The organism is Mycolicibacterium komossense, assembly GCF_025822605.1.
In the GTDB taxonomy this organism is placed as follows: Bacteria; Actinomycetota; Actinomycetes; order Mycobacteriales; family Mycobacteriaceae; genus Mycobacterium; species Mycobacterium komossense.
The window spans coordinates 115,344-161,097 of sequence record NZ_JACKTY010000041.1; the positions used below are offsets into that span (position 1 = coordinate 115,344).

46 protein-coding genes and 1 pseudogene (1 of these 47 running past the window's edge) are annotated in these 45,754 nt (G+C 64.7%); 19 read left to right on the forward strand and 28 right to left on the reverse strand.

The features are described from left to right. A protein-coding gene (locus tag H7J73_RS25870) for a nitroreductase/quinone reductase family protein (RefSeq protein WP_264070617.1) crosses the window boundary here: on the forward strand, positions 1-320 show its 3' portion. It extends 205 nt beyond the left edge of the window; the window shows 320 of its 525 coding nt (coding positions 206-525); its start codon lies off the left edge, out of view; it ends in the stop codon at positions 318-320. Here H7J73_RS25870 and H7J73_RS25875 read toward each other — a convergent pair. Both H7J73_RS25875 and H7J73_RS25880 read right to left on the reverse strand, forming a co-directional pair. Next, positions 274-1,002, reverse strand: coding sequence for a polyprenol monophosphomannose synthase (locus H7J73_RS25875; RefSeq protein ID WP_264070618.1), 729 nt, complete (start codon positions 1,000-1,002; stop codon positions 274-276). The genes H7J73_RS25870 and H7J73_RS25875 overlap by 47 nt on opposite strands. A 3-nt stretch (positions 1,003-1,005) precedes the next feature. Then, the gene (locus tag H7J73_RS25880; protein WP_264070619.1) at positions 1,006-3,258 is read right to left on the reverse strand and encodes a PEP-utilizing enzyme; all 2,253 of its coding nucleotides are present in this window, start codon (positions 3,256-3,258) and stop codon (positions 1,006-1,008) included. 114 nt (positions 3,259-3,372) lie between these two features. Between H7J73_RS25880 and H7J73_RS33750 the strand changes: the two genes are divergently transcribed. The 4 genes from H7J73_RS33750 (at position 3,373) to H7J73_RS25900 (ending at position 7,268) form a co-directional block, all read left to right on the forward strand. Next, positions 3,373-3,543, forward strand: a complete 171-nt coding sequence (locus H7J73_RS33750) for a hypothetical protein (protein WP_264070620.1) — start codon at positions 3,373-3,375, stop codon at positions 3,541-3,543. Beyond that, positions 3,540-5,861 (forward strand): MMPL family transporter, encoded by a 2,322-nt coding sequence (locus H7J73_RS25890; protein ID WP_264070621.1) that lies wholly within the window; start codon positions 3,540-3,542, stop codon positions 5,859-5,861. Before H7J73_RS33750 ends, H7J73_RS25890 begins: the two co-directional genes overlap by 4 nt. 1 nt (position 5,862) lies before the next feature. Beyond that, positions 5,863-6,531 carry a VldE C-terminal domain-containing protein gene (locus tag H7J73_RS25895; protein WP_264070622.1) on the forward strand — a complete coding sequence of 223 codons (669 nt, stop codon included), beginning with the start codon at positions 5,863-5,865 and terminating at the stop codon, positions 6,529-6,531. Between the two features lie 161 nt (positions 6,532-6,692). After that, positions 6,693-7,268, forward strand: coding sequence for a rhomboid-like protein (locus H7J73_RS25900; RefSeq protein WP_264070623.1), 576 nt, complete (start codon positions 6,693-6,695; stop codon positions 7,266-7,268). Here H7J73_RS25900 and H7J73_RS25905 read toward each other — a convergent pair. The 6 genes from H7J73_RS25905 to crtI are packed head-to-tail and all read right to left on the reverse strand — an operon-like array spanning position 7,241 to position 12,944. Continuing rightward, positions 7,241-8,257 (reverse strand): Rieske (2Fe-2S) protein, encoded by a 1,017-nt coding sequence (locus H7J73_RS25905; protein ID WP_264070624.1) that lies wholly within the window; start codon positions 8,255-8,257, stop codon positions 7,241-7,243. The two genes, H7J73_RS25900 and H7J73_RS25905, sit on opposite strands and share 28 nt — an antisense overlap. Then, entirely contained in the window at positions 8,254-9,798 is a 1,545-nt protein-coding gene (locus tag H7J73_RS25910) for an FAD-dependent oxidoreductase (protein WP_264070625.1), read from the reverse strand. The genes H7J73_RS25905 and H7J73_RS25910 overlap by 4 nt, the downstream gene beginning before the upstream one ends. Then, positions 9,795-10,118 (reverse strand): lycopene cyclase domain-containing protein, encoded by a 324-nt coding sequence (locus H7J73_RS25915; RefSeq protein WP_264070626.1) that lies wholly within the window; start codon positions 10,116-10,118, stop codon positions 9,795-9,797. The genes H7J73_RS25910 and H7J73_RS25915 overlap by 4 nt, the downstream gene beginning before the upstream one ends. Next, positions 10,115-10,471 (reverse strand): lycopene cyclase domain-containing protein, encoded by a 357-nt coding sequence (locus H7J73_RS25920; RefSeq protein ID WP_264070627.1) that lies wholly within the window; start codon positions 10,469-10,471, stop codon positions 10,115-10,117. Before H7J73_RS25920 ends, H7J73_RS25915 begins: the two co-directional genes overlap by 4 nt. Beyond that, positions 10,468-11,421, reverse strand: coding sequence for a phytoene/squalene synthase family protein (locus H7J73_RS25925; RefSeq protein WP_264070628.1), 954 nt, complete (start codon positions 11,419-11,421; stop codon positions 10,468-10,470). The genes H7J73_RS25920 and H7J73_RS25925 overlap by 4 nt, the downstream gene beginning before the upstream one ends. Further along, positions 11,418-12,944 (reverse strand): phytoene desaturase family protein, encoded by a 1,527-nt coding sequence (gene crtI / locus H7J73_RS25930; protein ID WP_264070629.1) that lies wholly within the window; start codon positions 12,942-12,944, stop codon positions 11,418-11,420. The genes H7J73_RS25925 and crtI overlap by 4 nt, the downstream gene beginning before the upstream one ends. Before the next feature lie 209 nt (positions 12,945-13,153). Here crtI and H7J73_RS25935 point away from each other — a divergent pair, with 209 nt between their 5' ends. Further along, positions 13,154-14,218, forward strand: a complete 1,065-nt coding sequence (locus tag H7J73_RS25935) for an aldo/keto reductase (RefSeq protein ID WP_264070630.1) — start codon at positions 13,154-13,156, stop codon at positions 14,216-14,218. 59 nt (positions 14,219-14,277) lie between these two features. On the opposite strand, the gene H7J73_RS25940 is transcribed toward H7J73_RS25935, so the two are convergent. Next, complete coding sequence (locus H7J73_RS25940; RefSeq protein ID WP_264070631.1) at positions 14,278-14,820, reverse strand: hypothetical protein; 543 nt, start codon at positions 14,818-14,820, stop codon at positions 14,278-14,280. Positions 14,821-14,873: 53 nt separating this feature from the next. Here H7J73_RS25940 and H7J73_RS25945 point away from each other — a divergent pair, with 53 nt between their 5' ends. The 4 genes from H7J73_RS25945 (at position 14,874) to H7J73_RS25960 (ending at position 18,098) form a co-directional block, all read left to right on the forward strand. Continuing rightward, positions 14,874-15,848, forward strand: a complete 975-nt coding sequence (locus H7J73_RS25945; protein ID WP_264070632.1) for a D-2-hydroxyacid dehydrogenase — start codon at positions 14,874-14,876, stop codon at positions 15,846-15,848. A 187-nt stretch (positions 15,849-16,035) separates the two neighbouring features. Continuing rightward, on the forward strand, positions 16,036-16,737 hold the full coding sequence (locus H7J73_RS25950) for a TetR/AcrR family transcriptional regulator (protein ID WP_264070633.1): 702 nt from the start codon (positions 16,036-16,038) through the stop codon (positions 16,735-16,737). A gap of 78 nt (positions 16,738-16,815) precedes the next feature. Beyond that, positions 16,816-17,316 (forward strand): Rv2253 family sensor-like surface protein, encoded by a 501-nt coding sequence (locus tag H7J73_RS25955; protein ID WP_264070634.1) that lies wholly within the window; start codon positions 16,816-16,818, stop codon positions 17,314-17,316. Positions 17,317-17,411: 95 nt separating this feature from the next. Next, the gene (locus H7J73_RS25960; RefSeq protein ID WP_264070635.1) at positions 17,412-18,098 is read left to right on the forward strand and encodes a GAF and ANTAR domain-containing protein; all 687 of its coding nucleotides are present in this window, start codon (positions 17,412-17,414) and stop codon (positions 18,096-18,098) included. 197 nt (positions 18,099-18,295) lie between these two features. Here H7J73_RS25960 and groL read toward each other — a convergent pair whose 3' ends face one another. From groL to H7J73_RS25995, 7 genes are all read right to left on the reverse strand, one after another. After that, the gene (gene groL, locus H7J73_RS25965) at positions 18,296-19,942 is read right to left on the reverse strand and encodes a chaperonin GroEL (RefSeq protein WP_264070636.1); all 1,647 of its coding nucleotides are present in this window, start codon (positions 19,940-19,942) and stop codon (positions 18,296-18,298) included. 35 nt (positions 19,943-19,977) lie between these two features. Continuing rightward, the gene (locus H7J73_RS25970; RefSeq protein WP_264070637.1) at positions 19,978-20,232 is read right to left on the reverse strand and encodes a hypothetical protein; all 255 of its coding nucleotides are present in this window, start codon (positions 20,230-20,232) and stop codon (positions 19,978-19,980) included. Beyond that, positions 20,229-21,275, reverse strand: coding sequence for an alcohol dehydrogenase catalytic domain-containing protein (locus H7J73_RS25975; protein WP_264070639.1), 1,047 nt, complete (start codon positions 21,273-21,275; stop codon positions 20,229-20,231). The genes H7J73_RS25970 and H7J73_RS25975 overlap by 4 nt, the downstream gene beginning before the upstream one ends. An 11-nt stretch (positions 21,276-21,286) precedes the next feature. Next, entirely contained in the window at positions 21,287-21,628 is a 342-nt protein-coding gene (gene mimD / locus H7J73_RS25980; RefSeq protein ID WP_264070640.1) for a propane 2-monooxygenase effector subunit MimD, read from the reverse strand. Next, positions 21,625-22,731 carry an aromatic/alkene monooxygenase hydroxylase subunit beta gene (locus tag H7J73_RS25985; RefSeq protein ID WP_264070641.1) on the reverse strand — a complete coding sequence of 369 codons (1,107 nt, stop codon included), beginning with the start codon at positions 22,729-22,731 and terminating at the stop codon, positions 21,625-21,627. The genes mimD and H7J73_RS25985 overlap by 4 nt, the downstream gene beginning before the upstream one ends. A gap of 28 nt (positions 22,732-22,759) precedes the next feature. After that, a complete protein-coding gene (locus H7J73_RS25990; protein WP_264070642.1) occupies positions 22,760-23,803 on the reverse strand; it encodes a 2Fe-2S iron-sulfur cluster-binding protein in 1,044 nt (347 codons plus the stop codon). Positions 23,804-23,879: 76 nt separating this feature from the next. Continuing rightward, positions 23,880-25,496, reverse strand: a complete 1,617-nt coding sequence (locus H7J73_RS25995; protein WP_264070643.1) for a ferritin family protein — start codon at positions 25,494-25,496, stop codon at positions 23,880-23,882. Positions 25,497-25,719: 223 nt separating this feature from the next. On the opposite strand from H7J73_RS25995, the gene H7J73_RS26000 reads away from it, so the two are divergent. Next, positions 25,720-27,471, forward strand: a complete 1,752-nt coding sequence (locus tag H7J73_RS26000) for a sigma-54-dependent Fis family transcriptional regulator (RefSeq protein WP_264070644.1) — start codon at positions 25,720-25,722, stop codon at positions 27,469-27,471. Positions 27,472-27,479: 8 nt separating this feature from the next. Here the strand turns inward: H7J73_RS26000 and H7J73_RS26005 are convergent, their stop codons facing one another. The 4 genes from H7J73_RS26005 to H7J73_RS26020 all read right to left on the reverse strand — a co-directional run bounded on the left by H7J73_RS26005 (position 27,480) and on the right by H7J73_RS26020 (position 31,120). Beyond that, on the reverse strand, positions 27,480-28,697 hold the full coding sequence (locus H7J73_RS26005) for a cytochrome P450 (protein WP_264070645.1): 1,218 nt from the start codon (positions 28,695-28,697) through the stop codon (positions 27,480-27,482). A 283-nt stretch (positions 28,698-28,980) separates the two neighbouring features. After that, entirely contained in the window at positions 28,981-29,178 is a 198-nt protein-coding gene (locus tag H7J73_RS26010) for a ferredoxin (protein ID WP_264070647.1), read from the reverse strand. A gap of 149 nt (positions 29,179-29,327) precedes the next feature. Beyond that, a complete protein-coding gene (locus H7J73_RS26015; protein ID WP_264070648.1) occupies positions 29,328-30,500 on the reverse strand; it encodes a M20 metallopeptidase family protein in 1,173 nt (390 codons plus the stop codon). Then, positions 30,497-31,120: a VOC family protein gene (locus H7J73_RS26020; RefSeq protein ID WP_264070649.1), complete on the reverse strand. Its 624-nt coding sequence runs from the start codon at positions 31,118-31,120 to the stop codon at positions 30,497-30,499. Before H7J73_RS26020 ends, H7J73_RS26015 begins: the two co-directional genes overlap by 4 nt. A 44-nt stretch (positions 31,121-31,164) precedes the next feature. Between H7J73_RS26020 and H7J73_RS26025 the strand changes: the two genes are divergently transcribed. After that, on the forward strand, positions 31,165-32,007 hold the full coding sequence (locus H7J73_RS26025; protein WP_264070650.1) for a MerR family transcriptional regulator: 843 nt from the start codon (positions 31,165-31,167) through the stop codon (positions 32,005-32,007). Positions 32,008-32,058: 51 nt separating this feature from the next. Here H7J73_RS26025 and H7J73_RS26030 read toward each other — a convergent pair whose 3' ends face one another. The 5 genes from H7J73_RS26030 to H7J73_RS26050 are packed head-to-tail and all read right to left on the reverse strand — an operon-like array spanning position 32,059 to position 36,892. Further along, positions 32,059-32,838, reverse strand: coding sequence for a cyclase family protein (locus H7J73_RS26030; RefSeq protein WP_264070651.1), 780 nt, complete (start codon positions 32,836-32,838; stop codon positions 32,059-32,061). Next, positions 32,835-33,410, reverse strand: coding sequence for a flavin reductase family protein (locus tag H7J73_RS26035; RefSeq protein ID WP_264070652.1), 576 nt, complete (start codon positions 33,408-33,410; stop codon positions 32,835-32,837). Before H7J73_RS26035 ends, H7J73_RS26030 begins: the two co-directional genes overlap by 4 nt. Next, on the reverse strand, positions 33,410-34,918 hold the full coding sequence (locus tag H7J73_RS26040) for a 4-hydroxyphenylacetate 3-hydroxylase N-terminal domain-containing protein (protein WP_264070653.1): 1,509 nt from the start codon (positions 34,916-34,918) through the stop codon (positions 33,410-33,412). The genes H7J73_RS26035 and H7J73_RS26040 overlap by 1 nt, the downstream gene beginning before the upstream one ends. 31 nt (positions 34,919-34,949) lie before the next feature. After that, on the reverse strand, positions 34,950-35,402 hold the full coding sequence (locus H7J73_RS26045; RefSeq protein WP_264070654.1) for a RidA family protein: 453 nt from the start codon (positions 35,400-35,402) through the stop codon (positions 34,950-34,952). 53 nt (positions 35,403-35,455) lie between these two features. Then, positions 35,456-36,892 (reverse strand): purine-cytosine permease family protein, encoded by a 1,437-nt coding sequence (locus H7J73_RS26050; protein ID WP_264070655.1) that lies wholly within the window; start codon positions 36,890-36,892, stop codon positions 35,456-35,458. 234 nt (positions 36,893-37,126) lie between these two features. On the opposite strand from H7J73_RS26050, the gene H7J73_RS26055 reads away from it, so the two are divergent. From H7J73_RS26055 to H7J73_RS26075, 5 genes and pseudogenes are all read left to right on the forward strand, one after another. After that, positions 37,127-38,482, forward strand: coding sequence for an L-serine ammonia-lyase (locus H7J73_RS26055; RefSeq protein ID WP_264070656.1), 1,356 nt, complete (start codon positions 37,127-37,129; stop codon positions 38,480-38,482). Between the two features lie 43 nt (positions 38,483-38,525). Further along, positions 38,526-38,933, forward strand: coding sequence for an NUDIX hydrolase (locus H7J73_RS26060; RefSeq protein WP_264070677.1), 408 nt, complete (start codon positions 38,526-38,528; stop codon positions 38,931-38,933). Between the two features lie 26 nt (positions 38,934-38,959). After that, positions 38,960-39,158: pseudogene (locus H7J73_RS26065) on the forward strand (NAD(P)-dependent oxidoreductase); the annotation flags it as partial. A gap of 79 nt (positions 39,159-39,237) precedes the next feature. Then, positions 39,238-39,690 (forward strand): cyanase, encoded by a 453-nt coding sequence (gene cynS, locus H7J73_RS26070; RefSeq protein WP_264070657.1) that lies wholly within the window; start codon positions 39,238-39,240, stop codon positions 39,688-39,690. A 128-nt stretch (positions 39,691-39,818) separates the two neighbouring features. After that, on the forward strand, positions 39,819-41,582 hold the full coding sequence (locus tag H7J73_RS26075; protein ID WP_264070658.1) for a cytochrome c biogenesis protein DipZ: 1,764 nt from the start codon (positions 39,819-39,821) through the stop codon (positions 41,580-41,582). Positions 41,583-41,684: 102 nt separating this feature from the next. Here the strand turns inward: H7J73_RS26075 and H7J73_RS26080 are convergent, their stop codons facing one another. The 3 genes from H7J73_RS26080 to H7J73_RS26090 all read right to left on the reverse strand — a co-directional run bounded on the left by H7J73_RS26080 (position 41,685) and on the right by H7J73_RS26090 (position 44,385). Beyond that, positions 41,685-42,449 carry an endo alpha-1,4 polygalactosaminidase gene (locus tag H7J73_RS26080; RefSeq protein ID WP_264070659.1) on the reverse strand — a complete coding sequence of 255 codons (765 nt, stop codon included), beginning with the start codon at positions 42,447-42,449 and terminating at the stop codon, positions 41,685-41,687. An 85-nt stretch (positions 42,450-42,534) separates the two neighbouring features. Next, entirely contained in the window at positions 42,535-42,834 is a 300-nt protein-coding gene (locus H7J73_RS26085) for a hypothetical protein (protein ID WP_264070660.1), read from the reverse strand. Positions 42,835-43,014: 180 nt separating this feature from the next. Next, positions 43,015-44,385, reverse strand: a complete 1,371-nt coding sequence (locus H7J73_RS26090; RefSeq protein ID WP_264070661.1) for an NAD(P)/FAD-dependent oxidoreductase — start codon at positions 44,383-44,385, stop codon at positions 43,015-43,017. Between the two features lie 174 nt (positions 44,386-44,559). Between H7J73_RS26090 and H7J73_RS26095 the strand changes: the two genes are divergently transcribed. Continuing rightward, positions 44,560-45,168, forward strand: a complete 609-nt coding sequence (locus H7J73_RS26095) for a type II toxin-antitoxin system RelB family anti-toxin (protein WP_264070662.1) — start codon at positions 44,560-44,562, stop codon at positions 45,166-45,168. A 308-nt stretch (positions 45,169-45,476) separates the two neighbouring features. Next, positions 45,477-45,754, forward strand: a 278-nt coding sequence (locus H7J73_RS26100; RefSeq protein ID WP_264070664.1) for an Lrp/AsnC family transcriptional regulator, incomplete at its 3' end; no start/stop codon positions are given.

Here is a 45,754-nt window from a genome sequence, read left to right on the forward strand (position 1 = left end):
GCATCGTCGGCGGGGAGATCGTGATCGTCGCGTCCAAGGGCGGCGCCGACACCCACCCGCAGTGGTACCTGAACATCCGCGACAGCGAGACGATCGACGTGCAGATCGCCACGCAGGCGTTCGAGGCCACCTGGCGTGAGCCAGAGTACGAGGAGCGGCATCAGGTGTGGTCATACATGACACATCTGTTCCCGCCCTACCTCGGCTATCAGACATCGACGACGCGGCACATCCCGGTCGTCATGCTCAAGGCGATCCGCCCGATCGAGGTGTTTACCGCGGACGCGGACGCCCGCGAATCCCCCAGCGCGCCAGCTTGACGAGGGCTTCGCTGATATCGGAGTAACTCATTTTCGATGCGCCACGCTCACGTTCGGTGAATGTGATCGGGACTTCGACGATCGTGAACCCGTTGTCAGCGGCACGCCAGGTGAGATCGATTTGGAAGCAGTAGCCCTGCGACTCGACGGTCGAGAGGTCGATCTTCGCCAGCACGGCGCGTCGGTACGCGCGAAACCCCGCGGTCGCGTCGTGGACACCGACACCGAGGACCAGTCGGGAGTAGGCGTTGGCGGTGGTCGACAACGCCAGCCGCCGCCATGGCCAGTTTCTGATCTCTCCGCCCTCGACATACCGCGAGCCGATCACGACGTCGGCGCCTGCATCGATGGCATCGAGGAGTCGATGTTGCTCTTCGGGCGCGTGGCTGCCGTCGGCGTCCATCTCGACGAGCACCGGGTACTGCCGCTCCAACCCCCAGGCGAACCCCGCCAGATAGGCCGCACCCAAACCGTCCTTGCCCGCCCGGTGCAAGACGTGCACACGCTCCGGAGCGGCACGCGACAGGTCGTCGGCGAGGTCACCGGTGCCGTCGGGGCTGTCGTCGTCGACGACGAGCAGGTCGACATCCGGGCGCGCGGCGCGCACCCTGGCCACGATGGAGGCGAGATTGTCGATCTCGTTGTAGGTCGGGATGATCACCAGGGCGCGGGTCACTGTCACCTCTCACACACTCAATACCGTGATGCGTCCGTCGACGCCATCGACTTCGATCACAGCGCCGGTGCGCAGCCGATCGGCGGCACCGCTGACATTGACCACGCACGGCAGGCCGTATTCGCGGGCCACGATCGCGGCATGTGAGATCGGACCACCCAGCTCGGTCACCACGGCGGCCACATAGGCGAAGGCCGGGGTGTAACCGATATCCGTCACCTTCGCGACCAGGATCTCCCCGGGCTGGAGTTCGTCGATGGCTCCCGGCCCGATGACCCGAACGCGGCCGCGCGCTCGGCCGGCGCTGACGCCCATGCCCCACAACGTGTCTCCCGCCGTCAACCGGCAGTCCGTGCTGACCACCGGAACCCAGGTGCCGCTGAACGCCGCGGGCGGGGGCAGTCCCCGCAATGCCTCGCGTTGCGCGCGACGGCGTGCCACCGTGGCCGCAACGTCGGGCGGCGGTGCTCCCAACTCGTCGACGGTGAGGTAGAAGACATCATCCGGTTGGCCGAACTCTCCGGCCTTGTATCGCCGGCGGCCGTACTCTCGCAACAACTTTCGCAGTACCCAGATCGCTCTGACCATTCGGTCGCGGCGCACCTCGCGGGCGCGCAGTTGGGCAGCGGACACGGCGGCGATCGGCCGCGCGACCAGCGGCACGCGTGCCTTCGGCGGGAGTGCACGCGGCGAGACGGTCGCAGCCTTGGCCACCGTCCGGAGTAACAACTCAGGGTCATCGGCGAAAGTCAGGCAATCCATCTCGACCTCACCGGGTCCCCGGTGGCCGATGGCTCCCAACTCCCGGGTCAGCGCGGCGTAGAAGGCCGGGGAACGGGAGGGCAGGTCATCGATGGTGGATTCGCCGAGTAGGCGGGCAATGTGCGGCTCCGACCCGGCGAGCGCGGCGAGCCGGTGAACCGCACCGAGCGACTGCGCACTGGTTACGTCGCTGCCCGCGGTGGGCACGACCTCGCGCCCGCACAGCAGCCGCAGGATGACTCCGTATGCGGTGCAGATCAGCAGCGACGCCGCCGCCAGCACCCATCCCTGCACCACGTGGTCCCGGCCGAGGAGGATGAGCGCACGCAGCCGGTCGTCGTCAGTGCCATCGACCTCCGCTGCCAGCTCCTCGAGCCGCGCCACATCGGCGCTGAAATCACGGGTGTCCCAGCAGCCTCCGCCTGACAGCGACACCAGGTTGTTGGCGAACGTCGCGATTCCCCGCAGGCCCGCGAGAAGATCCCGGCGCTCGACGAGCGGACCTTCGGGCCCCACCAGCGGTAGTTGCGCAGCGGTATCGCCGAAGAATCCGGCGACGATCACATCGGGGTCCACGAACGGGACGGTCTGCGCCATGAAATGGCCGGACGTCAGGCCGGCGTAAAGCCGATGCCCGAACACCCCGGTGGCCCGTCGGGACATCTCACTTTGTACCGCGCCGCCGGGACGGAGCCGCCGGGAAATGACCACGCCCGCCGCTCTGGTGCCCATCACGGTCACCGACGCCGAGCACGGCGAGAAGGGACCGGGCAGCGCCTCGGAGAGATTCGTCGCGACGAACGCCGGGAAACGGGGATCGATAGGGGTGTCGAATTCACCGTTGGCGCCGGCTATCCCGGCCGCGACAGGCACCACCCCATCGGCGGCGGGGCTGTCTGCCGCGGGTATCTCTCGAACTCGCGGCAACCGCCACGGCAACGCGACGGTCTTCCCGTTCATCGTGACGCGGCCGCGGCAGGCCAACACGAAGTCCTCGACGCAGTCGGCGGCCGTCCAGCACGGCTCGACGTTCCAGTCAGCGGGCAATGGTACGGCGCGCTCTGCGAGTCGATCGCCGAACAGCGCCGCAGTGGCCGTTCTCGGAAATGGCACTGCGACAGCGCGCCGGCCGATAGCGGCGGCCATCGCGCGAATCGTGGTGTGGCCCTTGGCTGCGATGTCGTAGGTGCCGGTTCGACCCGCGCCGTCGATGACGGCGCGTACAAAGACCCGGCGCAGATCGTGCGGGTGGACCACGCGCAACGGACGGTCAACAGTCGTCCGCGCGGCGGGTACCAGCGGTGTGGTGAACAGCGCCACCAGTGCGTCATCGGCATCGCGACCCACCGCCACCGCCGCTCGCACGGTGATCAGGTCGGCACCTGCTGACCGCGCCAGGTCCGCCTCCGGCGAGGCGACTGCGACGACGCGCACCGGCGACACCGTGAGCGCACGGGCCAGGTCATCGGCACTGATCGACCCCGATCCGCACACCGCCACCACATCTGCACCGGCAAATAGGAATCCCAGACCTCCGCATGCTACGTCGTTGCTAACGAATCCGACTGCACCAGACCAACTTTCGGGACGACACCGACCGACCCCGACGAGATCGTGCCCACGGCTGATCAGGTGCGCGGCGACACCCCGGCCGAGGACCGTGTCAGCGCCGAATACGACGACTCGCAGGGCAGCACCGGACGTCATCCTCTGATCCTCCGTTCTTCCACCATCGCGGTATTCGGTGCGGATGCCGATCCGGATGGACTTCTGACCATTGCATGACCCGTGGCGATATCGCCCACAAACCGCCAACCGATGTCGCAGAGTGGCATCAGCACGAAAGGAATCGCGCACTGCACTTCATCGCCCGGTTGGCCCTTGCGGCACCTCGAACCGTCCTCGCCGTGGCGGCACTTCTCGTCATCGGTGCGGGAGTGTTCGGCGTGCAGGTGACGAAATCCCTGTCCGCCGCCGGATTTCGCGATCCGTCGGCCGAATCCTCCCAGGTCGCCGACCTGATGTCGGCCAAGTTCGGCCAAGGCGATCTGCAGCTGGTGTTCGCCGTCGACAGCCCAGGTGGCGCACGGAGTCCGGCGGGCCGCGCCGCCGGACTGGACATCGTCGACCACGTGCGCGCCTACCCGTTCGTGGCCGACGTGACCTCGGCGTGGACGGCGCCACCGGCCGCCGCAGCCGGCCTGATCAGCAAAGATGGGGGCACCGGCCTGGTGTTGGTCGGCATCAACGGCGGTGGCAGCCAGGCCCAGCGGCACGCCAAGGATCTCGCGCAGCGCTTCACCGGACAACGAAGTGGCGCGACGGTGACCGCGGGTGGTCCCGCGATGACCTATGTGGAGATCAACGCCCAGTCCGAGCGGGACCTGGTGATGATGGAGTTGATCGCGATCCCGTTCACCTTCCTGGTGCTGGTCGGGGTGTTCGGAGGTCTACTGGCCGCCGCGCTCCCGCTGACAGTCGGCATCTGCGCGATCGTCGGCTCGATGGCGGTGTTGCGGCTGTTCGCCGTGGTGACCGAGGTGTCGACGTTCGCGCTCAACCTGACCATCGCGATGGGACTCGCCCTGGCGGTGGACTACACCCTGCTGATCGTCAGCCGGTTCCGGGAGGAGCGCGCCCGCGGATGCGAGATCGATGAGGCGCTCTGCACGACGATGGCCACAGCCGGTCGGACCGTGCTGTTCTCGGCCTTGACGGTGGGCCTGTCGATGTTGGCGCTCGCCCTGTTCCCGATGTACTTTCTGAGATCCTTCGCCTTCGCGGGTGTTGCTGTGGTGGCGTTGACCGCGCTGGCGGCACTGGTGATCGGCCCCGCCGCGATCGTGGTGCTGGGCGACCACCTCGACGCGTTGGACCTGCGCCCGCTGGTACGCCGGCTGGTACGCCGGCCGCCGCCGCAACGGTTGGAGGACGGCTTCTGGTACCGCACGGCGCGTTTCGCCATTCGGCGCGCAGCCGCCGTCGCCGTTGCCGTCACGGTGCTGCTGTTGATCCTCGGCGCCCCCTTCACCCACGTGCGGTGGGGATTCCCCGACGAGCGGATGTTGCCCAGCTCGGCTTCCGCGCGCCAGCTCGGTGATCGGCTGCGCACCGACTTCGGTTACAACCCGGGCACCGCAATGACCGTCGTGGTGCCCGACGTATCCGGTGTGGGGACCGCGGAGGTCGCCCGCTTCGCGCGCGATTTCTCTCTCACCCCCTATGTCGCCTCGGTTTCGGCGCCCACCGGTACCTACGTCGCAGGCAGTCTGGTGGGGCCGCCATCGGCCCCGGCCGGGATAGCCGGCGGCGGGGCGTTCCTGACCGTGACGAACACCGCGCCGATCATCAGCGACGATGTCCCGAGCCCGCTGGACTGGATGCACTCCGTCGTCGGCCCCGGCGGCAAGCCCTATCTGGTCGGCGGTCTGGCCCAGGTCACCCAGGACAACGCGACCGCCATCAGCACCCGCTTGCCCTGGGTATTGATGCTGATCGGCGCCATTTCCTTCGTGCTGTTGTTCGGTCTGACCGGCAGTCTGGTGCTGCCTGTCAAGGCGATCCTGCTCAACACGCTGTCGCTGACCGCCACCTTCGGCGCATTGGTCTGGATCTTCCAGGACGGCGCGCTGGACGCACTGGGCACCGTCGCAACGGGATCGCTGGTGGCGCAGGTGCCGGTCCTGTTGTTCTGCGTGGCGTTCGGCCTGTCGATGGACTACGAGGTCTTCCTGATCGCGCGTATCCGCGAATTCTGGCTGGCCTCGCGCCGCGAGAGTTCAGCCGACAATGACGACGCCATCGCGATGGGACTGGCCAGTACCGGCCGGATCGTCACCGCGGCGGCACTCCTGATGGCGATCTCGTTCTCGGCGCTGATGGCGTCGCAGGTATCGATCATGCGCATGTTCGGGCTGGGCTTGACGCTGGCGGTGGTGATGGACGCGACGCTGGTCCGGATGCTGTTGGTGCCGGCCTTCATGCATTTGCTCGGCAAGCGGAACTGGTGGGCCCCGGACCGGTTGGCCGAATGGCATCGCCGGCACCAACCGAGCCACACCGGGTTTGCGAAGATCACCCCGGTAGGCCAACCACGACACTAAGGTGCTCTTCGTGAGCAGAGGGGTGTTAGCTGGCGGACAGGGCCGCTGGGTGGCCGTCGCGGCCTCGCTCGCCCTTGCCGGCGGCATGATATACGTGCAGAACACCGAGTCGCATCCTTACGTCAAGAGCGCGGCGGTAAGTCAGGCGGCTCAGCTTCCGGCCCCGACAGGCGTCCCGGAAGCACCTGCCCCCGCGGCGGCTGAACTGATGGCCGCGAGCACACCCGTTGCCGGTCAGAACTTCCAGTTCGAACTGCCGCCGGGTGTCGCGCCCGAAGGCGGATTGCAGGTCAAGACCATCTGGGTGGCCCGCGTCATGAGCGTGATGTTCCCGGAGATCAAGACGATCGGCGGCTTCCGGCAGGACGCGTTGAAGTGGCATCCCAACGGGCTGGCGATCGACGTGATGATCCCGAATTACCACACCCAGGAGGGCATTGACCTGGGTAACCAGATTGCCGGCCTGGCGCTGGCCAACGCCAAGCGCTGGGGTGTGTTGCATGTGATCTGGCGCCAGGGCTTTTATCCCGGCATAGGCGCTCCGAGTTGGACTGCGGACTACGGCAACGAGACCGCCAACCACTACGACCATGTGCACATCGCGACCGAAGGCGGTGGCTACCCGTCCGGGCACGAGACGTACTACATGGGATCGATGAAGACGACCTGACCAGCCCGCAGGAGCGCCGGGTGCCCTCAGCGCCATCGGTGCGCCAGCCGAGTTCGTCGCCGTCGGTAACCGTCCAACCGGGGTTGACGACGTTTGACACCTGGTCAGCGGGGTAAAAAGCGAGCGTGAAGCCCACCGGAGCCCCACTTACCGTCGCCTGGTTGATCGTTCTATTTGTCACCACCCGCCAGCAGCGTTCGGCCGGCCGACGCGAGTCGCGGCGGCTCCAACACAACCATTCGACCAACCTGCGCCGCCTACGCAACGAACCGTCCAGGGTTCTGGTGACGAGCCTGCTCTGGCTCGATGACCGCCGATGGTGGCCGTATGTACCCGTGTTCGCGACTATCGTCGCTCCCGCGGAGCGTCGGTTGCATTGGTGGCGTTGGCTTCTCGTTGGTTTCGCGGCGCATACCATTGGCACCTACGTGGGCCAGAGTTATCTCGGCGTCTCGATCCGCCGCGGCAAAGCACCGAGGCGGCTCGTGGACGCGCGCGATGTGGGTGTCAGCTACTTCGTGCTCGGTCTGGCCGGCACACTGTCGGGGTATCTCCGCCGGCCGTGGCGATTCCGCTGCCAAGCGGCGGCGGTGGGCGCGCTGGCCGGCAATGTGGCGCTGCGACCGACTTTCACCGAGGTCGGACACCTGACCGCTTTCTTCGTCGGCCTTGCTGCCACCGGATTGGCCCCGGACCGCGACGCCTTCGCCTACCCCGCGCCGCCGGTGCGCAGATGATAACGACGTTCGGCGTAGACGAGGTCGTCTCGCCACAGCCGGGCCGCGGCATGACGCATGACCGGTTTGATGAGACCACTCCCCCGCAGTGCGCGGGCAAAGCCGGGACGGTCCGAGTGCGCGATGACGACTTCCAGCACGTCGGTGCGCGGCTTGCCGTCTGGCCCGTAACCCGTTGGTGTGGCGTGTGTTTCGACCACACTACCGACACCTTCGCCCTCGACGACCCGCATCACGATGGTGCGGGGTTCGGGGGTGGTGAACTCGGCGATCACCGGAACCCCCAGCCGACCGAGGTGGAAGGTCACTGCGACCACGAAGCGGTCCTCCTCCGCCGGCGGTTCGCCGTCCACCGGTGGTGAGCTGAGCACGTCGAGGTGGGCGAAGGAGTACGGATGAAACCAGCCGCCATGCCAGGGATCGAGTCGGTTGGCGATGATGTCCTGGGGCTCGCACGCCCCACTGAGCCGGGTCACCGCAGCGATCTGATGGCCGGTGGGCCGGCCCGGCAGCACTGGCGCGTCGGTGGGGTCTTCGCCGCCGACGCTGTCCAGTCGCACCCACGCCAGCACTCCGTCGTCATGACTGGGCAATGGCCGCCAACCGAACTCTCGCTCACCGGAGAGCCGCAGGCCATGCCATGGACAGATCAGCGTGCCGGCGTCCATCCGGCCGGTGCACAGGGCGGCACCCAGATGCGGGCAGGCGCCCGGCCCGACGCGCAGCCGCTGATCGGCGTCACGCCACGCGACGAGTTCCACCCCGGCGACCGACGTGCCGAAGGGCCGATCGGCGCGGACGCTGTCACTGGAGCCCAGCACGTACCAATTCCCGCTGGGTCTGGCTTGCGAGCGCCGCAGCGCAGCATCGATGATCCCCGGCTGTGCGTCCTGGTAAGTGGGACGTTGCCGATCCCACCGGATCGGCGAAAGATACTGCAACGGTGCGCCCTTCGGCCATCGCTGCGCAACCGCGGTGGTGATCCTCATCGACGTTCTCCTGCCTGCGCCAACCGGCGTAACACTCCCGAGCGACCCCGCACCGGGACGGTCTGAAGATCGTGGCCGGGCAATCCCCAGCATGCCAGGAGGTGATTGGCCGCCGACAAACCGGTGGTCGCGGCGCGTTCCATCAGCGCGACCGGGAGGTCGATCCGAATCCCGTCACCGGCCAGCACCAGCCCGTCGTTCGGCGTGCTCACCTCGGGCCTGCGAGCATGCTCGCCGGGCGCGAACCGGGGGCAGTCGGCGCGGCGCAGTATCCGTTCGCCGAGGATGGTCGCACTCGCGGTCTCGGGATACAGCTCGTACAACCGGGCCAGCAAACGGGTGCGCACCTCCGCGTCCGGCGTCACTTCCGGCACGGCGTAGGCATGCAATTCGACTACCGAGCCGCGTTGTGCGCGTGCCCATTCAGCGGCCTGCTGCTCATACCGTTCGAGAACACTGATGTTATCGAGGGGTTTGCGTCCGCCGGTGCCCAGGAAGGCGGGCCGGTCGGGGCGCACCGGCCGGTCCAGCCAGAGCCGCAGCACGGTGAACGGCGGCGCGGGCCGCAAAGCGGCGATCTGATCACGCCAGGCCGCATCGCCCAGGGCCGGTGAGGCGCCGACGACTGCGCGCAGCCCGCCGACATCGGTGGCCAGCACCACCCCGTCGGCATCGCACGCGGCACCGGAGTCGTCGTAGACGCGGAAGGCACGCTGACCTTCGGTATCGATCGCTGTCACCGTCCGTCCGGTACGAAATGTCACGCCCTGACCAATCAGATAGTTGCGCAACGGTTCCCACAGTGCGGTGTCGAAATTGGCCGCGGCGACGTCGAAGATCAGGCCCTCGCTGGAGCCCAGGAAGTAGATGTGGAACATCGCGGCCAGCTCGGCGGCGGACAGCTGCGACGGTTCGGCGAAGAAGCTGCGGGAAAACACCTCGAACGCCAGGTGCTGCGCCGCTTCGGGGAAGTTGATGTCCTGGAGGAACTTCTCGGCATCCAGATGATCCAGCCGGTGGTAGATATCAGGAACCGATACCGCCCCCAGCGGGGCAGCCGCACGCGCGTTGATGCGGACCAGATCACGCAACCGGAAAGTCGGACTTCGCAGGGCGAAGGCCAGCGCATTCCACGGTGGGCTCAGCGGCAGGCCGCGGAAGGTGTCACGGCGGCCTGCGCCGTCGATCAGCGGGTAGTCCTCGACAGGAACGAGCCCACTCAGTTCGGAATCACTACGGCGCAACAGGTTCCGCAGGTTGTAGTACTGGCGAAAGAAGGCGTGGAAGCCGCGATTCATCGCGACCGTCGTGCCATCGTCGAGGTGATCGCTCCAGCCCCCGACGCGCCCGCCCAGATAAGACTCGCGCTCCAGGACGTCGACGCTGACGCCTCGTTCGGCCAGCCCGGTGGCCGCGGCCAGGCCGGCGATGCCCGCCCCGACCACCACCGCTTGGCGGCGGTCCGCCGGCGAGCTCGAGCCGACCGCACCAGGGTGGGTAACCCGGCGCCGATCTCTGGGTGCCGCGGGATCTCTCCTCATTCGCTTTTCGCCTTTGGGCCCCGTCGGCGTTCCCACAGCAGCAAGACCGCGGTAACCATCGCGAACCCGAACAGGAAGTCCTCGACGGGAATGTCGAAGGGGAAACGCAGCCCGATGGTGTGCTGTTCGTCGTAGCGGACGATCGGTGCACTGAGTTTGGTCAGCCAGCCGTCGACCGGAATCTGAAAACCGAGCACGATCACCATTGTCAGCCAGTACCCCAGTTTCTGGAACAGCCCGGTGCGCAGCACCGCGAACTCGAGGCCGACGACACCCACGACAGCGACCGCCGCGGGCAGCGTGTATCCAAGCGCACTCACCGTTGCCCCGCATGATGATCCGCCGGTACCCGTAGCCTCCGTAGCCGGCCCAGCATGGCGTTCACCGCGTTGTAGGTCAGCAACCCGCACAGCGGAATGACCACGAAGAACAGCAGTTCCTCGAGCGGGATGCGCCCGAGAAGGTCGATGCCGATGACGAATTGGGGGTTATAGGTCCAGATATGGGCGGCAATCGCGATCGCATCCCAGACTATGAAGACCAGGGCGACCGGAGCCACCGCGCGGATGGCCCGCCACGGCTGCCGGTACACGCCGGCGCCGAAGAACTCCAGGGGCGCGGTGATCACCAGGCAGGCTCCCAGCACCAGCAGATACTGCCAGTGCTCACTCACGCCGCCCCCGTGACCGGCTCGCCTGTTCTGGTGGTTCGCGCCCACCAGGCGTGCACCAGCCCAGCGCTGGCGACTTGCAGCCGACGGGCTGTTCCGACCGTGGCGCGATGACAGAACACCGCGTAGTCGCTGTCCTCGATCCGGTCGAGAATCTCCGAATACAGCGTCAATGCTGTTGCCACACAGGGCCGGGACCGGGGGGCGAGGCGGGGCACCCCGGCTTGGGCGAAGCGGTAGACCTGCCGGGTGCGATCGTGCTGGGCGGCCAGCGCGTTTCGTACCCGCGGCTCGGTGCGACGGTGATGATGGCACCACATCAGCAGTTCGCGGTCCACTCCGTGGGCGGCCAGCTCGTCGGCAGGCAGATAGATCCGGCCGCGGCTGAGATCCTCGTCGACATCGCGCAGGAAGTTGGTCAGCTGGAAGGCCTTTCCTAACGCCGCGGCATACGGTGCGGCGCGCTCTTCGGTACCGACGGTGCCCAGGATCGGGAGAAGTTGCAAGCCGATGACCTCCGCTGAGCCATGAACGTAGCGGTCCAGGGCAACGCGGTCCGCGTAGTCCGTGACGGTCAGATCCATCCGCATGGAGTCCAGGAAGGCGGCGAACAATTCGGCGCGGATCCCGTAGGTGCGGGAGGTGTCGATCACCGCCGACAGGACCGGATCGTCGCTGTGGTCACCGCCGTCGAAGAACTGCGCGGCCAGACACTGCAGCCGCTCGGCCCGCAGTGCCGGGGTCAGTTCCGGATCGAAGTCATCGAGGATGTCGTCGGCCAGCCGGGCGAACCCGTACAGCGCGTGCACGGCGGGCCGCTGAGACGGTGCGAGCAGGCGGGTCGCCAGGTAGAACGTGCGGCCGTGCCGGGCGTTGAGTTCGCGGCACCGTTCATAGGCCGCGCGCAGCCGCGGGTCGTGAATGCCGGCAGCATCGAGTTCAGAACGCATCATGACCGTCCCGTTCCGGTTCCGAGGATGTGGGTGCGGACAGGACGCCCGTCGGGATTGCCGGTGATGCGGTCCGCGGCCAATCGCCCCGAAAGCATCGTCGTGGGCACCCCGACTCCCGGCACGGTGGACGAGCCGGCCAACACAGCGTTACCGATGCCGCGCACAGTGTTCGCCGGCCGGAACGGCCCGGTCTGAGCGAAGGTGTGCGCCAGCGCGAACGGGGTGCCGCCAGCCATCCCCTGTCGGGCCCAGTCAGCCGGTGTGACGACGTGCAGAATCTCGGCGCCGGTGAGATCCGGCAACAACCGCTCGCGGACTTTGCCGATCATCCGATCTGCGTACGCCGCACCTTCGGCGGACCAGTCGATGGGATCGCGGACAAGATTGGGCGCCGGCGCCAGCACGTAGAGCAGGTCGCGACCGGGTGGGGCCAGCGACGGGTCACCTGCGGTGGGCCTGGTCACCAACAGCGACGGATCACGCATCAGCCGCCCGCCGTCGATGATGTCGTCGAAGGTCTCCGCCCAGGCCTCACCGAAGAGGATGTTGTGATGCCCCACGGTCGGTGCGACAGCGGCGCAGCCCACGTGTACGACCACAGCCGATGGCGCCAGCCGCAGCCGGAGCGGCCGTCTGGGAGTCCGACCCAACAGCGAATAAGTCTGCGGCAGTTCGGTGGTCATGACAATGGCATCACACTCGATGCGCTCGTCGCGGTCGGTGTGCACTGCCGTGATCCGGTCCCCGCTGCGTTCGAGCCTCGTCACCTCCGACGAGAATCGGAACTCCACGCCGGCGTCGGTGGCAGCAGCCGCGAGCGCGTCCGGCAGCGCCCGCATCCCGCCCCGGGGGAAATAGACGCCCGCGATGGTGTCCATGTAGGCGATGACCGCGTACACCGCCAGCGCGTCCTGCGGCGGGACACCGGCGTAGAGCGCCTGGAACGTGAAGATGCGGCGCAGTCGTTCATCGCCGACGAAGCGTTTGACGACGTGATCCCACCGGCGGAATCCGCCCAGGGCGGTCAGCTTCGCCAGTTCCGGAGTGAGCAGGGACAGCGGCGAATCGAAATTGGCGCCGATGAACCCGTTGAACTCTGCCTGGTAGAGCTGGGTCAGCCAGTCGCGCAGCCGCAGGTAGCCCTCCGCGGCTGCCGGCCCGGCGAATTCTCGTACAGCCGTGGACATTGCAGCCGCGTCGCGGTAGACCTCGATGCTGCTGCCGTCAGCGAACGACGCGTGATACGACGGGTCCACCCGCTGAAGATCGAGGCGTTGAGCCGTGGTCTCGCCCACCGCGGCGAACGTGTCATCGATGATGTCGGGCATCGTCAGGACCGTCGGGCCGGTGTCGATGCGGTAGCCGCGAGTGTCGAGCCGTCCGACCCGTCCTCCGGCGTGCGGATCACGCTCCACCACCGTGACCTGTCGGCCGCGGCCCGCAAGATGCAGCGCTGCAGACAACCCAGCCAACCCGGCGCCCACCACGACCACCTGGTCCGTGGCGCCGTCGACCGTCCGCATTACTTGGACACTCCTGTCCGACCGTCAATCACGCGGCTCGCTCGGTAGCGAATCGTCGCCATCTTCACCAGCGCCGTCTGAACGCGCCGGAGCGCAGCCCATATACCCACAATTCGTCAAACCACACACCATCGGGCTCTCAGCCGCCAGATGTCACCGTTCGTTCACAACTGGCCGCCGTAGGTGACCACCCGCGTAGGGTCGATTTCGTGGAATACCGCAGGCTCGGACGAACCGGAATCCAGGTCAGCCCGCTGTGCCTGGGCGCAATGATGTTCGGCGGTTGGGGTGAACCCGACCACGACACGTCGATCACCACCATCCACGCCGCCCTGGATGCCGGCATCAATTTCATCGACACCGCCGACGTCTACTCCCAAGGCGAATCGGAAATCATCGTCGGTAAGGCCCTGGCCGGCGGCAAGCGCGACGACGTCGTACTCGCCACGAAGGTCAACATCCAGATGGGTGTACTGGTCGACGCCCCTGCGGGCACCCGGGGTGATCCGAACAAGCGCGGCAATTCCCGGCGTTGGATCGTCCGCGAGGTCGAGGACAGCCTGCGCCGACTGAACACCGACTGGATCGATCTGTATCAGATCCATCGGCCCGATCCCGACACCGATATCGAGGAGACCCTCGGCGCGCTCACCGAACTCCAACAGCAGGGCAAGATCAGGGCCTTTGGTTCGTCGACGTTCCCCGCGCATCAGATCGTGCACGCGCAGTGGGTCAGCGAGAAGCGTGGGCTCGGCCGCTTCGTCACCGAACAGCCGCCCTACTCGCTACTGGTCCGCGGCATCGAGGCCGACGTCCTGCCAGTCGCGCAGGAATACGGGATGGGCGTGCTGCCCTGGAGCCCGTTGGCGGGCGGCTGGCTCTCCGGCGGCTACCGCAAGGACAGGGAACTACCCGAGTCCCGGCGCCGCACCCGTATCCCCGGCCGCTACGACATGGCCACGCCGGAGAATCAGCGCAAACTCGATGCCGCAGACGCCCTCTGGCGCTTGGCCGACGACGCCGGTCTGCCGCTGATCCATCTGGCGCTCGCGTTCGTCATGCAGCATCCGGCGGTCACCGCCCCCATCATCGGGCCGCGCACCCTGGCGCACCTCGAATCACAGCTCGGCGCAACCGAAGTCGTGCTGTCGAGTGACATCCTCGACAAGATCGACGAGATCGTGCCGCCGGGGACGGCGATTTCACGCAGCGACCAGGGTTACCAGCCGCCGTCGCTGACCGATCCCTTCCTGAGGCGACGCCGCACCGCTTGACGAGTTAACGGACCGAGTTTGCATGTCGACGTGCTTCAGGCCCGACCACGCCTACAGCCTCAGACACTGCCGATCACCCGGCCCGTCTCCACCCAGACGCCGCTGCGGCTCTGGTACTTCACTGCGCTGAATTCGCCTGCGCCAGCGCTGACTTCGACGGCAAGGCCGGCCGCCTCAACGCGGATGTAGCCGTCGCGCCCGACTCCGTGCAGCCCATCCCGTCCCAGGTAACCCCACTCCTCGACGAACGGGACCACTCGGCCTTGCCACTGGAACGTCGCGCTCTCGACAAGCAGCTTGTCCTGCCACCAGACCGGACTCTGATCGGGCGGGGCGTCATGGCCGCGCGAGTCGAGAGCGTGATTCCAGCGGAGTTCACCGTCGAGCAGATCTGTCGTGCCGGCGAAGCTGAGTTCACCGGCGAATTCGATGTGCGGATCGTCGGCCGATGGGCCGGTCCCAGGTTGGATGTGGGTGCGGATATCGGCGAACCAGTCGGACGACTGCAGCCACAACACGTCGGAGTAGTCGACGCGCCGCACCCCGTCGATGATCAGGCCGACGCGGCGCCAGGCGCCGAGAAATTCATCGGGAAGTGACATATTTGCCTTTCCTGGCAGGGCTTTTGAACGATATTCGATATAGTCTCGAAATTGTGTCCGGCCGTACGCGTGTGCTGATTCTCACCGAGCTCGAACCGGAGCTTCCGCCACCCCCGCTGAACCTGCTACCGGACGATATCGACGTGGTCGAGATCAATTCGGCGCCCAGCGACGACCAGTTGGCCGGTGCCTCGGTGCTGTACGTCTGGGACCACCGGTTCGCCGACCTCGGCGCACTGTTGCGCCGCACCGACCAGCTGCGCTGGGTGCAGGGCGCCTCGGTCGGGGTGAACCGACTGATCTGCCCTGAACTCGCCGATCGACCCGAGGTGACGCTGACCAACTCCCGAGGCGTGTTCGACACGGCGATCGCGGAGTGGGTGCTCGCCGCGGTACTGGCCCACGTGAAGGGGCTGAACGACACCTGGGCACTGCAGCGCCAAGGCCGTTGGCAGTACCGGACCACCGGGCGCCTGGCCGGAACCCGGGCCGCCGTGGTGGGCACCGGCTCGATCGGCCGGGCGATCGCCGAGCGCCTGGCCCGTCTCGACGTCGAGGTCACCCTGGTCGGCAGGGCGCCGGGCGATGATCCGCAATTCGGCAGTATCCGCAGGTCAACCGACCTGGTCGCCGTCGCGGCCGAGGTCGAGCTGCTGGTGCTGGCAGTGCCGTTGACCCCCGCGACCACGGCCTTGGTCGGGGCTGCGGTGCTCGCCGCCCTCGGGCCGCAAGGGTTCGTCGTCAACGTCGGCCGCGGACCGACCGTCGTCGAGTCCGATCTGATCGACGCCCTGCGCGCAGGCACCATCGCCGGTGCAGCGCTGGACGTGTTCGAGGTCGAGCCGCTGGCGGCCACATCCCCACTGTGGTCGATGCCGAACGTGTTGGTCTCACCGCACATGTCAGGCGACTACGTCGGGTTCGAGATCGACATGATGGCCGCCTTCACCGACAACCTCCGGCGCTGGCGGAGCGGCGAGCCGCTGCACAACATCGTCGACCCGGCTGTCGGTTATGTGCCGCGCTAGCCTTCCGGGTCTGCACACCGGCACGACCGTATGGGCGTCGTGTTTCGTCCGCGATAAATGCCCGTATCGATGAAATATCGAAAACACCGCTTCCGGTAGCCCGTGCTATCAATAGACACAGACACGAGGGCAAACCGATACATCATCGATTTGGCCTGGCGAAGCGCCGGAACAGTGTGGGTGAGCCATGAGCGATGACTCGATGAGACCGATGCTGGGTGCGGATGCCGACGGCGTCTCCAGCCGACGAGATTACATCCTGGTCGTCGCCGCGGGGTTGTTCCGTGAGCATGGGTACCTCAACACGACCATGACCGAGATCGCCCGGGTGTGCGGGCTGGGCCAGTCGTCGCTGTATTACTGGTTCCGGCAGAAGGAAGACATCCTGCTCGGCCTGCTGGCCGTGAACCGGGTGTCGCTGGACTTCGCCGAACAGCTTGTGCGCGAGGGCGGTTCGCCTGCCGTTCGGCTACTGCGACTGCTGCGTCTCGACATTCGCGAGCTGTGTTCGTCGCCGGTCGACATCTGCGAGGTCGAAGTGCTGGCCGAGCAGCAACCCGATGTGTTCGTCGAGTTCTGGGCCGATACCGCCGCCCTGCACAAGCACGTGAGCACTCTGGTCAGTGATGGCATCGCCTGCGGCGAGTTCGTGGACTGCGATGCGGAGTTCACCGCGCTGAGCATCTGTGCCGCCGAGGAGGGTGCACAGCGTCGGTTCCGGAAATCGGCCGCCCACGCCCTGGGGGGCACCAATCCGTTCCGGCACCGGGAGTATTCGCGCGAGCACGTCGCCGACGAACTCGCCGTCATGCTGGTCCGGGGTCTGCTGCGCGACCCGAGCGCGCTGCCTGCCCTCTCCGCTGCCGTGGTGGCGGCCGATTCAGGGTGACCGGCACCCACCACGCGTGCCGACGGAAGCGAACCGGGCGTAATGCCGTTGCCACCAGCTCACATCTACCATGTCGGCATGGCCGGATTCACGACGCAAGGCCCGTTGATCGCCATCGCGGTGTTGGCGAGTGGGCCGTTGCTCATCGCTCCGTTCGCCTCCGCCGATGACACGGCGTACTGGGACGGCATGTACAAGGTGACATTTCACGTCGACCAAAAATCGGGCACCAGTATCGCTGCCACGCAGCAGGAAACGCCTTACACCGCGACCTACACATTCAAGACCGACTGCTCCTCCGGCAAGTGCGTCGCGGCCGTCGTCGACGGCCCGACGCCCAAAGACAATGTGGCCCAGTCAGTGGCGTTCGACTGGACCGGATCGCAGTGGACCCGATCCGAGGGGTGGAAATGGGACTGCGCGCTCCCCGACGGGACGATCACCTATGACCAGGCCTACTCGCTGACCAACTACATCCCGCAACCCGACGGATCATTGACCGGGACATTCCAGACCACCATCAGCACCGGCGCCTGCCAGGGCACCGTGTCCATACCGGTCTCTGCGGTGGCGGCCTAGATCTGGCATAGCCCCAACAGGCTCTGAGCCGGCACTTTTCTACGCTGGTCGCGTAACACGTTTGGTGCGCCCGGCGAGCCGGGAATGCTGGCCAGATGACGGACGTATCCCCGCATGAGCTGGCCATCCGAATGGCGGAGATGGCCCGCACGATGGCGCAAGACCGCACGCTCGACACGATCCTCACCGAAGTCACCTCGGCCGCGGTGGAGTTGATTCCCGGCGTCGACACATCAGGGATTCTGTTGATCAAGCCGCGGGGTGGGTTCGAATCACTGGCCGGCACTTCTGACCTGCCGCGTGACCTCGACGTCCTGCAGATGACCTTCGAAGAAGGACCCTGCGTACAGGCCGCGCTTGCGGACACCATCGTTCGTACTGACGACTTCCGGATTGAGCAGCGCTGGCCGCAATACTCCCCTGCCGTGCAGAAGCTCGGTGTTCTGAGCGGTTTGTCGTTCAAGCTGTATACCGGCGACCGGACAGCCGGCGCGCTCAACTGTTTCGGGTTCCGACCGACCACTTGGGATGCCGACGCCGAATCGATCGGCAGCATTCTGGCAGCACACGCGGCCTCGGCGATCATCGCGACCCAACAGGAACAGCAGTTGAAGGCGGCGCTGCTATCCCGTGACCGGATCGGTCAGGCGAAGGGAATCATCATGGAGCGGTTCGGGACCGACGATGTTTCCGCTTTCGGGATGTTGCGCCATCTCAGCCAGGAGCAGAACACGAAGCTGGTCGACATTGCTCAACAGGTCATCGATACCCGCAGCAACTGATACGTGCGGCAAGCGGCGGAGACCGCAGCGCCCTTGGCAGCTCATGGGTCAGAACCGCCAAGGACTTGAGCGGGTGCAGTCCGGACTACTCCGGCCCCTTAGTGCGGTTACCCAGATTGCGTCGAGATTCTCAGCCAATCTCCTGTGTTCGGGTGGAAAGGCTGCGGCTGTGTGGCGCGACCCGCACGGCCGGTGCGTCAGTAGATGTTCGACGGTCGAATCATCCCCTCAGCCAGGTCACCGAATCCTGGGGCCATGATGGCGCCTGGTTGCCCGACGATCTCCTCCACCACAGCGGTTTCCGTAGTGATCAGCAGGGCGGCGATAGAGGCGGCGCTTTCCAGCGCGGCCCGGGTCACCTTGAACGGATCGATGATTCCTTCGTCGAACATATCGCCGTATTCCCCGGTGAGCGCGTTGAATCCGTGCCCGAGTGGGAGATCGACGACGACGTCGACCACGTCGTCGCCCTCGTAACCGGCGTTGATCGCGATCCAGCGCAGCGGCTCGGCCAATGCCCGGCGCACGACATCGCGACCGATCGCCTCGTCGCCCACGAGTTCGAGCATGCTCAGCGCGCGGTGCGCCTGCGCCAAGGCGGTTCCGCCCCCGGACACGATGCCGGCTTCCAGCGCTGCCCTGGTCGCAGCGAGTGCGTCCTCCACGCGCAGCATGCGCTCTTTGAGTTCGACGCTGGTCGCTCCGCCGACCCGGATGACGGCGACACGTCCCGTCAGCCGCGCGATCCGCACGTCGAGCATGTCCTGGTCGGCATCGAGCTTGGCCCGCTCGCGTTGCGCTTCGAGCTGGCTGACGCGGGCATCGACAAGGCTCTGCTGCCCGTGGGGGCCGACGATGGTGGTGTCATTCTCGGTAGCGGTGAGCCGATCACACGAACCGAGGTGTTCTTTAGTGATCTCGCCGAGTTCGATACCGGTGTCCTTGGCGATGACATGGCCGCCGAGAGCCACCGCGAGGTCTTCCAGTTCGGCGACTCGCCGATGCCCGAAGCCGGGCGCGCGGACCACCAGCGATCGCATGGTCCGATGCATGTTGCCGCCGACCAGTAGCTGCAGTGCCGGACCATCGACGTCTTCGGCGATCACCACCAGCGGGCGGTCCGCGCGCTTGGCCACCTCGATGGTCGGCATGATCTCCTGGACCTGGCTGATCTTCTTGTTCGTCAACAGGATCAGTGGCTGATCGAGCACCGCTTCCATGCGTTCGTGATCGGTGACCATGTAGCCGGACGTGTACCCGTGGTCGAATTCGATACCGTCGACGATGGCGACCGACAGCCCCGGAGCATCACTCTCATCGGTGGTGACCACACCTGACAGACCAACGTGTTCGACAGCTTGGGAGATGACGTCCCCGATCGCCTCGTCATCGCTGGCCGCCAAGGTGGCAATCCGGTGCAGGTCTTTTCCGCCAACCTCAACGGTGTTGTCGCGCAGAGCTTCGACGACGACGGGCACAGCGCGTTCGATACCACGGCGGACCCGCATCGGGTTGGCGCCGGCTTCGACCGATCGCAACCCTTCCCGCACCATGGCCTGAGCCAGCACCGTCGCTGTGGTGGTGCCGTCACCGACGATGCCGTTGGTCTTCATCGCCACCTCCTTCACCAGCTGGGCACCCATGTTGGCGAAGGGGTCGCGCAGTTGGATCTCCCTGGCGATCGTGACACCGTCGTTGGTGATGGTGGGCGGCCCGGTGAGCTTCTCCAGGATGGCGTTGCGCCCCTTGGGCCCGAGCGTCACCTTGACGGCATCGGCGAGTGCGTTGACACCCTGTTCGAGCCGCGCGCGGGCATCTGAGTTGAACCGTAATTCTTTGGCCATGGCCGGAATTCCCTTCGTTGGGCTGTTGGTGGGGCTCAGGACTGGATATCGTCGACCAGCACGCGGCTGTTCGGACAATTACTCAGTCCGATGGCGAATCTGTGCCGTAGCAGGGCGACTTTCACCTCTCCCTCGGGCAGATCCCGCAGGGTGAGTCGCCTGATCTGATCGACGTCCATCGGCGACTGCTCGAGGACCGACTCGATCGCCCGCTGCATCGCGGCTTTGTGCGCGGTGCGCCGGGATGCATTGCGCAACTCGACTTCGGCAGAGAGCACCGCAGTACTCATCGGGAGATCACCACCTTCAAGGCGTCGTAGGTGTCGGCGTGGGCAAATACGTCGTACGCGTCGATCATCTGGTCGAGGCCGAATGTGTGGGTGCCGAACGGTGTTGCGTCGATCTTTCCTCCTCCCACCAGGTCGATCAGCATGGCGACGCTGGTGCCGTTGACCAGTCCGGTCGTCACCGTGATGTTGGAGATCCAGAGGTCTTCCAGGTGCAAAGTGACGGGCTCACCGTGCACACCAACGTTGGCAAGGTGCCCTCCGGGTCGGACCAGCCGGGTGCACAATTCGAAGGTTGCTGGGATCCCGACCGCCTCGATCGCGACGTCGGCTCCCAGTCCGTTCGTGATCTCCATGACCCGTTCGCGGACTTCCTGCCGGCCACTGTTTATCGTCTGGTCCGCCCCGAACCCGATCGATCGTTTCAATCTGGTTTCGGAGAGGTCGACGGCTATGACGGTGGCCGCGCCGTAGAGGCTGGCAGTACGGATCGCAGCCAACCCGACGGGTCCGGCGCCGACGACCACCACTGTGTCACCGGGTTTGACCCGACCGTTCTGCACACCGATCTCGAACCCGGTGGGCAGGATGTCGGCGAGGAAGATCGCTTGTTCGTTCGACACTGCTTCCGGCAGAACGTGCACGCTGGTCTCCGCGTACGGCACCCGCACGTACTCGGCCTGAGTGCCGTCGATGAGGTGTCCGAAGATCCACCCGACCCCACCCACGGAGGCGCAATGCGAAGGCATGGCGATCTTGCACGGTCCGCATTTGCCGCACGAGGTGATCGCCGGTACGAGTACCCGATCACCGACAGCGAGTGATGTTACCGCCGAGCCGATTTCGGTGATCGTGCCCACCGCTTCGTGGCCGAGCACCCGTCCCGGCGTGACGGCGGGAACGTCGCCTTTGAGAATATGTAGATCGGTACCGCAGATGGTGGTCGTGTCGACCCGGACCAGGACATCAGTCGGCTCTGTCAACCGAGGCGCAGGTACCTCCGTCCACGCCATCGACCCACTGCCCTGGAAGACAAGAGCTTTCATGTGTCTTCTCCCTACTGGGCCGTGAGATCGAAGCCGATGTACTCGGCGGCGTCCTCCGGGCTGGCGAACAGGATCGTCTTGTCGTCGAGATGAACCATCCGGCCGTAGTGCGTCGAGCTGATCTCTTCGAAGATCGAGCCGTCGAAGTCCTGACCGAGCGCCTCGGAGAGCTCGTCATAATCGAAGTCGAGCAAGCGCACACCGTCGACCCGGATCATCGACGGATACTCGGTGAGCTTCACCCCCTCCTTGGCGCCCATGACTTCGGCTACCACCCGTCCGATGGGGGTGTTCATCAGGGTGACGCCGCACATATTGGAGAACTCGGTGGCCGATCCGAATTGCATGCTCACTTGTCCAACTCCTCGGGGATATCGAGCTCGATGGTGTCGAGAACCGAACGGAACTTCGCTTTTGCAGCATCGAGGCTCGACGCGAACGTGACGGGCTTGTCTGCGGGCGCCGACCAGATCGGTTGCAGCGCATGAGCAGCGGACAGGCATCGCGGCACCCACAGGGCGAGCCATTGTCCGAACAGCACCTTGTTGGTCTCGCCGAATTCAGGATCGCGAGTCAGCAACCGGAACAGGTTGCGGGTGTAGTTCAGGTCCCGGTCGTAGTCGTACTCACCGGTGCCGACGATCGTCGGGGTGATGTAGTCGCCGTTACGCGCAGCGATCTGCATCACCAGTTCACTGCGGAACAGTGACCCGACGAGCTGCTCGAATACGATGTTGGTGGCGAACAGCAGTTGGCACCAGTCCCCCACGGCCGTCAACTGTTCGACGACTTCGCGGGTGGGCTGCCACTCCGGAGCCTCCTGCCAGGCCGTCCGGTGGGCAGCGCCATCGAAGGAGTCAGTAGCTTCTGCCAGGTCCAGATTGAACAACGCAAGATCCTGCGCGAAGCGCATCTTGTGTGCGGCGTTCACCGCCACGGCCGTGTTGATCATGTTGGTCGGACCGGACCTCTGAATCGAGGTGAACACGTGCAGTGCCAAACCGTTCTCGGCATGCATCCAGGCACCGACGTTGCGTTCCAGGAACGTCAGCCAGGACGCGTTCCAGCCATCGTAGGCGTGGGCACGCTTGGCATTCTTCAGACACAGCTCCACCTGGCGGACCACGGCGGAGTTGTTCCGGAAGATCGTCTGGTTCCACTCCTCGTTGGGGTCAAGAAAGGCATGCCAATTGGCTGATCTGGCCGCCGTCCAATCCTGCGGGTAACCGCCCGGACCGTCCCCGAAGCCATACACCCAACCCTGCGACAGGTGCCGGGCCGGGTCGGGCTGCACGTCGACGGTGACATCCTCGTACATCGTGGCCCGCAGTTTGGCCGGCGTGAAGTAGGAGTAACTGCGACTCTTGGAGCTCGGAAACTCCAAGGCGCCGGCTTCGGAATCAGTGAATTCGATCTTCGGGAAACTTCGTTCCTTGGGCTTTTCGGGGGCGGACATGTGATTCCTCTCGTCTGGTCGAACGGGGCTAACTGAAAAGCGGGCTGGTGAAGCTGTCGTAGAAAATCTGGTCTTTGGGCACCGAACTGCTGTCGAGGAGCGCCAGCGCGGCGTCGACCATGGGCGGCGGTCCGCAGAGGTAGACCTCGGTCTTGCCGATGGCGGCTTCGTGACGGGCCACCACGTCGGTGACCATGCCCTGCTCGACGGTGACCGACCCGGGCACCGAGCCGTCGGCCGATTCCGACAGGCACGCCACGAACCGGAAGTCGGTCAATCCCTTTCCCAATTGCTGGATTTCGTCGAGGTAGAACAGATCATCCGCGGTGCGCGCGCCGTAGTAGAACCGCACCGGCCTGGTGTTCTCGCTCTGGTTCATGTGCCGCAGCAACGATAGGATCGGCGCCATTCCGGCTCCGCCGCCGATGCACACCACCGGGAGCACGTGCCCCTCTTTGAGGGTGAAAGACCCGTACGGGCCGGTGAGCGAGAGTTCGTCGCCCACAGCGAGCCGGCCGTCGAGCAGGGCAGAGAATTTGCCTCCCGGATACTTCTTGATCAAGAACTCGACCTCGTCGGTGTTCGATTGCGTGGTGGCCATCGAGAACGACCGGTGCTCCTCGGTTCCCGGGATGTGCAGATCTGCGTACTGACCCGGTTTGAACTCGAACTTCTCGGGCTCGATCGGCGTGAGACGAAGCGAGACAATGTCTCTGGTCATGGGATCGACGGCCACCACCCGGGTGCGGACATCCTGGATGGGTACCCCGCCGAGGAGTTCGTCCTCGTCGAAGTTCAGTAGCTCGATCGTGCAGTCGCTGAACGCATGTGACCGGCAGAGCAGAACAAAACCCTCGTCGACCTCGGCGTCGTTGCAGGCGAAGGTCGAGTAGTTCTCCATCTGGATCTCGCCGTCGAGCACGTAGGACTTGCACGCCGAGCAGCGCCCTTCACGGCAGCCGTGCATGAGGTGGATGCCGTGGCGGAATGCCGCGTCGAGGATGTTCTCGTCCTCGTGGACGTCCATTTCCAGATTGACCGGCTCGAAGCTGATTTTGTGTGAATCCGCCATGGCGGAGGCCTCCTAAGTCTGGTGATTTCGGCGTGTTCGCGACCTGTGAGCGGTCACGAACACGCCGAAATCACAACTAACCCGCGCGGTAGGCGGCGATATGTGCGTCGCGCTCCGCGTCGGTCATCTGATTCAGCAGCACATTTGGGCTGTTGAAGGTATTGCCCCGCACGTCGTCGAGCGTCCACATCTTGCTCGGATCCAGATTCAAGTGTGGTTGCCCCACCAAGGTCTTGCCGTCGTCGCGGACATAACCCAGGTCGCTGACGATATCGGCGAGATCCTTGCCGTGGTGCAGCGTCTCCCACTCCCGGAATCCGGTGAGCCGCCCCATGTTCGGAGTGGGTCTGCCCTCATACTCGCTGCGGAAGGCGGTCGCGTCGGTCCAGTGGCAGGTCTCCGAACAGTAGGTGCGCCACTGTCCGTCGACCTTGTCGACGATCATGTCCTCACGGATCAGCGCAGGCACCATGCATGTCCAACAGCGGTGCGGGTACTGGTAACCGACCTCCTCGAAGGCGATGGGCTTGTTGCGGCCCGGGTACGCCAGCCGGTTGTAGGCCTCCCACCACTTGCCGTACTTCGAGTACCAGCCGGGATACTTGTGCTCGAACCATTCGAAGTCGGTATCGGTCATGGTGTCGATGCGCCAGTAGTTGACCGGCCAGCCGGTGGCGAAGAACCGGGCGACCTCGTGCACGTAGCCCTTCTCGGTGATGCGCTTCCACGCCTCCTCGACGAGGTCGTGCGGAATCGTGAGGCCGTATTTCTCCAGCGGCAGAAGGTAACTGCGGTAGTAGTCGTCGTAGATCCAGCGCCGCCACATCTCGGCGTAACTCTCGCGGTCCTTGCGCCGGTCCTTGGTGCCGTACTCGATGAACGTGCCGATCGCAGCATCCACGACGCAGTGGTTGTTCCACCAGGCGTAGCGCAGGTCGCGCTCCAGCAACGGCCGGTTGCGTTCGTCGGCCAGAGCCATCAACAGGATCGAGTAGCCGTTGGAGATGTGACGCGATTCGTCGGACTGCACCGAGTGGAACACCGTCGGCAGCAGGTAGTCGCCGTTGGCCGCCGCCTCGTCGGGCATCGCCACGAAAAGCGTGTTCGTGAAGGCGGTTTCGGCGACGACGGTGAGGTAGATGTTTGCCGCGGTGATCGCGTCCCCGGTGATGAAGCCCTCACCGAACTGCCTGCCGATGGTGCCCGCGTAGTTGTTCGCGAACGCTTTCTCGGTCATGTCGAAGCCGGCCGGGTCGATGTAGTTGTTCATATAGAGCTTCTTGAGATTCATCTGGATCGTCGAATGCCGCACCTCGTCGATCATCTGCACGGCAAGACCGTTGTGAATCTCGGGGTTCGGCACTGCGTCGATGGCCATCGGCATCGCCCGTGCTGCCGAGATCTCCGGAAACGGGATGATCGACAGGAACAACTTCTGCCACTCCAGCCAACGCTGCTGGACCTGACGGAACATGTTGCCGCGGATGGCGCCGTCCATGGCGCCGTAGACGCGGTTGTCCTTCTCCTCCTCCATCGAGAAGTACGACCGCATGATCTGCTTGAGCGGATCCTTCTTGGGCGCCTTCTCGAAGGTGTAGTCGGTACCGAAGCGGGTTGCCGGAGTCGCGAACGTCGGTTCCCACGTCAGTTCACTGATCTTCGCGTGTGCCTTGGTCAGGCTTTGTCTGCTCAACGTGAGCCTCCTGATAGATGGGCAGTCATCCACCGGGCTGGGGACGATGCGTCACCGATACAACACTGTGAGCTGGCTCATATGGGTCTCACTTTGAGACAGGAATCACACTCGAATAATCGTCGTGTTTGCAGCGCCCGCGATTCTCAAATTGAGACGCCATAAGCTCCGCCCGCGCCTAAACTGCAGGCTGCAGCACTTTCGGGACCGAGGTACAGCCACCGTGGTCACAGATGACGACCAAGCTGTCGGCGCCAGACGCGCGCGGGAGCAATTTCTTGCCGCTGGCGCGACGACCGCCGACGCGGTGCGGCCAAACGTGCTCAGTTCGTGGCGCCGGTCGCGAGATCTGCAGGTACACCCCGACCGCGTCGAACTGCCCTACCTGCGTGACCCGGACACCGACACACCGCTGGCTCACGCGGCCGCACCGGTACTTCGGCGCATCGCCGACGATCTCTCCGAACAAGCCGTCAGCGTGGTACTCACCTCGGCCGACGGCCTGGTACTGGACCGGATCGCAGCCGACGCCAAGTTCGAGCGCGTGCTCGACGACGTCCGGCTGGCCAAGGGTTACAGCTACGCCGAGGAGTTCGCGGGCACCAACGGCATCGGCACCGCACTGGAGACAGGAAAGCCGGCATTCATCCAGGGCAGCGAGCACTACGTGGGAACGCTGGGCAGTCTGGCCTGCGCGGGGTCACCTATCCGCGACCCCATCACCCGGCGCATCGTCGGCGTCATCGACCTGACCTGTTGGGCGCAGCACGCCGACCCGCTGTTGTTCGTCCTCGCCAAGAGCGCAGGCAGCCAGATCGAGGACCGCATCAGCGCGATGAACAACGAAACCGAAACCGCTCTGCTCGACGCCTATCTCAAACAGAGCCGTCGCTATCCCGCAGGAGTCCTCGCCATCGGTGGAGATGTCGTCCTGATGAATCCCTATCTCCGGCAAGCCCTCGACGCCGCCGATCAGACGGTGCTGCTCGATCAGGCCGCCGAAATGACGCGGACGTCGTTCACCACGACCACGGTCACCACCTTGCCCAGCGGTGCTTCGGTGAAGATATCGACCGCCGTACGGATCGCAGTTCGTGTCCGCAGCGACAGCGTGGTGTTCCACGTGTCACTGCACATTCCGGAGAGCGCTCCGGTGCGCGGACGCCAGTCCATTCCGGGATTGGCCGGGCGCAGCAGCTCGTTTCGGCGCAGCTGTCATCAGGTGGAACGGTGCTACCGCGACAGGGAATGGGTCGTGATCGAGGGCGAACGGGGTTCGGGACGGACCCGACTGGGCAAGTCGGTCGCACACTTCGTCACCCCGGAACGCAATGCCACCATTCTCCGAGCCGAATCATTCGACAGTGCAGACGATTTCGTATCCGCATTCGAAGCGGCAACCGATCAGACCGACTTCGCCGTCATCGTCGCCAATGTGGACGAACTCGACGACGCCACGCTGGAACCGCTGGCCGCCGTCATGCAGAGCCGCGCCGGGCGCGGCTGGGTCGCCGCCACGACCAGCACCGAGCGCAACTCGCCATTGGTGGACATGCTGGTGCTTCCGTTCTTCACCCACACCGTCACAGTGCCCGCGTTACGCCATCGAATCGACGACCTCGAAGACCTCGTGCCCACACTGTTGCACGAGTTAACGCGCGGGGATGCTCGGATGGACAGCGAGGCCATGCGTCAGCTGAGCAAGCTACCGTGGCCGGGCAACGTCGCACAGTTGCGTAGCGTTCTGGCCGAGACCGTCACCCGTCAACGGTTGGGAGTGATCGGCGTCGACAAGCTTCCCGACGGGTGCCGTTCGCTGATCCGCCGCAAACTCACCCGCCTGGAGGCAATGGAACGCGACGCGATCGTGCGCAGCCTGTCTGAAAATGACGGCAGCAAGGCCGATGCCGCTGATGCCCTGGGGATGTCACGCGCCACGATCTACCGCAAGATCAAGGACTTCGGCATCACGTGATAGCCGGTCTACGGCGCATCCCAAAGCACAGGAAGCGATTTCGGTCCCCGGGTCCGCCAGCCGTGTACCCAAGGCTTCTGGTCAGGGTCGAGGCGGAGTCCGGGTAGACCCTGGAACACCTCTTCCAGAACGACCTGCGACAGCGCGCGAGCGGTGAAGTGTCCGACGCAGGTATGCCGACCGTAGCCGAACGCCATGTGATTCCGTTGGGGTCGATCGAGATCGAATTCGTCGGGATTGCTCCATCTTTCGGGGTCTCGGTTGGCTGCACCCACCACCAGACCGACGCTCATGCCCGCCGGGATCAAGACACCGTCGAGAACCATGTCCTCAAGGACATCGCGTTCGACGACGCTGAACGGCGGTAACCACCGCATGGCTTCTTCGAACGCGATCGGCCCCCACCTGACAGTGTCGACCACCAGGCGATCGCGATAGTCCTCGTTGGGCAGGACGCCGAGCAACGTCGCGGCAATCCCATGACCCGGCTCCTGAAAGCCTCCGACGATGAGTACTGCAACAGTGCCGATGACGGCGTCGATCGAACGGACTTGTCCCGGTTCACATCCGGTGTGGAAGAGATGCCACAGGACTGTGCCGTCGCTTTCGTCCGGCATCGACGCGATCCGTGCTTCGAGGTAACTCCGGACCTCCAGTTTGACGACCTCACCGCGATCGGCAACACCGGTGTCGCGCCCGCGATTCACCAGATAGGCACCGAGCGCGTTGAACCAGCGCTTGCGGGTGTCCATGTCAAGGTCGTCGAGACCGAGCATGACGCCGACGACCTCAAGACTGATCGGCTCCAGCAATTCGGTCGCGAGATCGGCGCAGCCGCGGTCACGGATCTCCTCGACGCGCCGGCGGGCGACCGCCCTGAAGAGGTCATCACGGCGGCTCAACACGGACTTGTTGCGCAAGGGCGGGTTCAGGGCGTTGCGCAGTTCGGCATGGCCCGGTCCCTCCAGGCTGAGAATATTGGGGCTGCCATACGCGGTCTTGAACGGCTCGACCGGTCCATGTAGATGGTCGTTGTCTCGACCGGCCGCATCGCATAGCGCCCAGGTGGTCAACAGGACCAAATGTGTGTCCGGCAGGTAGGCGATCGGGGACTCCACACGCAGGCGGCGATAGATCGGATTGGGGTCGTCTTCCAGTTCGGCAAGTGTCACCTCGGACACCAGATCGGTGACGACTTTCAGAGATGTGTGCGGAGTAGTGGTCATTGCCGGACTTTCTTGTTGTTGTGGCGGCTGGGCGTCGGGTACCGGGCGCTACTCGACGGTGACCGCGGCGAACTGAATTCGGTTGCCGTGCCGGTCAGTCCGGGAACGCGGAACTGTCGCGTACGATCGCAGCCGAGATCGGGTATTCACACGCATTGGTACACAACACTTCTCGATCCGCGTCAAAACCAGTGGCGGTTTCGCCCAATTCGAGCGTCGCCCCAACTCCTCCAGGGCCGATCGTGGGGCAGATAAATCTCGTCGCCGGTGTTGCCCATCCCAATCAGCAGGCCTGCTTGCTCAACGCACCGGTGGGACAGCCGCTGATCGCCGAATCAACCTCGGCCAGAAGGTCTTTGGGGATGGTATCGCCGCTGATCAGCTGCAGCTTGCCGTGATCGTCGACTTCGAAAGTGTCCGGGCATAGCGCCTCACAGATGCCGATCCCTGTGCACTTGTTCCGATCGACCTGAATCTTCACATAAGACCTTTCTGGATGTCAGCCGCAACGAGACGTTTCCCACTCCAATCCGGTGGCGGGGCGCCCGTCGCACCAAGATTTAGTACTGAAATCCTACAGCTGTGCGGCATATTCAGCTTCGCAGTCGGCAAGCTTTAGCATGGTGGAAATCAACTCGTTACAGCCGTCGCCGACCGAAGCCGGCCGTAGACCCAATCCACCACCAGATCGGCAGACGGTTGCAGCACCCGGTCATCGAAGGTAGCCCGGGCGGAGTGATTGGACGGGCTGGATGCGGGGTCGTCCGCAGTCGTCGCCCCGATCAGTAGGAACACCCCCGGCACTTCACGCAGCACCCAGGAGAAGTCTTCCGCGATCGCGAGTGGCTCGTCGAGGATTTCCACTTCGCCACCGCGAATCTCTTCGAACCTGGCCAGTTCGTCGCCGGCGGTGAGCGTCGGAACGGTGTCCTTGCGGGCGGTGACTGTCGCGGTGACGCCGTAACTCATCGCCACCCCGGCAGCGGTCGAGCGCAGCAGTTCCTCGACGCGGTCGATGCTTTCCTCAGAGAAGCCCCGGATGACGCCGCCGAGCTCCGCACTGTCTGGAATCACGTTCCGGGCCGCGCCCGAGTGCACCGATCCGAACGTCAGAACCGCGTGCTCCTGTGGCGCCACCCGCATCGTCATCATGGTCGAGCAGGCGGTGACGAACGCGGCCGCGGCGGTGATCGGATCGCGAGTCAGGTGTGGCGCCGATCCATGTCCGCCCCGCCCCGTGAACACCACGTCGACCAATGTCGACCCGGCAAGGACGGCACCTTCCCGGCTGACGACCCGCCCGCGCGCGAGATGGTGAGCCAGGACGTGGAGGCCAAGGACCGCTACTGGGCGGACATCCACGACGTCCAGCAGCCCTTCGGCAAGCGCGAGCTGCGCTCCCCCGTGTCCCTCTTCGCCGGGCTGGAAGAAGAAGATCGCGTCACCGGTGAGCTCGCGCCGACGACGTTGCACCTCCAGGGCTGCGTGCAGCACGATCGCCATGTGACAGTCGTGGCCGCAGGCGTGCATCGCGCCGTTGGTCGCGGCCCACGGCAGACCCGTTTCCTCGACCAGGGGAAGCGCATCCATATCCGACCGGACCAGGACAGCGACGCGGGGACGATCCGGAGGTGCAGCATGACCGCGGACGATGGCGATGACGGAGCTCAACTCCGTGCCACGGCGGCACTCGATGCCCGCAGCTTGCAACCGGTCGAGTAGGTAGCGCTGCGTCCACGGCAGGTGCAGCCCCACCTCGGGATGCTCGTGTAGCTCGCGTCGGGTGGTGACAATGCTGTTCATCGCGACACCAGTTCCCAGGTCCGCTGGTCGATGACGAGCACGGAACCGTCCGCCCGCGTCAGCGCGACTGCGCTCAGATGCCCGCCCGGCCGGTGCCCGTCGCGGCCGAGGACCGCATCGAAACTGTTGAGCTCCAGCGGTTCTGGTTCGTCGGGCCGCACGACGCGGATTTCGAGCAGCGCGGCGGCGTCTACGGCACCAGCGCCTGGCAGCACTTGATCGGGCGACCGGACCAGCCCGAACGGGCGGTCGCTCGCGCCGATGATCTCCTCGACACCGTAAAGGTCGACGGCAACTCCTGCGCGAGTAAGCCGCTGATGCGTCAGCCCCGACGTGTTCCTGCCACCGATCTCAACAGCCCAGCCCGCGAGGATCAACTGATGCCTCAAGGCGTACGAGACCAGGCGACCGAACGGGTTCTGCTCCGCCAGATCCCGGTCGACGACGGTAACGAGTTCGAGGTAACTGCCCTGCAGCGGGATGATCAGGTTTTCCGTCCCGACACCGTCATGTCTGCCGCCACCGATTGCTGTCAGGCCCAGAACTGTGCGAAAACTCTCTTTTGCTGCTGCAAGATTTGGTACCGCGATCACGATATGGTCAATGTCGTCAGGCAACATGGTTTACCAGCTCCGATGTGATGTACAAGGTGGGGAGTCCTCCAATGTCAGTCCTCGCGGGAAAGAGTGAACTCGAGTCTGCGTCATCGGCGCCGATCCTCAAGATCGGCCACATAGCGCAAATGCTCGGAGTTTCGGCCGCGCGCATCCGGATGTGGGAGGACGAGGGACTCATCACACCCACCCGCACCGACTCGGGGCAACGCCGATATTCCATGCGCGACCTCAAGCACCTGGAACGTGTTCGGCGCCTTGTCAATAGCGGTGAAATGACACTCGCCGGTGTGCGGGCGACGCTGGGCGCGTCCGAAGATGGCGACGCTGAAGTTCCCGACGCCGGCACCGGACTTCCTGACGTTGGCGCGCGGACGAAGCTGCTGCGGCAACGGGCTGGCCTGAGCTTGCGCGACCTGGCCGGCCGCATCGGGATGAGTCCATCGGCGCTGAGTGCCTTCGAACGTGGCAACAGCAGCCCGAACATCGGCCGACTCTCTCAGGTCGCCCATGCGATCGGGATAACGACCAACGAACTGCTTGGTGTCGACCACCAGCGCGACGAGATCGTCGTCCGACGCGACCAGCGCGAGCGCATTGTGGACACGACCGGAGTCATCATCGAGAACCTCTACCTGTCCCCCACTGTCCTGCAATCCCAGATGGTCACGGTTACGCCAGGATGCGGGAGTGGTCATCCCATGGTCCACGAAGGTGAAGAGTTCCTGACGGTCATCGAGGGGGCGATCGAGGTGGTGCTGGACGCCACCGAGATCTTTCGTCTCGATACCGGAGACTCGATGAACTTCGCGAGCACGCGTCCGCATATTTATCGCAATCATGGTGAGGTACTGGCCAGAGTGGTCTGGGTGAATACGCCGCCGACATTCTGAGCGAATGCCGGGGGCGTATCGCCTCAACCCAGAACCGCTAATCCAGAACCGCTAGTCCAGAACCGCGATGGCCCGGATCGGCGAGCCCGTACCACCCAAGATGTGCAGTGGCAGACCGAAGAACTCGAAACGCTTGTTGACCACCTCGCCCAGGTTCGCCAGGTGCTCGGTGTTCACGATGCCGTACTTCTTGCACACCATGTGGCCAGGGAAGCTGTTGTCGAGGCTGTTGTCGATCGCGTTGCAATCGCTGCCGATGTTGACCACCCCCTTGGCCGCCAGGTATTCGGCTCCCTCCCAGTCGAATCCGGGATTCTCATCGATGTACTTGGGCTCGGGGAACCATCGGTCGCCGTAGTCGAACCACGCGAGGACGATGTCGCCGGGGCGGATCTCCTCCCCGGACTTGGCAAGTTTTTCCTCCGCCACCTGCACATCCGCGACACCTGCGTAGCCCTTGCGGTCTGGATCGGGCGACTGGAAGGAGACGTGCGACAGGTCGATGCACACCGCCGAGCCGTAGTAGTACGTCAGGGGAATGGCGTCGAGCGTCTTGCCGTCGGGGTCGTACTCGAAGGTGGCGTCGGTGTGGGTGCCGGCGTGTTCGCTGATCAACAGATCACGAGCGTGGAAACCGTCTCTGGTCCCGTACTTCTCCTTGAACTCGTCGTGAGTCTGGTGGACCACGATCTTGGTCTCCTGGTGGCCGAACCACATCGGCATACCTTCGTAGATCGGTCGCGTCAGATCGACAATCGTCCTGCGGCCGTCGAGAAGATGAGCTCCCAGGGTCGGTACTTGCGGACGTGGATCAGTTGCGGGAATGGTCATGACCTGTCTCCTTCGTGACGGAAGAACGAACCGAAAAGCCGATTGCAGAACACCAGTCCCGACTCGTCGAGAGCACTGTTGCTGGCGGACAAGACGTCGGCCACCACCAGCACGTGATCGAGAACCTCAACCTCGACGACCGACTTGCACTCCAGGTTGTACAGGGCCCCCGCTATCGCGGGAACTCCGAGCACAGGGCCGCTCCCCTGCACTGCCTCCGCAGCCAGAAACTTGGGCTGTCCCGCTGCTGCCTGCCGGGCCGCCAGCTCTGCTGAGGCCGACGACAGGATGGCGACACCGAACTCGCCAGTCTGCGCGATGGATTGTGCTGTTGCCGTTGACCTTCCCACCGAAAAGGCGATTCGAGCGGGGTCGGCCGAGAAGGACGACAGCGAACTCAACGTCACCCCCCATGGCTGGCCCTCCACATGCGAAGTCACGATCACCACTCCGCTCGCCAGCATTCTCATCGACTGCGTGAACTCCGACGCCGAGATCGGCGCGACTTGCGACCTGGCGCTGGCCCGCAACCGAGGTGCAGTCCGGGCTGCGGTGTCGACCGCGGTAGACATCAGGCGATCCCCACGTAATCACGCACCCGGCGAGCGGCCTCGCTGCGGTCGGTCTTCGTATAAACCAGATGGCGGACGAACGCCGGTGGGGTGGCGTTGACGTTCTCGAACAGGCCGACCCGGCCTGCGTGCGCACCGGCCACCAGGTCCCAGACGAAGTTGAAGAAGGTGTTCTTCTCTCTGGCGGACACCCCCGTGCCGGGGAAGAACGCCTCCATGCGAGGCCCGAACTCCGGGTGGTCCCAAACCTTTTCAGGCCAGCGCGCGATGAGCGCCTGACCACAGAGGTCGCGGATCTGATAGGTGATCCGCGGATAGTTCTCGATCGAGTAGAGCCGTCCGGCCGTGGTGAGTTCCGGATTGGGGACGTGCACCCCGTTCCATTCGACGGACTCGGAAATAGTCGCCAACGAGTACGCCTTGAGCGTCTGGGCATAGAGGGTGATATCCGCAACCGCAGCCTGTACCCCGGGGATCTTGTTGGTACCGAGGATCTCGGTGATCACCTGGGCCACACCGGTGAACATCTCGGCGCGGAAGGCAAGCCTGGTCATGATCGACCACAGCGAGTAGACACAGCTTTCGTAGTAGAGGTCCAACAACCCGAGGTTGTACTTGCTGAAGACGTACTCGCGCGGCAGGAAGACGTTGTCGAACAGGATCGTCTGGTCGAGTTCCTCGCCGGCGTGGTCGAGCGGATGATCGTTGCGCGGGGTGTTCATCCGCGCTGTCGGTTCCCGCAACACCAACGACAGGCCCGGAGTGTTCATCGGGATGGCCGCCCAGATGGCAGCTTCGGGTCCGACACCTTCGCCCAGAGTGGTTGACAGCGTGAAGAAGTGCGCCAGCGATCCGATGCTGCCGGCCACCTTGGCGCCGGTGATGACGATGCCGTCGGGCCGGTCCTCGACAATGCGCAGCTGCGAGGGACGCTCATTTCGCGGAACGTTGCGATCAGACTGAGGATCGGCGATCAGATCGGTGCTCAGCAGGTTGTAGTCACCGGACAGCTTGACGAAATTGCGGATGTTCTCGGCGAATTCGGGGCTTTCCTTTTCGATCCGGTCGATCGTGGACAGGAATCCCAGTGCCATCATCGGCCCGTAGTCGTTGGGACGTCCGTACATCCCCATCGTGCGCTGGGTGATGAACCGCGTCGCCTCACGTTTGGCGAAAAGGTGCTCGCGGGTGGTCGGGATCTGCCACCCGATTGCACGGCGCCCGCCGTCGTCGGCGACGTAGGTCAGGGTGTCCTGATGGGCAGGTTCGAACTGAGCGTCTTGGATACCCGCGAGGGTGTTGACCGCTCGCAGGTCCGGATGCGTGGTGACGTCGTCGATCTCCTCGCCCTGTGAGGAGATGATCCGTCGACCGTCGCGCAGCGAGGCTTTGTATTGCGCTCCGGTCATCAGGTGTCCGCCGGCTGCGTCCAACTGATCGGTGACCTTGTCGATGCGAAGTCGCTTGGGATCAAACGACGCCGCTTCTGGGTAGGACAGCGTTGTCATGCCATATGCCTTTCCGAGAGGGTTGGAAATTTCAGCCGCGTAGGACGGCAATTGCTTCGGCCTCGATGAGGAAGCCGTCGTACATAAGTCCGGCGACCCGCACGCCGGTACCCGCGGGACCTTCGTCGGGCAGGAACTCCATGCGCACCCGGGTCATCGCTTCCCAGTTGGCCCTGACCTCGTCACCGGAACCGTCGAAGCAGTAGTACGTGTTGACCTTGACCACGTCGTCCCACGTCGCCCCCGCCTCCGCCAGCACGCTGGTCAGCGACTGGAAGACATTTCGGGTCTGGATCTCGATATCCCCCACCCCGACGACGTTGCCGTGCTCGTCGGATGACAACTGACCGCCGGTGAAAACCAGGTTGCCCACCCGCCATCCCTGCGAGAACGGCGTTTTGATGTGGTGCGTCCAGGTGCTGTTCATCAGACGCTGGCGATCGGTACCGTCTCCGACCGCGGTAGCGAGATCGGTAGTGGACATGTGGAGGCTTCCTTCCTTCGGTGAAGTAGATATCGGGACAGTGCAGGCGGCGGTCAGACCGACGCCGTCGCCGCGGGGGCGGCCTCGCGATTCACGCGCCGCGAGGCCGTCAGGCGCATCAGACCGAGGTACAGCACGAAGCTGACCACGGAGCCGACAAGCCAAGTCAGGTCCACCCCGTCGAGCCAAGCCGCCACCGTGCCGACGTAGAAGGGGCTACTGGCGAAAGGCAATTCGATCAGGAAGGTGACGATGTAGGTCGCGACGGCGGGAATGTTGACGTTGCCGTAACCCCGCGAGCTGTCGATAAAGGCTGCTGGGTCGTAGACGCCCTTTTTGATGATGTAGTAGTCGACGAGGTTGATGATGCTCCACGGGATGAGCAGGGTCATCAGGAACGTGATGAAACCCAGGTACGAGTTCAGGAAGTCCGAGGCGAACCCGGCGGCGACGACGGTCGTCACGATCGCGACGAGGACGGCGATGACATTGCGCGCCAAGGCCCGTGGCACCCAGGTCGGTTTGAAAGTCTGGATCATGGTCAAGACCGTCAGCGACGGGCCGTACAGATTGATCACCGCGGCGTCGATCGCACCCAGGAACAGCATGATCAGAACGAAGACCTTGGCCGGTCCCGGCAGCAGGCTGACCATGTCCGCGACCGACCCGTCGCCGCCGGCAACCACCACCAGCAGTGCGCCCAGCACCATCATCGGAATCGCGCCGGCAACACAGCCGAGGTAGGTGTACCAGAACGCCGGCCGCGACGAGGTACCCGACGGCAAGTAACGGGAATAGTCTGAAACATAGGGCGCGTAGGCGATCTGCCACACCGCAGCCGCCGAGATCATCCCCATGAAGCCGATACCGTTGAAATGCAGGTCAGCCGAGCCGGCGGTGCCGCCACTGGCGTGGATGATCAGAAAAACCGCCAGGAGGAGAACAGCAATACCGAAGAGGCCCAACAGTATTCGGTTTGCTCGATGGATGAAGTCGTAGCCCACGACGACTGCGGCCAACGTCAGGACTGCGCACACCACTAGACCGAAGGTGCCTCCGAAGGAGGGTATGAGGATGGCCAGGGTGTCACGTGCGAGCACCAAGATGGATGCCAGAAAGCCGAAGTAGACCAGGATGACCACCCCGAGCACCAGCAGCGCACCGTACATCCCGAACTGAGCCCGAGCCTGGATCATCTGTGGCACACCGAGTTTCGAGCCTTGCACCGAGTGCAGCGCCATTAGCACCGCACCAAGGAGATTGCCGATCAGGATGGCCACCACCGCCCACACCGGCGGAAGGCCGTAGACGGTGGTCCCCAGCACCCCGGTCACCAAGGTGAGCGGCATGATGTTCACCCCGAACCACACGGGGAACAGATTCCGCGCGGTTCCCTTTCGACGATTCTCGGGAACGGGTTGGATCGTTAAGTCCTCGATGAAGGACGCATTGGTAGATGACAACTTGGCGCTCCGATCATGACGAGCCACTGGCGCGGCCTCTTCGCTTGTTCCGAAAACATACATCTGTGCGGCAACGTTGGTAGCAGTATGCAACACGAACTTTCGATGGGTGTAACAAATCGGAAATCTGACCGAATTGCCCTCATATACCTGTGCATTCCCCGGAAGCGCAGACACAACCACCCTTCCCCGACGTACGTAATGTGCTGTTTACTTGTTCTCGTTCGGTATGTATCTGCTTCACGAGAAGGGTGGCACGTCATGCTGACGTCGTCAGATGTGCGGATCAACGACCTCTTCAAAATCGGGATCGGTCCGTCCAGCTCCCATACGGTGGGTCCGATGCTGGCCGCGGCAACCTTCGTCGGCGAACTCGCGTCGATCGGTGCACTGGACCGCACACACCGGCTCGGCGTCGTGTTGCGAGGCTCACTGGCCGCAACGGGAGAGGGCCACGGCACGCCAGGGGCGATCATCGCCGGCCTCCAGGGACATGACCCCTCCACTTGTGACCCAGCCGCGGTTCGCGGCGCGTGGGACCAGGCCAGGTCAGACGGCCGCATCACCATCGGCGGCCGGCCCGTCACACTCGACAGTGTGGAGTTCCGACCCTTCGATCGACATCCGCAGCACCCCAACGCTGTTGACTTCGTCGCCTTTTCGCGGAGCCGGTCCGCACTGCTGGAGCGCACCTACCTCTCTGTCGGCGGCGGCTTCGTCGAGCGGGCCGGCGAGCAGGGACAACAGGACCCTATTCCACTGTTGCCCTTCATTTTTCAGTCATTCAGCGAGCTGCAGTCGGCCTGCTCGGAGCACGGCCTGACGGTCGCCGAACTGGTCGCCGCCAACGAGGAAGCGGCCGACGTCGACTCGAAACACGCGGCGCTGACGATCTGGGCGGCGATGGAAAACTGCATGGCGCTGGGACGGCAGTCAGGTCCGGAGATACTGCCCGGCGGCCTGCGGGTGCGCCGTCGGGCACCTCAGCTGGCTGAGCGGCTCGACGAGGTCACCGGCTTCGCCGGTGAAGTCGCCAGGATTCAACTCGACGCCATGGCAGTCAACGAAGAGAACGCACTGGGTAACCGGGTTGTGACGGCACCCACGAATGGAGCGGCGGGAATCATGCCGGCCGTCATTGCCCACTATGTCCGCTCGTTCCCTGGGTCCCACATCGACGGCGTGGTCACGATGCTCCTCACTGCCACGGCGCTCGGGGCCATCATCAAGAGCAATGCATCGATCTCCGGCGCCCAGGTCGGCTGTCAAGGAGAAGTGGGATCGGCCTGCGCCATGGCGGCCGGCGCCCTGTGTGCGGCGCTCGGCGGTTCCGTCCGTCAGGTCGGCAAAGCGGCTGAAATGGGGCTCGAGCACCATCTGGGCCTGACCTGCGATCCGGTCGGCGGCCTCGTGCAGGTCCCTTGCATCGAACGTAACGCCATCGCGGCGGTCACGGCGGTGCAAGCCGCGACCCTCACTCTCCAGGAGGGAAACCAGCCTCACCTGGTGTCCTTCGACACCGCCGTGGAGACCATGCGCCGCGTCGGGGCGGACATGCACGACAAGTACAAGGAGACCTCACTCGGCGGCCTGGCAGTCAGCGTCGTCGAGTGCTGAAAACTCCGACGCGGCACCGCTACACTCAATGCCCGTGGCAGACATGGACTCCCGGCCGGTTATCCGTATCGTCGCCGCGGTGATCACCAATGTGGATGGCCGTGCGCTTCTGGTGCGGAAGCGGGGTACCACTGCGTTCATGCAACCGGGCGGCAAGATCATGCCGGGCGAACCCCCGATCGAGGCGTTGCAACGGGAGATCGCTGAAGAACTTGGTGTTGTCGTCGAAACATCGGCATTACGACCGCTCGGGCGTCATGTCGCGGAAGCGGCAAATGAACCCGGGCACCTCGTCGAGGCCGACTTGTTCATGGTCAGTTTGGAAGCGACACCGCACGCCGCGGCGGAGATCGAGGAGATCGCGTGGGTCGATCTGGCGGCGCCCGGCGATATCGAACTGGCACCCCTGACACGAGGCACGGTCGCCACTGTGCTGCGGCGCCAGCCATAACCTGGTCGTCGACGCTAGCCGGTCCCACCGGCCGGCTCGCCGGGTACGGCGGGCGACGCCTGGTACCCGCAGCCCGTGCCTGCCGACCACCCGTGGCGGACCATGCCCAATCAGGGCATGACACCGCACATCTCGGGGTCGTCGCTGTCGGCGCAAGCCAGCTACGCTGCAGGTACCCGAGAGATCCCGGAAAGCTACTTCCGGTTGAACACCGCAGCGCGATGAGTTCTGATCGTCGACGGGGGCGCATTGACCGGTACCGGAACTCGGTCCTATACGGCGAAGTCATGAAGGGTGATATTTCATGTCCCACAACATAATTGACAAGATCGATGCCGGCCAGATCCTCAACGAGACGCGTCTTGCGAAGGGGCTGACCTGGCGGGAACTGGCCGAGCAGATCGACAGACCGGTGGTATGGACAGTCGCCGCGCTGTTAGGCAAGCATCCGGTGCCCAAGGTAAACGCTGTGAGGGTCGGCGAGATACTGAGCCTGGACGACGAGGTCGTCTCCGCACTCCAGCGCCAGCCGTATCGTATCGCCGATGCAGGCCTGGCTACCGACCCCACCGTCTATCGTTTCCACGAGGCAATTGACGTATACGGGCAGGCCCTCAAGGAACTCATCCACGAGGAATTCGGTGACGGCATCATGAGCGCGATCAACTTCTCGGTGGACTTCGCTAAGCAGGAGGCCCCTCAGGGCGATCGGGTCGTGGTGACACTCAACGGCAAGTTTCTGCCCTACCAGTGGTAGCACGAGCTGGCCTACCGGCGCGGCCTGCTCTCAGAGGACCTGGCTCGACTTCCACCGCCTGACCGGAGTTGTCACGGCCATTGAGACTTTGCTCCCATCTGTGGCCGACACCGCTACGAATAGGCACCATGTACATGTTGGCCCTGATCGGCTTTCTCGGCGGGTTGATCACCGGTATCTCGCCGTGCATCCTGCCGGTCATCCCAGTCATCTTCTTCTCCGGCGCGGACAGTGGCCGCCACGATCAGAGCCCGCTGCAGGAAACTGAAGAGCACCAGGGCAGCGTTGCCACCGCGATTCGTACCAAACGTTCGCTGGCCGAGACGCTGCGCCCCTACCGGGTGATCGGCGGCCTGGTCCTGAGCTTCAGTGTCGTCACTCTCGCCGGATCGGCGCTGTTGTCACTGCTGCATCTTCCGCAGGACGCGATCCGCTGGCTTGGCATTGCCGCCCTGACCGTGATCGGCCTGGGTCTCATCTTCCCGCAGTTCGAGGACATGCTGGAGCGGCCGTTCGCGCGGATTCCGCAGTGGAACGTCAGTCAGGGCCGCAGCGGGTTCGGCTTGGGACTTGCCCTGGGTCTGCTGTTCGTACCCTGCGCAGGTCCGGTGCTGGCGGCGATCGTATTGGCCGGGGCAACCGGTTCCATCGGCATCAATACCGTCGTGTTGACGATGTCCTTCGCGATCGGCACCGCAATACCGCTGCTGGCCTTCGCCCTTGCCGGGCAGCGCATTTCCGAACGGGTCGGCGCCTTTCGTCGGCGTCAGCGCCAGATCCGGGTGGTCGGCGGGATCGTGATGCTGGCCTTCGCCATGGCGATCGCACTGAACGTCCCCGCCGCGCTGCAGCGCATGGTCCCTGACTACACGAGCGCGCTGCAGGACCGGGTGGGCGGCTCTGGCCCGATAGCCGACAAGCTCGATCTGGGCGGGTTGGTCAACGACCAGAACAGGCAGTTGTCGAACTGCACCAACGGCGCCGCGCAACTCGAAAATTGCGGCCCGGCACCAGATGTCACTGGTATCACCGGATGGTTCAACACCCCGGGGAACGCCCCGTTGGACCTCAAGAGCCTGCGCGGCAAGGTTGTCCTGATCGATTTCTGGGCCTACTCGTGTATCAACTGCCAGCGCGCCATCCCCCACGTCACCGACTGGTATTCCAAGTACAAGAACGCGGGCCTGGAAGTCATCGGCGTGCACAGCCCGGAATACGCGTTCGAGAAGGTTCCCGGCAACGTCGTCAGCGGGGCCGCCGACCTGGGCATCACCTATCCGGTGGCACTCGACAACAAACTGTCGACGTGGACGAATTACCGAAATCGTTATTGGCCGGCGGAATACCTGATCGACGCGAGCGGCACGGTCCGACACATCAAGTTCGGCGAAGGCGACTACAACGTCACCGAGAACCTGATCCGGCAGCTTCTCCACGACGCCGACCCGGGCGCGTCCCTTCCCCCACCCAGCGATTTCGCGGACGCCACCCCACCAGCCGGGCTCACCCCTGAGACGTACTTCTCGGTGGGCAAAGTGGTCAACTACGGCGGCGGTGGAACCTACGACGCGGGCACTGCGACCTTCGACTACCCAGCCACCCTCGCCGACGACACGTTTGCCCTGCGCGGACCTTTCACGCTGGACTATCAGGGCGCCCTGGCCGCCGGCGACATGTCGAGCATCGAGCTGAACTTCAACGCCAAGAACGTGTATCTGGTGGTCGGGGGCCAAGGCACTGTGACGGTTGAGGCAGACGGCAAGACCAGAGCCATTCCGATCAGCGGCCCGCCGACATCGCACCAGCTCATCGGGGCGGACCAGGTGGGCCGCCGACATCTCGAAGTTCGCCTCAGCAAAGGGCTGCAAGCGTTTTCGTTCACCTACGGCTGACGTAACGCGATCAGCCCGTGCTGATGCTCGCCGACGGCCGCTGATCTCCCGCAGATAGGTCTGTCCCATCCGCTTTCTGTCCCATCGACTTTCAGGCCGGGATCAGGGACACGTCTGGAAGTGGTAGCCCGGCGCGGTCGGCGCCACCAGGTCACGATCCCGCAGCACCACAGATCTCGGCGTGGCAGGATCAGCGCACATCGTCGCGAACGGCCGGGGCAGATTGTCGGTGTACTCGATGTCCACGACGTGGTTGCCGTAAACGCCGGTATAGCCGGAGCATTCGCCGTAGGCCGCGCACTCCTCGGCCACGGCGAAGTCGAAGCCGGCCGTCCGTAGAGTCGACGAATCCTCAGCCGCATTCTTCTGAGCCGCCGCCAGCCCTGCGGCGTGCGCAACCGCTACAAGATCACGCGCCAGTGCGACCGCGTCGTCGCGATTCAGGACGCCGCCAGTCCGGTTGTAGCTGTCGATATTATCGAATTCGACTGCGTTGTAACCGCTTCCGACGCACTCTTTGATCCAGTCACTGACGGTCCCGACGATCGTCGCACGCTGCTCGGGCGTCCGAGTGTCGAGTAGTACTTCATCTGGCCAGTCCGGGTCGTACACCAGCGATCCGTCGGATTTGCGCAGCAGCGCCGATTGCGGCCAGGTCCCGAGCTCACCCGGCTGGGTCTGGAAGCCGTTGACGTAGCAGATCCCATACCTGCCTGCGGCGGGTGCCTGCGCCGTCCGGTCGCGTGCCACTACTGTCACCTGCGCCGGGGGCGGGTACGCCGCACCGAGCTGATAGTCGGGCACACCATCAACCGGTGGCAGCGCCACCGGCGCAGCCGATGTCGTCCCGCACCCGGCGATCGCCATCGAAGTCAGGACAGCGGGCAGTATCGATCGCTTCACGGGTGAGCGGACCCGTTTCAGTTCGCGCCGGGATGGGCCGGGCACACGGCTACTCGGCTTGACCGATCTCATCCAGACGCTGTCCCACCCGGGCCAGCGCCTCGTCGAAGATCTCCACTTTTTCGCCTCGCTTCTCGTTGGCGGGCTGGGCGGCGCCGCGGGACCCTTCGGTCTCCACTCGGGCCGCGCCCTGGCGCCGCAACAGGCTGAAGTTCTTTTCGCGCGCCGCCCTGAGCCGAGTCTGCAATTCCTTCAAGGACTTCGCGTCCAGTCGCGCCAGCACCTCGGGGTGGGTCTCGTCGATCAACGAGTTTTCCTGCGGCGTCAGGTTCACGTGGTGGTTGCTCACCGTAGATTCATATCGTGCGCCGGCCCTGCCCGTGCGACGAAACGCCGTGCGGGCCGCCGAACCGTCACCGATGCGCCATCTCCGCTTCATCAGTGCCCCAGCCCCGCCGTGACGCCGACTACCAGCCCATCCGCCAGAGCAATCCCCTCTGCAGGGACACGGTGGTTTGTGTGGGGCTCTTCAGCGGCCGGAGACCGCATCGGCGACGCGGGCCAGCGGCGAACTGGTCGTCCGGCCGCGCTGTTCGGCGCGATCGGCAGCTCGGTAGGCGGCATAGAGCCCGTGCACGGCGATGAAGCGCAACGGTTCGATTTCCCACTTGCGCGAGCGGTGCCCCACCCATGGCAGATGCGTCAGTTCGGTATCGCGGGCCAGGACCAGATCGCACAGTGTGCGACCGGCCAGGTTCGTGGCGGTCACACCTGTGCCGACGTAGCCACCGGCGTACCCCAATCCGGTCGTGCGGTCGTAGTCGACCATCGCCGACCAGTCCCTGGGCACACCGAGCACTCCCGACCAGGCATGGTCGATCTTGGCCGAACACGCAGCGGGGAAGAAGCGTCGGAGCAGCGCAGCGAGACCAGCGATGGCCTGCGTCTGGGTACTGCCATCGGAGTCGACAGCCGACCCGTAGCGATAGGGCACGCCCCGGCCACCGAACGCGATCCTGTCGTCGGCAGTGCGCTGGGCATACATGTAGACGTGGGCGTAGTCACCCAGCGTCTCGCGTCCCTGCCATCCGATCGAATCCCAGACGTCCTGGGGCAGCGGTTCGGTGACGATCATCGAAGAATTCATCGGCAGCCAGGTGCGGTGCTCACCGCGAAGATTGGCCGTGAAGCCTTCAGTGGCCCGCAATATGCGCTGGGCACGCACTGGCCCGAACACGGTATCGACACGCCCCCGGGAGATCCCGAGCACCGGGGTGTTCTCGTAAATAGTGACGCCCAACCGCTCGACAACGTCGGCGAGACCACGGACCAGCTTGACCGGATGAATCCGGGCGCAATGGGGATGCCACAGTCCCCCGAGGGTGCCCGCCACATTGATCCGCTCAGCACTGTCGGTGCCTGACAGGAGTTCGACGTCGGTACCCGGCCACTTCTTGGCGGCTTGGGCATCGGCCAGCAAGCGGGCGTGCTGTGCCGGGGTATAGGCGACGTTCAACTCACCGCCCTTATGGATATCGGCATCGATGCCTTCCGACGCCGCTACCGCGATGACCTCGTCGACGGTGGCGTTGAGCGCACGCTGTTGCGCGGTGGCGGCCGCACGGCCGTGCGCGCGGGCGAGGTGGGCGGCTCCACCGGTGATGGAGTTGGTCAGCCAGCCGCCGTTGCGTCCGGATGCGCCGAACCCGGCAAAACGTGCCTCTAATACCGCGATTCGAAGATCGGGTTGCGCTTTCTTGAGGTAGTAAGCGCTCCACAACCCCGTATAGCCGGCCCCCACGATCGCGACATCGACATCGAGCGACGAGCCCAGAGCAGGCCTCGGGCGTGGAACGCCCACCTGCTGCCACCAAAACGAGACACCGCCGTTGGCCGTCACGCCGCCGCTCCTCGCTGGGAGTACCGGGTGTGGTTCATGAATCTCCTCGTTGTCGCCCGTCCACTCACCACTTAACACCATGGTGAGTGATACTGTACAGATCGTTAAGTAGACCGAATAGTGAAGCGGCGCACGCCCGCGACTATTCGAACACCCCCGGAAGCAGCTACAGCGATGCCCAAGACCACGGCGGTGGAGTCGCACGACGAGCATGCGAACACCCTCGGCGAGCGCGTGGCTGCGTATCGGCGTCTGCGCGGCATGAGCATGCGTTTCCTGGCGGCGGGGGCGGGCGTCAGCCCGAGCTTCCTGAGCCAGCTCGAGCGCGGCCTGTCCAATGCAACCATCAACACGACGCGACGGATCGCCGCGGCGCTGGGTGTCTCACTTGCCGATCTCGTCGACGGCGAGATCAAATACACCCGCGGCGTGGTCCGGGCAATCGACCGGCCGCTGTATTCGGCCGACCTGGGCTGCGTCAAACACGTGGTGAGCCAGGCACCTCGCAGCTCCACGGAGATATACCAGGGCACGTTGGAGCCCGGTGGTGCCACCGGTATCTCACCCCTGTCCCACGACCACGCCCAGGAATTCCTGATCGTGCTGCGCGGAACGGTCCGCGTCACAGTCGGCCCCGATGTGTACGACATGTACCGCAACGACTCGCTGGAGTACTTCAGTTCCGTCCCCCACCTCGTCCAGAATGTTTCAGACGAGGCCGCCGAAGTCCTGTGGGTCACCGATGTTCCGAATGCAGTCGTCGCGCGCAGCGTCACTTCGTGACTCGCCGGAGTTGCACGACGCCGGAAATGGCGACGAGGCGAGGACTGCCGGACCTCGACGGCGTTCGCGATATCGCGCGTCGACGACCAATTCGCAGCGGGGGGCTGGCAGTTCCGCGCGAATCTCATCGAGTCACTGTGGCACACGACGGAGACAGTGCGCCCGTAGCGTGAACTCGTCTGCGACCGGAAATCGCGCGGAGCCGCGCCGAGATCGACCAAAACGAATTCGCTCGTCACCAGCGGAATTCACAAGTGTTCTCGTTGTCACGATTGCACACAGCGACGAATTCAGTGCATGATGCGAAGATGCGCAGCGGGCCACACCGAACTCGTCTTCGTGTCGCCGCCTCCAGGACTACGGCAGCCGACAACTCCGACACCGCGGCCGGCGAGGACACCACCACCCAGGCGATCATCGAAATGCTCCAGCATGACGGCCGCCAATCGTATGCGGGGATCGGTAAGGCTGTCGGCCTGTCCGAGGCAGCGGTGCGCCAGCGGGTCCAACGACTCGTCGACGCCGGGGTGATGCAGATAGTCGCGGTCACCGATCCCATGCAACTGGGATTCGCCCGCCAGGCGAT

Coding starts and splice junctions, on each gene's coding strand:
- H7J73_RS25890 (WP_264070621.1), top strand. CDS start 3,540: ATGACCCGTGGCGATATCGCCCACAAACCGCCAACCGATGTCGCAGAG.
- H7J73_RS25905 (WP_264070624.1), bottom strand. CDS start 8,257: ATGAGGATCACCACCGCGGTTGCGCAGCGATGGCCGAAGGGCGCACCG.
- H7J73_RS25910 (WP_264070625.1), bottom strand. CDS start 9,798: ATGAGGAGAGATCCCGCGGCACCCAGAGATCGGCGCCGGGTTACCCAC.
- H7J73_RS25925 (WP_264070628.1), bottom strand. CDS start 11,421: ATGATGCGTTCTGAACTCGATGCTGCCGGCATTCACGACCCGCGGCTG.
- crtI (WP_264070629.1), bottom strand. CDS start 12,944: ATGCGGACGGTCGACGGCGCCACGGACCAGGTGGTCGTGGTGGGCGCC.
- H7J73_RS25940 (WP_264070631.1), bottom strand. CDS start 14,820: ATGTCACTTCCCGATGAATTTCTCGGCGCCTGGCGCCGCGTCGGCCTG.
- H7J73_RS25950 (WP_264070633.1), top strand. CDS start 16,036: ATGAGCGATGACTCGATGAGACCGATGCTGGGTGCGGATGCCGACGGC.
- H7J73_RS25955 (WP_264070634.1), top strand. CDS start 16,816: ATGGCCGGATTCACGACGCAAGGCCCGTTGATCGCCATCGCGGTGTTG.
- H7J73_RS25960 (WP_264070635.1), top strand. CDS start 17,412: ATGACGGACGTATCCCCGCATGAGCTGGCCATCCGAATGGCGGAGATG.
- groL (WP_264070636.1), bottom strand. CDS start 19,942: ATGGCCAAAGAATTACGGTTCAACTCAGATGCCCGCGCGCGGCTCGAA.
- H7J73_RS25970 (WP_264070637.1), bottom strand. CDS start 20,232: ATGAGTACTGCGGTGCTCTCTGCCGAAGTCGAGTTGCGCAATGCATCC.
- H7J73_RS25975 (WP_264070639.1), bottom strand. CDS start 21,275: ATGAAAGCTCTTGTCTTCCAGGGCAGTGGGTCGATGGCGTGGACGGAG.
- H7J73_RS25985 (WP_264070641.1), bottom strand. CDS start 22,731: ATGTCCGCCCCCGAAAAGCCCAAGGAACGAAGTTTCCCGAAGATCGAA.
- H7J73_RS25990 (WP_264070642.1), bottom strand. CDS start 23,803: ATGGCGGATTCACACAAAATCAGCTTCGAGCCGGTCAATCTGGAAATG.
- H7J73_RS26005 (WP_264070645.1), bottom strand. CDS start 28,697: ATGACCACTACTCCGCACACATCTCTGAAAGTCGTCACCGATCTGGTG.
- H7J73_RS26015 (WP_264070648.1), bottom strand. CDS start 30,500: ATGAACAGCATTGTCACCACCCGACGCGAGCTACACGAGCATCCCGAG.
- H7J73_RS26020 (WP_264070649.1), bottom strand. CDS start 31,120: ATGTTGCCTGACGACATTGACCATATCGTGATCGCGGTACCAAATCTT.
- H7J73_RS26025 (WP_264070650.1), top strand. CDS start 31,165: ATGTCAGTCCTCGCGGGAAAGAGTGAACTCGAGTCTGCGTCATCGGCG.
- H7J73_RS26030 (WP_264070651.1), bottom strand. CDS start 32,838: ATGACCATTCCCGCAACTGATCCACGTCCGCAAGTACCGACCCTGGGA.
- H7J73_RS26035 (WP_264070652.1), bottom strand. CDS start 33,410: ATGTCTACCGCGGTCGACACCGCAGCCCGGACTGCACCTCGGTTGCGG.
- H7J73_RS26040 (WP_264070653.1), bottom strand. CDS start 34,918: ATGACAACGCTGTCCTACCCAGAAGCGGCGTCGTTTGATCCCAAGCGA.
- H7J73_RS26045 (WP_264070654.1), bottom strand. CDS start 35,402: ATGTCCACTACCGATCTCGCTACCGCGGTCGGAGACGGTACCGATCGC.
- H7J73_RS26055 (WP_264070656.1), top strand. CDS start 37,127: ATGCTGACGTCGTCAGATGTGCGGATCAACGACCTCTTCAAAATCGGG.
- H7J73_RS26060 (WP_264070677.1), top strand. CDS start 38,526: ATGGACTCCCGGCCGGTTATCCGTATCGTCGCCGCGGTGATCACCAAT.
- cynS (WP_264070657.1), top strand. CDS start 39,238: ATGTCCCACAACATAATTGACAAGATCGATGCCGGCCAGATCCTCAAC.
- H7J73_RS26075 (WP_264070658.1), top strand. CDS start 39,819: ATGTACATGTTGGCCCTGATCGGCTTTCTCGGCGGGTTGATCACCGGT.
- H7J73_RS26080 (WP_264070659.1), bottom strand. CDS start 42,449: ATGGCGATCGCCGGGTGCGGGACGACATCGGCTGCGCCGGTGGCGCTG.
- H7J73_RS26095 (WP_264070662.1), top strand. CDS start 44,560: ATGCCCAAGACCACGGCGGTGGAGTCGCACGACGAGCATGCGAACACC.